The following is a 57671-nucleotide window of genomic DNA, read 5'->3' as shown; positions in this document are numbered from 1 at the left end:
TACAATGATTTCATATTGGGGATAATTCAAATTCAGTAAGGAACGGACTGTGCTGACCACGCCAGCTTCTTCGTTATAGGCGGGAACCAGAATGGAAATAGGATATGTGTCTTTATTGATCGACATTTCCTCAATTTGCTCCTGGCGGTTCAATTTTTTCTCTTTGCTGATTTTCGGGCTGGCGACCAGAAACAAAATCAAATAAGTCGCACCGGCCGCCAGCATATAAGCGATGATTGCCCAGGAAATAATTTCGATGATTACTGCGATGCCAGTTCCACTCATATGAGGATCCCTCCTTCACGTGTCAGCATATGCCTGGCAATATCTCTGGCGTATGCATCCGCGTGATCAGCCGCCACCTGTTCAAGCACCTGATTGCCGCCTTCAAAGAATTTAAGGTTTTCAGCCCCTGCAAAACGGACCCACCATACATTGTCCGCCAGCAAGTAAATCAAATGGGGTTTGTACTGATCAAAATGGCAGGCTCCCGCCAGCTTAGCTGCGTACATCCGCTCTTGCCAGTGTGCTGAATCGAAAAAGCCGGAAAGAATAGCAGGATTCACCATTTTTTTGTAATGGCATAAGCTGCTCATTGCCTTCAAGCGGACTTCTTTACGCTCATCCTGTAATTTTTTTTCGACAAACGGGAAGAGCATGTCAATCTGATGCTCTCCGCTGAAACTGATGAAGGCGTAAAGCATATTTTCTGAGATATCCTCTTTCAATTGCATCCGCTCCAGCGTCAATTTGAGTAAATCCTGATCCAGGCGATATAGCAATTCCTTGATCATCCCGAATGACAGGTCTTTACTTTCAATGGCGGCATCCATCAACCGCACTTCCTGCAAAGTGGCACAAGCACGGATGCATTGGCGAAATTCTTCATCCCTTTTGCTGATTTTCTTGAAATGCTGATAAATGTCTTCCTTTAAGGAAAAAAGCCGGAAATCTTCGATAAAATACAACGCATTGATGCGCTCTGCCCATTGGCCTTTTTTCAGCATATGACGATAATATTCCGTTAAATGCTTTTCTGCCAATCTATGGATACGTGCTTTCTGTTCGCCCTGAAAACCTTCGGATGCAAATTCATCAAGCATGGTTTCCATCAATTTGAACCGGTTTTTCTTCGCAGCAGGCAAACCAGGCTCAGTTTCATGCGAACCTTCTATATACTGCCGGAATTGAGGCTTTAACGTCTCCATTGTTTCTTTTATGCTGTGTTCAACAGCCAAGTTTTTCATTTTCCAGGCGATCAGCAACGCCAAAATCAGGAGTTGAATCCCCAATAAGCTGAAAACAACCGATATAAATACCTCTATCATTTATCAAATCTCCTTTTTGAAGTGCTTTCAGCAGTTTTTATATAAAAATTTCTAAATAATATTCATAATTGATAATTTATGGATATTGTAACATATCCATACTAGTTAACTATAAGAAAAAGCAGCCTGGTTCAGCCGAATCGGCCAACCTTGCTGCTTTTCATCCCTTTATGGAGCCATCGTTTTCCAACTGTCCACGTGATGGATTGCAATACCGCCAAACCCTTTTACCCCAGTATAATATGCGGATACTTTGGCCAACTCGACTTTCATGAAAGTTTCTCCTTCTTCATAGAAAGAGATGAAATCCCCTTCATCAGTCTTGTCGGTTTCAACTCCCACCACTACGGGTTTCCCATACTTTACTCCATAAGCAATTTCGTTTTTCACCAGTTCTGTAATCATGGCTGCTGAATCCCGATAAGCCATGAGGGTAACGCTGTGCGTGTTGGCAATTACCCATTCAGCGAGCACACCTTTGCCGTATGTATTTTTATAGGAAATTTCATCGAACCAGAAAGGCAGATCCACTTCAATCGGCAAGTTCAGCGCAGCTGTGCTGGATTTTGCTTTTGTCATCAAAGCTTGATAAGACTTAACGGTTGCTGCACGGTTTGTATTCCAGCCGCTGTAAAGATACGGTTCAACATCCAAGTGAACGCCCGAAAATCTTTGGGCCGGCCCAGAATCCCGCTGATAAAGCGATAACCAGGACATCAACTGATCCTGCTGTACAAAACCTTTCGGTGCCACCCAGTCAGGTGCCCCATCCAATGCGTAAATAGCCATTCCTGCTGATCGCGCTTTTTCAATAAAGCTCTGATAACTACTGGCCGGAATATCGGCATCAATCTGCACATAAACTTTGTTTACATCTTTACTCTCCAGAAAAGCCAGTGTTCCCGCTTCATCATTGTAGATCATCCAAGGATTCCATAACCAAGTCGCTTTGGTTTCCACCTCAGTCGCCTGTGCTTCAATCCCATGTTGCGTCAGCATAAACAACAGCCATACACCTGCTATCATTAGTTTTTTCATTTTCCCATATCCTCCCGTTCTGATAGCCGTGGCTCACAGAACGAGGCCGAGGCAACCTGACAACCCTGCGTTTTTCAACGGGTAGGCTCATGGCTTTGCGTCCTTCCCTTTCGGTGAAGTTTGCCTTTTCCAGATTTTCATTATTATATGTCAAATAATTCAAATGCGCCATCTTTTTTTTACCTCTTTCAAAAATGACGATTTAGCGCAATAATCAACAATAGGATTTCTGAATTTCCTGTACAGAAGGAGTGAACCCCATGTCTACAGCATTGTTCGAAGATGAAATCACCCTGGCGCTGATCAAGGCCATGAAAGAGGGAAAAATAATGGAGTTCCAGGACATTCTGGATGAGCTCCAGCCCTACGATATGGCGATCCAATACCGGCACCTGCCGGACAAGCACCGCAATAAATTCCTGCTCTATTTGACGATCCGCCAATTGACGGAATTGATGCAGGAACTTTCCAAAAATGAACAAATCGATATTCTTCATAAATTGGGTCTCGAAAAGTCGTCCCAGGTCCTTGATCGCATGGACAACGACGATTTGGCCCTGCTATTGGCCGATTTGGAACCGGAACGCATTGAAGAACTATTATCGCAGATCAATCAGGACGATTCACAATTTGTTAAAAGTACGATGACTTACCCACCTGAAACGGCAGGCCGCTTGATGAATAACCGATATGTTTGGATTCCACGCCATTACACGATCCGTGAAGCGGTCGATAAGATTAAGCTGTTTGCCGATTTGGCGGAATACCTAAACTATCTTTATGTCGTAGATGAGGATAAGAAGCTGGTCGGCGTCGTTTCCTATAAGGACCTGATCCTCGGAAACCTTGACGATAAAATTGAAGAAGTCATGTACAATCGCGTCGTCAAAGCCGATGTCTTGACCGACCAGGAAGATGCCGCACAATTGATCAGCCGTTATGATTTTGTCACGCTGCCGATTGTTGAAAAAGATGACAAGCTGGTTGGTGTCATCACTGTTGATGACATTATCGATGTCGTTATGCAGGAAGCGAATGAAGACATTGAAAAACTATCGGCTTCAGGAAAGTCGATCGACTTCAATACGCCCGCTCTGGTTGCTGCCTATCGCCGTCTGCCCTGGCTGATCCTTCTATTGTTTATCGGGCTGTTTTCCGGCGGTATCATCAGCCGTTTTGAAGAAACGCTGCAGACGGTTGTCGCTTTAACTTTCTTTATGCCGATGATTGCCGGCATGACAGGGAATACGGGAACGCAATCCCTGTCTGTAGTGGTCCGTGGACTGGCTTCACAAAAGTTGAATACCAAGCAGACCATCAACCTGATCTTTAGGGAATTATGGGTCGGCATCATCATCGGCGCTATCTGCTCCGTGCTTATTTTGCTGATTGCGTATGTGTGGCAGGGTAATTTCGTATTGGGCATTGTGGTCGGCGGCTCGCTGTTGATGACCTTAATCATCGGAACTTTGGCCGGGACCATCATTCCTCTTGTCCTATACAGATTTAAGATCGATCCGGCTGTGGCATCCGGTCCTTTAATCACGACAATCAACGATATCCTGTCTTTGCTGATTTATTTTGGGATGGCTACTTTATTCATTTCTCAACTGCTTTAAAGGGCGTCGCTCCTCCTCACGTGCTTAAAGTTCCTTATCTCAAGCAATTATCTTTATCCTAAGTAAGTTACTAGGTATAATAAGTCTTAATTGAAGGAGGCGAGCCCGTGACTATTCCGAAACCCCTTGTACAGACCAATCAGGCTTTTATCGTCATTACCGTATTAACAGCACTTCTGCTCCACCCGGCCATTCTGCTATTGCCGTTTGCTGTCGGAGTTTATACATTGATCACCAAGAAAAACCCGGTGATTCAATTCAGCCGCCGCTTTTTGAAAAAACCGATGGCGAGCTATCAGCAGGAAGATAAAGATCAGCAGCTTTTCAATCAATGGATCGCAACGATCTGCTTAGGGCTGTCACTTCTTTTCTTCTCTGTGGGCACTCCACTGGCCGCCTATGCGTTCGGCATCATGGTCATTATCGCAGCAGGCGTGGCGCTCATGGGGTATTGCATCGGCTGTACCATCCGTTATCGCTACATGATGTGGAAACACAATCGAACCGCATAAGAAAAAGACCGGAAGCGATGAGCTTCCGGTCTTTTTTGTGTATCGCACATTTCTTATTTAACTTGGCCATTGCCGCGCACGATGTATTTAGTCGAAGTCAAAGCAGGCAGTCCCATAGGTCCGCGCGCGTGAAGCTTCTGTGTACTGATGCCGATCTCGGCACCAAAACCAAATTCAAAACCGTCCGTAAAACGGGTAGAGGCATTATGGTAAACCGCGGCTGCATCAATTTCCATAAAGAATTGATCGACATTTGCGGAATTGGACGAAATGATGGCTTCCGAATGTTTGGTTCCGTAGGTGTTGATATGCTGAACCGCTTCAGTTACATCATCAACGATTTTCATCGACACTTCCAGTCCCAGGTATTCTGTTCCCCAATCCGCTTCTTCTGCAGGTATGACATTAGGAGAGAGTTTTTGCGCAACCTCATCTCCATGGATTTCCACCTGATTTTCCTGCAATGCTGTCATCAATTTCGGTAAATGCTGCTCCGCCCAATTTTTATGGACCAGAATGCTTTCACAGGAATTACAGACTGAAGGCCGCTGTGTCTTGGCATTCAGTGCAATTTCGATGGCCATTTTGACATCCGCTGTCTCGTCGATATAGATATGGCAATTGCCTGCACCAGTTTCCAATACCGGGACCGTAGAGTTTTGGACCACTGTTTGAATCAGCTTGGCGCCTCCGCGAGGAATCAGCACATCCAGGTATTGGTTCAGCTTAAACATATGTGAAGCTGCTTCCCTGCTCGTATCTTCCAGCAATTGAACGGACTCAACCGGCAGTTCACTTTTTTCAAGTGCGCGGTGGATAACCGAAACAATGGCTTTATTGGAATGGATTGCCGTGGAACTGCCGCGTAGCACCACCGCATTACCTGTTTTCAGGCATAAGCTGGAGGCATCCACTGTGACATTGGGACGCGCTTCGTAGATCATGCCCACAACACCTAGAGGCACTCGGATTTTCGACATCGTCAAGCCATTCGGCCGTTCCCATTTCTCAAGCACCTCACCGACAGGATCCGCGAGTTTCGTCAATTGAATCAAAGCATCGGCCATATCTTCTAACCGCGCTTGATCCAGTTTTAAACGGTCCACCAAGGAGTCACTCATTCCATTTTGGCGTCCGGCTTCAATGTCTTTCTTGTTTTCTTCCAGAATATAAGCCTGCTCTTCAAGCAGTTGAGCTGAAATTGAACGAAGCGCGTTATTTTTTTGCTTGGTCGTCGACTTCGCCAATACTGCGGAAGCCTGTTTCGCCTGTTTCGCTTTCTGGACTAGTTCACTTTTCTCGATTTGCTGTTCTTGAAGAAGTTCAGTCATTCATGATACCCCTTTCGGTTTTGCGTTAATCAAACACCCATTTTTGTTTTTACGCCAATATAGGTCCCATCACCTTTGCCCCGGAAAATATCAACCAGTTTTTCACTGCCTGTTCCAGAACCGATGAACACTTGAACACCTAAAGCCAAGGCCGTACGTGCTGCTTCGAGTTTTGACTTCATGCCGCCTGTTCCGACATCAGAACCCACAGAAGATGTGGCTTCTATTAGTTCATTAGGGATTGTATCAAGATGAAGGTATTTATGAGCTTGAGGATTGGTTCTTGGATTGTCCTGATAAATGCCGTTGATGTCTGTTAAAATCATAAGGAAATCTGCGTGGACGAGCCCGCTTACCAATGCCGACAGCATATCATTGTCTCCAAACGTCAGCTCTTTCACTGACACCGAATCGTTTTCATTGATGATCGGCATAACGTTTCGTTCCAATAGTTTTGAAATCGTGTCGTTGGCATTTTTGTAAAGATCTTTTGTCAATAGCAGCTGTGCAGCCACAATATTGTGTTTTTTGCATTCATCTGCATACGCCTGCAACAACAGGCTTTGGCCCACTGCCGCCGCTGACTGCTTATCGACTACTGTATCTGGACGCGATAAATAGCCCATGCTTGTACATCCTGCAGCGACTGCTCCAGATGATATCAATATTACTTCATGCCCGTCTTCTTTTAAGCGAGCCAGTGCATCCACATGCTCGCGCAACTTATCGATCGACAGTTTACCACGCTCATCTGTCAATGAACTACTGCCTATTTTCACAACAATTCTCTTCTTCTCCACGTGCAATCACCACCCGATTTTGATAAATAAAAAAAATTCTTCCATTTCATTCAAAAGCGGAAGAACCATGCCTCCGTGTCTATGTTCTCTTCAACTGTTTTCATCGAATCTGTTTAATAGAGTTATTATGCACTGTTTTGCATTTTAAGTCAATCCAATAAATTATTTTTTCCAGCATAAATGGATTTAACAAACTTTCACATACACCATAAATGAATATTTATGCATTATATTGAAAGTGTCTTATACTGCTTCCCGAAAAATCTGTACTCAGGATTCATGAGATTAAGATAGTTAATTCCAATTTTTCAATTTAAAATGAAAATTCGAATTTTGATTGAAGTAATAGCTTAACATAGTTTATCCTTCATTGAAACCGGGTTCCGGATATAAGGGCTGATTACGGCGGCCATCAGCAACTCATTTAATCGTTCTACAAATGCTGATCCTCTTCTTTTAAAAATATGTATATATAGAAGTTTTTTATTTTGAGATCAATTAAAAAAATTCTTCTTTTTTGAGAAAAATAGATTGGCTACACATTTAAAAAAAGCGCGGAAATTTAATTCCACGCTTTCTTTCTTGCTTTATTTGGACCCTGCGCTCCATGTCATGCCCCATTTGAAGGCCTTATCCATTTCCCGGTGGCCTGAGAAATACTCCACCACTTTTTTGACGCTCAAGGTTTGATTTTTTTCATTTTCAACCAAGGCGATGGCGCACATCCGCTTGCCTTTGCGGTGTTCATCCAGACGGACTTCTACATCCGGGCCGTTTTTTTGCTTCAATGTGACAACTCCATCCACTTCTGCCCAATTCGCTGCACCTTCGTAGATAAAAGCATAGACCAAAATCCGTTTGAATTTCATGAGCTGATCGCCATTGATCCGAAGGTTTTCTCCGCCTTTAGACGTTCCAGTGCGGTCATCGTGGTCAAGTGCGATATAAGGCAGCTGCTTCAAATTTCCGAAGGTGTTGCCGAGCGCTTGGACCACGCCTTTAGAGCCGTCCTCCAACTCAAACAAACAGCCCAGATCCAAATCCACTGAATTGCTGGCATTGAGGATCGATGACAAAAAGCCGCCTGCCGTTTTTTGCGTCCAATTTAAATTCACGACGATTTCACCCAAGGGTGAATCGGTTTTGTTGAGGTTGATCTTGTCTCCTGCCTTTTTCAGTTCCACCTTCTTCAGGTTGATCGAAGCGGGTTTTGGACTTGCATCTTCTGTTTTGACAGGCTGTTTGGGTTTAGCCAATGCATCTGCCGGCAGGTCAAGATGGAATTGCCGGCACAGTTCCCGGAGGTCTCCGGAAACGCTTTGGCCGATTGCGGAAAACTTCCATTCTCCGTTATGCAGGTAGACTTCTCCTGCCAGGAGGGTAAGGTCCTTGTTGAACTCTTTGCCCAAATCATAGCGGCATAATTCTTTTTTGTTTTGATCATCTTCAATCCGTACGTAAGCGTTTGAAACCTGTCCGAAGTCCTGCTTTTTAGCTGCTCCTTCATAGATGCAGATCGCCACTACAATTTTTTTGATTCCTGCTGGGACTTTCTCCAGGTCAACAGTAATCTGTTCGTCGTCTCCGGCACCGGCACCCGTCCGATCGTCCTTCGTCAGCTGCACTGCGTTTCCGCCGCCAGTCAGATTATTGTAAAAAACGATATTTTCTTTCCCGGCAATTTTCCCTTCAGCATCCACCAGCAAAGCCACCGCATCTAAATCGATGGACGCAGCTGTTTGGCTGACGTCCCAGCCCAATCCGATTTTCAATTGCTTTAAGCCAGGATGCGCCTTGGTTAAATCCACTTTTTGTCCTTTGATCAAAGTCACCATTCATTTTCCTCCTCAATAAAACTTTATCTGATTCAACTATACTGTAAATATCTTCTATTTTCACTTAACGATATTCTTGTGACCGAAAAAACTCCCGCCAGGACACAGCCCTGCGGGAGTTTGTTATTTTTTACAGCGGACGGTAATCCGGCTGCAATTGCTTTAGGTTTCTGTACTTGATGATTTGTGCGACATACCATAACAACACCACCAGAGTGATGCAGGCTCCGATAATTGCGGAAACCTGATAATCCATGTTCAAGCCTTCCGGTGCATAGAAGATATACATAGATACGACGGCTGTCATGAAAATCGCAGGGACTCCTGCCACCCAATGGAATTTGAAGTTTTTCAAAAGGTAGACAGCAGCTGTCCATAACATGAATGTGGCCACCAGCTGGTTGGTCCAGCCGACATACCTCCATAGGAACGTATAGTCGATTGTCGCCATGTAGAAGGTTGGAATGGCCAGTGGAATGGTCACCAATAGAATCTTCACTTTGCCTTCCATATTGACAAACTTTGCCAGGATATCCGTCAAGATCATTCGTGAAGAACGAAGCGCGGTATCCCCAGTAGTAATCGGCAAGATGATGACACCGAAAATAGCGAGCAATCCACCCATCGTACCCAGCAAGGAAATCGAGATTTCATTGACTACGCCTGATGGGCCACCAGCAGCAAGTGCTGCTCCCAAACCTTCAGTACCATTGAAGAAAGTCATGCCGGCAGCTGCCCAGATCAAGGCGATAATGCCTTCGATGATCATAGCTCCGTAAAAGATCTTGCGGCCGTCTGTTTCTTTTTTCATCGTACGTGCAATGATCGGGCTTTGCGTGCAATGGAATCCTGATATTGCCCCACATGAAATGGTCACCATCAATAATGGCCAAATCGGCAGATCTCCCGGGTGCAGGTTAGCGAATGTAAGGTTCGGCATCGGTTTTCCGGAGAAAACCAACGCAATCGCCACCGCCACCGCCATAAACAGCAGGATTGCTCCCAACAGTGGATAGATGCGGCCAATCACTTTATTGATCGGCAAAATTGTCGCCAGGATAAAGTAGAAGAAAATGATCACTAAAGCAGTCATAAAGTTAATCGGCGTAATTTGTGCAATCAATTGCGCAGGCCCTGCGGTAAAAGCTGCAGTCACCAGCAGCATCAAGACCAGTGAGAGTCCGTTGATAAAGACTTTAGCATTCTTGCCCAGGTACTTCCCTACTAATGTCGGGAACTGTGCACCTCCGTGGCGCATGGACATGACACCTGAAAAGTAATCATGAACCCCTCCAGCGAAAATACAGCCAACAACGATCCAGACAAATGCTACTGGACCATATAAAGCCCCGGCAACCGCTCCATATATTGGGCCAAGGCCGGCGATATTCAGTAATTGAATCAAATTCCCTTTCCACCAGCTCATTGGAACAAAGTCCAATGTGTCTGTTTTGGAATAGGCGGGAGTCGGTGTATTGTCATCAACGCCAAATACACGCTCGATGAATTTCGAATAAAATACATAACCTAAAATAAGTAAGGCCAAGGCTGCAAAAAAAGTAATCATGTGGCGGTTCCTCCTGATGTTGTTGTATAAGCATAAATCATGATAACATGTTTTTTAAATATATAAACATAATATTTAGAAAAAAACAAATTTACTGTAAAATAACTATAAAAGACAAACTAAACTTTTTTAACTGATTTTATAGACCTATCTAAGAATTTTTCTTTTGAATTGAATAGTATTAAACATTAAAAAAATATAAAAATATTATACTCAATTAATTTTCCAACAAAAAAACGTACAGAAAGATTCTTCTGTACGCTCTTTCCATTATTTATTTTGTCCGGATTCTTGCTCTTCGGATCCCTTGAATGACATCTATGGCTGAGAAAATAATGACAACCACTAAAACACTGCCAATCAGCCAATTGAGGCCAGCCGTACCGCCGAACAGGTCCGTAAGCCATTGCTGGAACGCCGCGTTGATCAGATTGGAATTGGTGAAGATCAGGATAAACACAAGCACTGACGTTGTCTGAACAAAGGCATTGAACAGGGCCAATTTATTTGTCCATTGCAACGCGCGCCATTGATAGACTGCCAATGCAATTTCGAGGACGACGACAAGTATGATCAATGGCCAATAGGAAATCAGGACATCCTGATTGAAGATCGGCGTGGTGAATTCCAGGCCTCCCTGCTGCCCCTGCTGGTATATCCCAAGCAGTTTATCCGCATTGAAATAAACCGTTGTCCAGATTGCCGTCCAAATCAGGCTGCCGAATATTTGGCTTCTTGGAATCTTTTTTTCTTTTAAGATATGCGGCCGCTCCGGAAATTCCTTGAGATCATCCGGTGTCCATTCTTCAAAATTCAAGGCGAGCGGCCTTTGTGATTTGGAATGTTCCGCGCGTTCAACAATCACCAGCACCAGGGTCAGCCAGAATACGGCCTGAATTACCGCATTGACGATTCCTGAAATGATGCCTCCGATTAAATTTCCGATGATCGTCAAGACCGGCTCTTCTCCTGCTCCTGAAACGACTGTAACGATGATGATGACAATGGTGGTCACCGTAATGGCAATCGGCAGGATAAGCTTCAGCAGCTGGAGGTAGAGGTCATAATAACGGGGCCCGATCAAATACATGGGCCGCTCTGCATAACGGCTTGCCAGAACTGCCGGATGGCCCAGCTCGGCAAGGGCATTTTTGACATCCTGTTCCGTATAAGGATCCGGCAGCATCTGTTCAATAGTCGACCGCAGCTCCTCTGCAACTTCGTTCCGTTTTTTTTCCGGAATCCTCTTCGTCACTTCCCCGATATACAGTTCAATCAATTTCATGGCAAACCTCCCCTTTTTACAAGCTCTACCGATGCTCCCATTTTGTTCTATCATACACCCTTATTTTCTTTTAAAAAATAGTTCCGTCTTCTTTTTTCAATATATTCCGTCAACTCCGATAATAAGTGAATACAGCAAAAAGCAGACCCATGTCCATGAGCCTGCCACGTTTCTGGAATGCTTTACCTCCACTTTAACAGCAGTGGCCAATGCAGAAATTCGTTACCGGATTGAACTGATCCGTCATTCAAACTGCGTACGGAATTCCAACGCTTCTGCGATTTTATTGTCCTGAGTGTCAAAGACATCACTTGTGGTGATCGATACCGAATCAAAACTGCCGTCTTCAACAATAAAGCCGATGTTGCCTCGTTTGGTTTCACCTGCAGCGAGTTCACCGTTCAACTCTTCCAAGTAAATATCATCTTCCCAAAGTTTTGTTTCCCCTTTGGCGGTTTCCATCAAAGCCACAGGTGCAAAATAAACCGGTTCGTCGGATGTATTCGTGACTTCCACAAACATTTTCACGATTTTGAACTCCTGATCATGCGTGTAGGAGTGGAAAAAATCAATCAGGCTGTAATCCGGTTTGAGCTGTAGAATTTTCGATTCCGCCAAGGTCAGTTCCACCGGACCGACTTCAGCTGTCTCACTGTCCATATTCACCGCTTCAACAGTTGCTTCCCCTTTGGCATCCCGCTTGTGTTGGCCGCCCTCCTGCAGTAGTCGGTCATCCGTCACCTGGGGGCTAAGGACATAGTCTTCGTAATAGCCGGGGATTTCGTTTTGCTGGCCGGCTGCTGAAACGGCCATTGTTGAATCTGCTTGTTCCGAACACCCTCCGAGCAATAGCGCGGAGAGGCCTATTAAATAAACGGTCTTTTTCATGTCAGTTCCTCATTTCACTGCTGTTTTTACTGGTTTACTTATCATCGATCTCCACTTTTGCTTTCAATAGGTCAAAGATGATTTTTGCATGATCGGTATTGTCGAGCTGTCCCGCAAACTTTTCACTTGCAGGTCCGTATGCATAAACCGGAACATCTTCCCCTGTGTGTCCGCCGGTTGTCCACCCCGTGTGTGAACGCTTATCGAAAATCTTTTCAATCGAATTATCGATCGCTGTGAAGTTTCCGCCCGCTGCCGCTTTTTTAACTGCGCCGATTTCTTCAGCTGTCAGGTCAAGGTCGATATACTTGCTTAACGTTTCTTCTGCGCCGGCACCGCCAATGATTTTTTCAGCCATGAAATCAGGTGTGCGTTTTGCCGCTTTGATCGGCTCTCCAAACCAGTTGTAGATGCCATCCGAACCAATGGAAAAGCCGCCAGTTGAATGGTCCGCCGTTGCGACGACCAACGTATTGCCATCTTCTTCAGCAAACTTGATGGCTGCCTGGAACGCTTGGTCGTAATCCTCCATCTCGCTCATCGCACTGACGATATCGTTGTCATGTCCTGCCCAGTCGACCTGGCTGCCTTCCACCATCAGGAAGAATCCGTCTTCCTCTTCCGATAATCGATCGATGGCCGATTCTGTCATATCCGCCAATGAAGGGATGCTGTCGTCACGGTCAATCATTTTCGGAAGGCCCGCCGGCGCAAACAAGCCGAGTACTTGCTCGTCATCGTTGCTCAACAGCTGTTCTCGGTCTGTAATATAGCTGTAGCCGTCTTTCTGGAACTCTTCCGTTAGGTCACGGTCTGTCCGTTCAAACAGATTGACGCCTCCACCCAGAAGCACATCGACTTTGTGCTCTCCATCGATCAACTCATCATAATAATCATCCGCAATGGCATTCATGTTTTTTCGTGCGATGTCATGAGCGCCGAACGATGCCGGGGTGGCGTGTGTAATTTCGGAAGTTGCGACCAATCCTGTCGCTTTTCCTTTTTCTTTGGCAGCCTCCAGGACTGTCTTCACTTCGCTTTCATCGTTATCGACCGCAATCGCATTGTTGTAGGTTTTTATGCCGGCAGCCATCGCTGTGGCAGAGGAAGCGGAATCCGTGATGTTTTGTGCAGGATCTTCCGGATATGTCGATTGCTGTCCAACTAAATAAGAATCGAAGGACATGTCTTCGACCAACTTGGTGGAAGCATCATCTTGAAGATAACGATAGGCAGATGTATAGGATGTCCCGACTCCGTCACCGATCAGGAAAATAACGTTCTTTACTTCATCTTTTTTGCCGCCTTTGCCTTTGCCCTGGCTGTGTTCAGGTGCTTTGCCCTGATTATTTCCAGCTTTTGCTTCGGCTGACAAAGTAAACGAACTTGCCCCCGTCAGCGCCACTGCTGAAGCTAAAGCAATCGGAAGTACTTTCAATTTCAAGTTTCTATGTATCATTTGTTTCCCCTCCAGTCAGTTGATGAACAAGTTCAGTATAGGATTTGATTGTTAAGCGCTGACGGGAAAATTGTTTAGTATTTGTAAACGGTGAAAAACAGGTATTTTTACGCAATACAAAAAGCCCGGAAGAATTTCCGGGCTTCAGATTATTTGGCAGTTGATGCGGTTGCATTTTTTGCAAAGAATATATAGGCCAACAATGCAGTCAAGCACATGATGAAAATGACCAGCCCCATTGGAACTGCCGTATCTTCTCCTGCAATCCCTACTAACGGCGCCGTCGCTGCTCCAAGAATAAACGGCAGCAAGCCAAGCAATGCCGAAGCACTTCCTGCTACATGGCCTTGGCTTTCCATGGCTAGAGTGAAAGCGGCTGTTCCCACCACGCCAATCGACGTGATGAAAAAGAAAATAGGAATGACGACCGCCCATAAAGGGCCATCAAGCAACACGACGGCCAATAAAACTGCACCGGCAGTCGTGGCAGTATAAAGCGCGGTTTCCAAAAACCGCTTTTCAGACCAAATGTACGAGAAACGGCCAACAGCATAACTGCCGATAATCAGTCCGATGCCATTCATACCGAACAGCAAGCTGAATGTCTGCGGCGATACTCCGTACACATTCTGATAGATGAAGGGAGTTCCCGACACATAGGCAAAAACACCGCCGATCAGAAAACCTTGCGCCAACGCATAGCCCGTGAACTGCCGATTCTTTAAAATTCCCGCAAAATTGCTGAAGGTCGTTCCCAGATTGCTTGGAACCCTTTTTTCAGGCGGCAAGCTTTCCTTCAGGCGGAAGGCTGAAACGAGCAACAGGACAATTCCCAGAACCGTCAGCACCAGGAAAATTCCTCTCCAGTCTGCAAACAGCAGGACCCCGCTGCCAACTGAAGGCGCCAGCAGAGGAACCAGGTTGTTGACGACCATCAATAGAGCGAACAATCTTGTCAATTCCGCCCCATTGCTGACGTCCCGCACTATTGCCCGGGAAATAACCAAGCCACCGGAAGCTGCAAAGCCCTGTACGAAACGCAGTAGAACAAATATGTAGATGTTTGGAGCAAATATGCAAGCCACTGAGGCTACTATGTATGCAACCAGCGAAATCAGGAGTGGCTTTCTCCGTCCCTGCACATCACTAAGCGCTCCTGTGATCAATTGGCCTAACGCGAGTCCAAGCAGACACGCGGTCAAGCTCAATTGAACAGAGGTGGCATTGGTTTCGTAGACATCTGCAAGAATTGGGAAAGCCGGTAAATACATATCGATCGTGAATGGAATTAAGGAAGTCAGTGCACCCATCAACAAAATAAAATGGACTCGTTTTAAGCCAGTCAAGCTTTCCAATACTTACACCTTCTTTTCTATCATTAAAAATATGAGCTTGTAGACGAAAAAATTTATGTCACTTAAAGAATGAATACACATTTCATCATGTTTATACTGAATCCTGCGCTCCAGGCGGACGCTTTCCACGGGCTGGCGCCGAACTAACTCGGACTGACGCCCGAGTGGATTTCGACACTTCGTCGCCTTGCACTTCGGATCCTGGAGTGAAGGATATACCAAATTTGTCGGGACTACTTTTACCGGAACTGACTAGCAGGTTACGTTCTTTGATTGAAGCAACAGACTCCCAACCAGGCTGGCCAAGAAGACTCCTGTGAAATCAGTGAAAGCTGAAGACCCCGCAGAAAAGGGATTGGCCAAAACTTTTGAGGGCATGAAGCTCGGTAGAGTTAGTATACAGCCTCAAAACTACATAAATCATTTTCTCAAGTTGTTGAAGAATCGCTCCACGCATGAAAATTACCGTTTTCTAACATAACATAAAAGCTCCTGTCTTTCTTTAACTATGTTCTCTCTTAACCAACTTTTTAAACCTTACATTCAATAGGACAGCTAAAAACCCATCCCTGTCGAGCTATCCCAAAGGATAACCAGACAGCGACGGGTTTCAGAAATGCTAATGGCTAAAGAGAAACTTGCCGATTATTTTACTTCCACAGTCCAGCCCAGTGTATCTTCAATCTTGCCTGTCTGGATTCCTGTGATCGTATCGTATAGTTTTTGTGATAATTCACCGATTTCGTGATTGTTGATGATCATTTTCTGGCCTTTCCAGTTCAGTTCCCCGACTGGAGAAATAACGGCTGCCGTCCCAGTGCCGAAGACCTCTTCGACTTGGCCGGCTTCATATGCTTCGTACAGTTCATCGATGGAAACACGTTTTTCGGTTACGGTGATTCCCCATGTGCCAAGCAATTCGATGATGGACATGCGCGTGATGCCTTTTAGGATACTGCCGTTCAACTCAGGCGTCACCACTTCACCGTTGATTTTGAAGAAGATGTTCATGCTGCCGACTTCTTCGATGTATTTCTTTTCGACGCCATCCAGCCATAGGACATCCGCGTTGCCTTCTTTTTTGGCATTGGCCTGCGCCTGGTAGCCTGACGAATAATTTCCGGCTGTTTTAGCCATACCGGTTCCGCCTTTTACTGCGCGGGTGAATTTATCTTCTACATGGATGACAACCGGGTGAAGGCCGCCTGGGAAATAAGAGCCCACTGGTGACAGGATGACCATGTATTTATAGGTTTGAGACGGTCCGACTGCAAGATTGGCGTCTGTTGAAATGATGTAGGGACGGATATACAGCGAAGTTCCAGGTGTTTTCGGAACCCAGTCTTTTTCAAGCTTGATCAATTGTGTCAAATGCTCCAAAGCCTGTTCTTCATCGATGGCGGGGATGCTCAGGCGTTCACTTGAAAGGTTCAGACGCTCAAAGTTCTTTTCGGGACGGAACAATAAAAGGCGCCCGTCCTCTGTATGATAGGCTTTCATGCCTTCAAAAACCGTTTGTCCGTAATGGAAGATCATCGCCGCAGGATCTAAACTGATCGGTCCGTAGGGAACGATTTTCGGATCATACCAGCCTTTTTCTGTTTCATACTCCAGGATATACATATGATCAGTAAACGTCGTCCCGAATGGCACCTGGTCTTTCACCGGTTTTTCTTTTTTGTTGGTATTTTCAATAACTTCAAGCTGATATGTAGTCATCGTCAGGACTCCTTTGTAAAAATAATTTTAATTATCAGTAATATGAATAATTATACACGTTCTTTCCGCCCTTTAAAAGCTTCGCCGGCTACAATTCAAAAATTGCGATAAAAGACCCGTTCCTTTCCAAAACAAAAAGACCATTCAGCGAATGATCTCGATAAAGTGTGCAAGAATTTTGGCGGTAAGCCCCCAAATGACCTTGTCTCCATAAATGTAAAAGTATTCATCAACTTGGCGCGTCCGCCAATTGTAATTTTCCCCTCCGGCAATCAAATCGTAGGGAAAGCTCTCCTCCGGCTGGATATCAAAATTGATGCTGTATACTTTCGGCTCTTTTTCCAGGAAGAACGACAGCGGAACCGTAAAGATGCTGTCGACTTCGGGTGGATTCGGCTCAAATGCAGCTTCCGGATCAATGATGCCGGCAAATGTATACACAATCATGCCAAAAGGCGAAACAATATAGTCTAGTGGAAAGATATCCGAGATTTCGGCTCTTTCTATTCCAAGCTCTTCAATCGTTTCCCGGACGGCTGTGTCTTCTTCCGTCTGGTCCTGAAAATCAATTCTTCCCCCGGGAAAACAGATTTCCCCCGGCTGGTTTCTTAAGTCATAGGAGCGAACTTCAAAGAGGACATGAATTTCTCCATCTTTTTCGATAAGGGGCAAAAGAATTGCATATTTTGAGAAATCCTTATTTCCTAATACATCAGGAGTACGGTTTTTCACTTTTTCCAGCATGCTTTTCGGATCCATATCAACACCTCAGCTCTCTTTCAACCATTTTACCAAACCGGGCACAATAATTCCTTTTCGACGATGATTTTTATAGGATGCTCCGGATAGAAAAGACATTCGGCAGATCGACAGGCTATATCGTCAGGATTTCCCGGATGTCCTCTGCAGACATCGCCTTCAGCGGTTCTTCTCCCGATTGGATCACCTCATCGATCAGGTTTTTCTTTCTCATCTGCAGCTCATTAATCTTTTCTTCGATGGTGCCTTTGGCGACCAGCCGAATCACCTGCACTTCCTTCTTCTGTCCCATGCGATGCGCCCGGTCAGCAGCTTGCTGTTCGACAGCCGGATTCCACCAAAGATCGTAAAGGATGACTGTATCGGCTCCCGTCAGATTCAGGCCAGTACCGCCGGCTTTCAGGGAAATCAAAAACAAATCACCTTGTCCCCCGTTGAATCGGCTGCACAGGTCCACCCGTTCTGCGGGCGGAGTCTGGCCGTCCAAATAAAAATAAGGGACTCCTTCTTTCGCCAATTGATGGCCGATGATGCCGAGCATTTGGGTAAATTGCGAAAATACCAGCACACGCCGTCCGGACAGCCGGCATTCCTCCACCAGCTCCATCAATTGATCGAACTTGCCTGATCCGCCATCGTAGCCTTCCACGAATAATGCAGGGTGGCAGCATAACTGGCGCAGCCGGGTCAGTCCCGCCAAAATCCGGATCCGGTTCTTCTGGAAGCTGTCTTTGTTCAAATGCTTCAGTGCATCCTGTTTCAATTCGGCTAAGTAAGCCGCATATAATTTCTTCTGCTCTTTCTGCAGTTCCGAATAATGGATGGTTTCCACTTTGTCCGGAAGCTCCGTCAACACCTCCGTCTTGATGCGGCGCAGGATGAAAGGACGGACCCGCTTCTTGATGCTTTCGCGCCTCATCTCACTGAACAGCCTGCGGTTCGGCAACAGCTCTGGAAACACCACATTGAAAATCGACCATAATTCATCCAGCGAGTTTTCAATCGGGGTTCCGGTAAGCGCAAACCGGTGATCTGCTTGAATTTCCCTGACGGCCTTCGCCGTTTGGGTGACCGGGTTTTTAAAGGCCTGTGCTTCATCCAAAAACAAGGTATGGAAGCTTTGGCTGCGGTACAGCACTTGATCCATCCGCAAGGAAGGATAGGACGTGATGACGACATCCAGCCCCTGTGTTTTTTGGATCAAAGAAGCCCTTTGTGTTTTAGTGCCATCAATGATCCCAACTTTGAGTTCTGGTGCAAATTTCGTCAATTCGTTGAGCCAATTATAGACAAGCGACGAAGGGGCAACCACGAGGACAGGCTGCTGCTGTTTGCGGATATCCGGCAGCACCGAGACGATAAAGGCGATGCTTTGCAACGTTTTGCCAAGCCCCATGTCATCCGCCAGAATGCCGCCGAATTTATATTTCGCCAACAGGTTAAGCCAGCGGAAACCGGCTTCCTGGTAATCGCGGAGTACCCCGTTCAAACTTTCCGGTAGATCAGTATCCAGCTCATCCGGTCGATTCAGGTTTTGCAGCAAGTGGGCAAAACTGGCCCCTGGGTCGAGCAGCTGTCCTTCATCCAGTGAAGCCACCAAGTGGAGGCCATGGATCAAAGGAATGCGGATCTCTTCCCTGCCGAAATTAGCGGAATTGACGTCCAGTTCGCGCAGGAAATCACTCAACTCCATGAATTCCGCTGTTTCTAAAGACATTAACGTACCGTTAGGGATTCGGTAATAAGGCCGTTTTTCTTCCAACGCCTTCAAAATTTTCTTGATCTCCGCTTCCGGAATATCCTGCAGATCAAAGCGAAATTCCAGCCAATCGGTGCGCTCACTGATTTCAACCTTCACTTTCGGACCGCCATAGTTTTTCTGAACCCGAAGCTTGACGGCTGTTGTCGCATAAATCTGCATCAATTCTTCAAGCACAGGAATGACATGGTAGAGGAAATGGTACTCCGATTCCTCATCCTGCATATAGAAACCGCCGTCCGTCTGTGTAAATGCACTGTCTTTCATTACTTTCACAATTTCCTGCTCCTGCTCGCGCTGCCGGCGGATTCCTGGATAATGGCGGAATTCATCGTCCGCCTCTTCACACGGATTGATGACCAAATGGCCGTAATGGAATTCCACTCCTGCCAGCAGACGATGCTTGATGCGGTCGAGATACAGCTTGGCGCGGAGAGGTGTTTCCACCAGCCGTTCCGCTACTGCATCAGCGATATGGACTTTCCCTAAACGCTCCAGCCCCGGCACGACCGTCGCCATGAAATGGTCCATTTCCTCTGCCGGAATCAGCAGCTGGTCAACCGAGCCAGGCAGCAATTCCTTCAATTCCGCCAGACGCCTGGCATCTTCCCCAGCCAAATGGACCAAGGCACCGTCCGCAATCACCAGCTCGTAAACCTTCAGGATCAGCACTTCCTCCAAACCTTCGACGTCCAGACGAAAGCCACCGGAGCGGTTTTCAGCAAAGTGGAAAGACAGCGGCAATTCTTTTTCGATGCGGATGCCTTCGGTAATCCGTCCAGCGCCCATCAGTTTAACGAAAGGCACGGTTTGCATCAAAGGCAACAGCCGCTCCCAGTCCGAAGCTGCCAAGACCACCAGATCTGTTTTTCCTGAACTTCCTGCACCTGTAATCCGCGTTTTCGCCAAGTAATCGAGTACCTTTTCAGTCTCATCCTGCAAGCGGTGTTCTTCTGGCGAGTAATGGACTCCAGCTGATTCGCTGTACGATTCCTCAGTCCTCACCGCTTCAAGGAAATCACCAATATTTCCTACAGGTTCCAGTCCAGCTGTTCCGATAGCGAGCCGCAGACCGAGTACGTAGCCTGTTCCTTCCATTAGAACCGGAAGGAAACTGAACTCGACTTGAAGCGTTTGCCGCTTATCGAAGTACTGCCGTCTGCCTTTAGTTCCGCTTGTTTGCCGCGTGAATAAATCCAGCATTTTCATCGTTGGGTTTTCGCGTTGCTGCATGTCGTCAATCGCCAGCAGAACACCTGCAATATGATGGCAATAAGTCGTTACAAAACCGACTGGCGGACAACTGCAGGAAGCCAGGATTTCCCCGTCCTGTTCCTGCCTGACACTGACGTGAAATTCGTTGCGGCCGGTGACGATGCCTTTGATCAGCCGGTCGTCATTCAGATCCGGTGAGAGCCGGATTTTGCCGCCCAAAATGTAGGACCGTCCTTTTTTGTAAGCGGCAAGTCCGCATAGTTTTTTTATTTTTGTTTCATTAAGTGAAAAGTTCATGGGGCCAGTTCCTTCCTGAGATGCCTGAATACCCGAAACCGTTGCGAAGAATTCGAAGCTCTCTCCATTATCCCTAACTGCATGCAGCGAATCAACTGAGCTACTTCGGCATCGCCAGTAAGTAAAGAAAATCCCCTGCAACATGGAGTTGAGGGGATTGTTTCACTTATAAAGAGTGAGTTAGCTTGCCGACGACTTCTCGATATCCGGAATCTGCTGTTTGATCGCTTCGATGGCTTCTTCCAGATTTTGCACCTGCAATACTTTCTTTTGCTGGTCCGGGTATTGAAGACCGGTATGCTTGTAGCGGGAATCGTAATAATACTCCAGCAGCAGACGTACCGCAGAGGAAAATTCCCCTGTTTCCAAATCCGCTTCGATCTGTTTCGAAACATCCTGCGGCATCCGTGTTTTGATCCGTTGGAAGGCTGCTATACATTCCTGCTGGTACTGAACAGGTCGGTAATCTTCAATGATCTCTTTGATTCTTTCTTCCATCGGCATGTCGATAATGAGCTGAACGCTATTGTTTTTCAGATCCATCACCCAGCTCGGGATGACAACTTTGCCGATCCGTGAACTTTCAGCTTCAAAAAGGACAAAAGGCGATTTTTCGAGTTCCCGGAATTGCTGAACCAACAGCGAGTCGAATTTTTTTTGGTTATTCGGCTCAACGCCGATATGGCCGAAAATCGAGCCTTTATGATTGGCCAGCCCTTCCAGATCGATGACAGGATAGCCTTGTTTTTCCAACGCTTTCAGGATTCTCGTTTTGCCTGTTCCAGTCAAGCCGTTCAATACATATGCTTTAAAAGGGGTTTCCGGCTGCTCAAGCTGGTTGATGACCCATCTCCGGTATTCACGGATTCCGCCTTCCAACCGACTGACATGGACATCCATCAACGACAAAAGCGTAGCAGTTGTTCGGCTGCGCATGCCGCCCCGCCAGCAAAATACCGTTTTATTGCCTTCCAGCTGTTTAAATTGCTTCACAAATTCCGGCAGCTTGGCCGAGATGATTTCAAGGCCGCGCTCTTTTGCTGCAGCTACACTCTTTTGCTTATAGAGTGTGCCGATTTCTGCCCGCTCCGCATCATCGAAAAAAGGGATATTGATGCTTCCAGGTATTGAAAAATTCTTATATTCGGATGGCGATCTCACATCGATAAGCACCATTTTTTTCTGTTCACTTAACGGGATCAGTTCTTCCACTGCAATATCGCTGAACATTCTTTTTCCTCCAAACACGCACTTGTTTTACTTATTTTATCAGTATACACCCATCAAGATCAGTTTTCGTTTCTGATTGCTTATTTTAACGCGCATGGATTTCCTGGATTTTTTAAAACCCCCAGTGGAATATACGTTTTCCCATCACATATTCCGTGTTATCCACATAATTTATATTCTTTTTAAATGCTTAATCCAAAGCATTTTCCGTTGACACCCCGGGGTTCAAGCTATATGATAACCAAGTATTCCCGACTAACTCACTAAGAAAAGGATGGTTTCATGACTTCACTTACACATGTTCAACCGGTAAACGATGCAAAAGATCCGGTTTTACGGAAAGATACAGCTTTAAACAAACCTCAGGTTTCACTGATTGTCGGCGGCCTGGTGGTTGCGGCTCTATTAATGATTTATCTATTGGCTACTCAACACATAGCACAACCTATTTTGCTGGTCATCGGACTATTGCTTGGCTATACCTTATTCCACGCACGCTTCGGATTTACTTCAGCTTTCCGACGCCTGGCATCTGTCGGCAACGGCCAAGCCATGCGATCCCATATGCTGATGCTTGCGGTTGCGGTGACTTTGTTTGCGCCGATTTTGGCATATGGCTATTCATTTTTCGGAACTGAAGTTGCCGGCTATGTTTCACCTGTAGGCGTCAGCTTGGTTGTCGGAGCATTCATCTTCGGAATCGGCATGCAACTCGGCGGCGGCTGTGCTTCCGGTACCTTGTATGCAATCGGCGGCGGACGTACGGTGATGTTTGTGACCTTGCTGTTCTTCATCATCGGAACAACGATCGGCGCTTACCATCTGCCGTTCTGGACAGAAGAAATGCCGGCGTTCGAACCGATTTCGTTAGCCACCTCAACTGGGCTTGGCTACGGCGGCGCTTGGCTTGTGTCGATTGTCATTTTCGGTTTGATTGCTTTGATCAGTTTGGCTATCGAGAAAAAAAGACGCGCTCCAAAAATGGCGCCTCTGCCATCCGCTTCTGGATGGAGACGGATTTTCCGCGGTTCATGGCCTTTGTTCGCTGCAGCCATCATCCTGGCATTGTTGAACGCATTGACGTTGATGGTCCGTGGTACACCTTGGGGCATCACATCGGCGTTTGCACTGTGGGGCTCGAAAATCGCTGCGTTGTTCGGTGTTGACGTAGCAAGCTGGGGTTATTGGCAAGGTGCCAATGCCGCTATGCTTGAGTCTTCAATCTTTGCCGATTCCACAACAGTATTGAACTTCGGCGTCATTATCGGGGCATTCCTTGCTTCAGCCGCTGGCGGCTTGTTCAAGTTCACGAAAGTGAAAGTGGGCAATTTCTTCGCTTCTGTCATCGGTGGCTTGCTGATGGGCTATGGCGCCCGCTTGGCATTCGGCTGTAACATCGGCGCTTACTTCGGTGGCATTGCGTCGTTCAGCCTCCACGGCTACATCTGGGGCATTCTGGCATTAGCCGGAACGTTTGTCGCATTGTATCTCCGTCCACTATTCGGACTGTCGGTACCTAAATCCAACGATTCGGTATGCTGACAACAATTATTCACAAAAAATAAAATCCCCCAAAACGAACACTTTAACAGTGAGCGTTTTGGGGGATTCTTTTGTTTTGCCGTTATTCAATTCACGCTTTTGAGGTTCTTGCTTCCAGTTGTTCCCATACCTTCGATTTCAGGTAATGATAAACGCCATTTTCATCACAGGTGAATTCCGTCACCTCATCGACCATGGCCTGGATATGGTCCGCCGCATTTTTCATCGCGACGGCATGGCTGACATACTCGAACATCTTGACATCGTTGTCGCTGTCTCCGATGGCTAGGGTCTCACAGCCCGTTAAACCGAACCGCTCCAGCATCTGTTTGATACCTGATGCTTTGTTGATGTCTGCAACCATCACTTCGGCATTATGCGGTGAAGACGGAGTCATCGTGAAATCCATCTCTTTTTGAAGTTGCTTGAGTTCAATTTTCCAATCATCGATTTCATCTTTCGTTCTTGCGAAGAAATAAAATTTGGAAAAATGACTTCCAGTAATTTCGTCTATCCACTCGATTTCCTCTTCAATCGCTTTTTGGCGTGAAATCCATTCGTTGATCTGGACGGAATCGGGCTTAGGATCACGAACAGCTGCTTCGACAAATGCCTGGTCCTGTTTCAGCACCAGCCGAGCTTCGCCATGCGGGAAAAGCTCATAATAGATTTTGCGTTCCCGTGCCTTGGTAATGACCGTTTCCACCAAATCCAGCGGCAGTGCGTGCTCGAACACGACTTCTTCCCCGATATAACCGGCCATGCCGTTTGAGGTGATGATGCCATCTACAGCAAAGCCTTCCGGAAGCATTTCTGCCAGCTCTTCAGCGGATCTGCCTGTCGCTACAAATACGAAAATCCCTTCACTTCGCAGTCTATCTATGATTTCTTTCGTGTCCATGCTTACTTCGTTGGTATGATTCAAAATCGTCCCGTCCATATCCAAAAAGACGGCTTTAGGGTTAATCGCCACTCCATTACCTCCTGATGTTTAATACAATTGATATAGCCTCAGTATACGCCTTGGGTTTTTTAAACTCAATGAATGCGCAACAGCCCATGGCACCAGCAACAGTAATATCTATTACAGACAGACAAGAAATGTTAGAATAAGGCACAGAAGAATTTTCAGATTATATCCTGGTTGATGGATGATCCGCTTGCAAACAGAGGAGATACTATATCCTATTGGCCTAAAGGAATTTCGTGGAGCAGTTAAATGGCGCCAGATTCATACTCACAGAAAATCGTTTGTTTATGCCAGTCAGACAGATACGAAAGTCCAGTGGCAGATGGAGGCTAACATGAAGCAAATCTTGACCATACAAAAAATATTGAATAATAATGTCGTCATCGCCAGCAACGATACGTATAAAGAAGCTGTCCTGATCGGCAATGGCCTTGGCTTTAATCGAAAAAAGGGGGATACCGTCCCTTTCGACCAAGCAGATAAAACCTTTTTGCTGCAGGACGAAAAAGAAATGGAGCAATACGTCAATCTGCTTCCTTATATCGAGGAGCAGCTCATTGCCTTCATCCACGGACTGCTCTTGTTCATCGAGGAAAAAATGGGCAAGGAACTCAACGAACATATCCACGTGGCCCTGACAGACCATATCGCATTTGCCATTAACCGGGCAAAAAAAGGAATCCAATTCTCCAATCCGTTCTTATTTGAAATCGAATCACTGTATCCAAAAGAATACATTGTGGCCCAGGATGTGGTCAAAAAAGTGGAAGCGCGGACAGGCGTTTCGTTTCCGGAAGGGGAAGTCGGCTTTATCGCACTCCATGTCCACAGTGCCGTTACAGACAAGTCCCTGCGCGATATCAATCGCTATCATGCTTTGCTCTCAAAAATGGTGAAAATCATCGAAGACAGCCTGGATATCCAGTTGGAAAAAGACAATATCGATTACCACCGCCTTATTCAGCACCTCCACCGCGCCATCGACCGTGCCGATAAAGGAGCTCCCCTGGGGGAAGAAAATAAATTGGCCGCTATGTTGAAAAGTGAATATCCCGTATGCTATAATCTTGCTTGGAAGCTCATTAAAGTAATGCAAAACCAATTGAATAAGCCTGTAGATGAAGCGGAAGTCATGTATTTGACGATTCATCTGCAGCGCTTGACACATAAATTCTGACCATACGTGTTACTGATTCGATCAGGCATGAGTATGAAAAGATGCAAAAGTTGACCCTTAGGACAAAACTGTCCTTTTCTCGGCTTTTCCCTTTTCTTCTCATGCCTTTTTTGTGTCTTCAATTGATCTGCTTCATAATTTGAACCATCGAGGAGGAAATTGCATGTCATTCAATTTATTCGGTACCTTGCAAAAAGTCGGTAAAGCCCTTATGCTGCCAGTTGCACTCTTACCTGCCGCCGGTATCCTATTGGCTTTCGGTACAAGCTTTGCACAAGAATCATTTTTGGAAGCGGTTCCTTTTATGGGAGCTGACTGGATCCAGTCCTTATTATTCGTGATGGCGGAAGCCGGCGGTGTCATTTTCGATAACCTGCCCTTGCTGTTTGCTGTAGGTGTCGCAATCGGCCTTGCCGGTGGTGATGGAGTAGCAGGACTTGCTGCCATCATCGGTTACTTGATCATGAACGTTACGATGAAAGCATTTGGCGGAATCACCCTGGAAATGACCGCTGATCCGGCATATGCCAATGTACTGGGAATTCCGACGCTGCAAACAGGCGTATTCGGCGGTATTATCGTCGGGGTCCTTGCTGCCTTTATGTACAATAAATTCTTCAATATCCAATTGCCTCAGTTTTTAGGTTTCTTCGCTGGAAAGCGCTTTGTTCCTATTATCACTGCTTTCTCTGCTGTTTTTCTTGGTATTGTAATGTTCATGGTTTGGCCTTTTGCCCAAAACGGTTTGAATACACTTTCCCACTTCATGCTTGAAACGAACCGTACGCTTGCTGCGTTCGTATTTGGAACCATTGAACGTTCATTGATTCCATTCGGTTTGCACCATATTTTCTACTCGCCATTCTGGTTTGAATTCGGCCAGTATACCAATGCTGCCGGTGAAATCATCCGCGGCGACCAGCGCATCTTCTTTGCTCAACTGCAGGACGGTGTAGACTTTACTGCCGGGACATTCATGACCGGTAAATTCCCATTCATGATGTTCGGTCTTCCAGCTGCGGCACTTGCCATCTACCACTGTGCACGTCCGGAGAAAAAGAAAATTGTCGGCGGCATCATGCTTTCAGGTGCTTTGACATCGTTCCTGACAGGAATCACCGAACCTCTTGAGTTCTCGTTCTTGTTTGTTGCACCTGTATTGTTCGGTATCCATGCAATTTTTGCGGGTCTGTCATTCATGACCATGCACTTGCTTAACGTTAAGATCGGGATGACATTCTCCGGCGGACTGATTGACTTCCTGCTGTTCGGGGTAATGCCTGGAAGAACAGAATGGTTCTGGGTCATTGTTGTCGGTCTCGTGTTCTCGGTCATCTACTATTTCGGGTTCCGTTTTGCTATCAAAAAATTCAATTTGATGACACCTGGGCGCGAAGCTGATGAAGAAGGCGATGAGGAAACAGGTGAAGTCGGCGACTTGCCATATGAAATTCTTGCAGCTATGGGCGGCCAGGAAAACATCACCCACCTTGACGCTTGTATCACCCGCTTACGTGTCAGCGTTGCCGATAAAGGCAATGTCGATAAAAACAGATTGAAAAAACTTGGCGCATCCGGCGTCATGGAAGTCGGAAACAACATCCAGGCCATTTTCGGACCTGTCTCAGATAGCCTGCGGGGACAAATGCAGGACATCATCAATGGCAAAGCGCCTCGACCATCCGAAAAAACGGCGGTTCCAACTGGAGATTCAACTGCCGCCGCTTCAGCTACACCATTGGAATTCAACAGCCCGATTACCGGTGAATTGCTTCCGATTTCAGAAGTTCCGGATCAGGTATTCTCCGGTAAAATGGTTGGTGACGGATTTGCGATCAAGCCGACAGAAGGAAAAGTATTCTCTCCGGTGAACGGCAAAGTCGTCACGGTCTTCCCTACCAAGCACGCCATCGGCATCGCGGCGGACAACGGAACGGAAATACTGATCCACATCGGGATTGATACGGTCCATCTGAAAGGTGAAGGCTTTACTTCACATATTGAACAAGGCGATTTGGTTGAACAAGGACAGCTTCTAATGGAAATGGACTTGGATTACATCGCAGAAAACGCAGCTTCCATCATTACGCCTGTCGTCTTCACGAACCTTGAAGAAGGCCAATCGATCAAACTCAGCAAATCCGGCTCAGTAGCAGCCACGGACAAGAACATCATGGAAATTGTCCAGGGAGAGCCTGTCGTCTGATCTAGAAACACCAACTAAAAGCCCGGTTGCACGCGGAAGTTTTCCGCAGGCAGCCGGGCTTTCTTACATATTCGATTAAAACAGCATCTATGAAGATGAGGTTTTCAAACTGACCCCTAAGTTTTATTCGGAATTGGCACTTTTAACTGGATCAGTCCTCTGCTAATCTTATCTGAAAAAGAAAAGATAGGAAGGTAACCACCGATGCAAAAAACAACCAGCTATTCACCTGCAGCCAATACCCGCACATTTGATTTGATTTTAAGCTCCATGGCCATTGCACTTGTCTTTGTCTCTACTTTATTGCTGAATATTCGCCTGCCAATTGCGGCAAACGGCGGGCTTGTCCATTTGGGCACCGCGATGCTCTTCATTATCGCCATCTTGTTCGGTCCAAAAAAAGGACTGATTGCTGGTGCAATCGGCATGGGTCTGTTTGATCTGGTCTCCGGCTGGACCTTATGGGCGCCGATTACCATACTCGCTCGCGGCCTGCAAGGGTATCTGGTCGGAAAGATCGCCTGGTCCGGCGGCAGAAAAGGCGGCAGTACGAAATTCAATATTTTAGCTGCCATCGTCTCGATTCCATTCATGGTCGCTATCTACTACCTCGGCGAAGCCATCATCTTCAGCAGCTGGATTATCCCGGCCGCTTCGATTCCTGGAAACCTTGTCCAAAATACGGTTGGTTTGATCATCGCAATTCCAGTAGCAGTTGCCTTGAAGAAAACGCCGTTTTTCAAATAAGTTTTCTATCGGTTCACCTAAAAAGGAGCATGTCTGAACTTCAGACATGCTCCTTTTTTCAGTTTTTCACTTGCGAGATAGTCAGGCCGTCGCCTATCGGAATCAATAAGGATTCCAGTTGAGGGTGATTCGCCACAACAAGATTAAATGCCTTCATCACTTCTGTATGGCTGCTGGCTTCAGCTGCATCGTCCGCTACCGTTCCCCTTGCGAGTACATTATCCGCAACGATCAAAGCGCCAGGAGTTGATAGCTTCAGACAGTAATCCAAATAATTTTCATAGTTTCCTTTGTCTGCATCGATAAAGAAAAAATCGAATTTGCGATTTTCTTCCACCAGTTTTTCGAGGCTTTCTAAAGCCGCTCCTGTCATGTAGGAAACCTGTTCACCGAATCCAGCTTTCGTTAAATTGCTGTGCGCCAGTTCTGCATACTGTTCCTCAAGCTCAAGCGAAGTCAACTTCCCTTCTTTCCCGGCGAATCCTCTCGCCAGACAAATACCGCTATAGCCTCCAAGCGCTCCAATTTCCAGCACATTTTTAGCGCCTGAGATTGAGACCAGCATCGTCAGCAGCTTGCCGGACGATGGCGATACAGAAATCGAAGGCATTTCATTTTCCTTTATGGAAGCGACAACTCTGTCTAAAAGTGGATCTTGTGTGGTGAAGGCGGCATCAATGTATTGGTTGATTTTCTTCATGTCCAGGACCTCCTTTTTTGTCAATTGGATTTCTTTTTCTGTCTATATAAGTTGAACTAAAGAATTTACTTTTTTAACTCAACAAGAGTGAAGAAACGAAGAAAGTGCTCCAGGCGGATGCTTTCCGCGGACGAAGCGCTGAGCCTCCTCGTCGCAAGCTCCTGCGGGGTCTCATCACTCCGTTCTTCCGCGGGAGCAGTGCAACGACATACAAGAAATCCACTCGGGCGTTTAGCCCGAGTTAGTTCGGCGCAAGCCCGTAGGAAAGATACGGCCGAAAGGAATTCGGATCGTATCTTTGCGACGAAGCTAGCGCAGCGATGCAGGAGCACCGGGTTTTTAGGAGCTGGTTTGTGGAATATCCATAACAGAATTGTTTCTGTGAAAAATTATTAGTTCAACCTATATTATATGAATAAATTGTATACGTTTGTAGATAAAACTGTCCAAAAAAGCCCCTCTCATCGACTTTGATGGGAGGAGCTTACGTAAGCAATTAGATTCCTACAGGGCTTTTTTCATCCAACTGAAGTGCTTTTGCTGTTGAAATATGGATTTCCTGAAGAAGTTCCGGATTATCAGACAAGGATACGCCATAAGACGGAATCATTTCTTTGATTTTCGGCTCCCATTCGCCTACCTGGTCCGGGAAGCACCTTTGGAAGATTTCAAGCATTGCATGAACGGCCGTGGATGCACCTGGAGAAGCTCCAAGCAATGCAGCAACTGAACCATCAGCAGCAGTGACGATTTCTGTACCGAACTGCAAGGTTCCTTTGCCCTTATCCGTATCTTTGATGACTTGTACACGTTGTCCCGCTACGACGACATCCCAATCCTCAAGCTTGGCAGTCGGAATGAATTCACGCAATTCTTCCACGCGTTTTTCATTGGACAGCATGACCTGCTGGATCAGATATTTTGTCAGTGACATCTCTTTTGCGCCTGCAGCCAGCATCGTAAAGACGTTGTTCGGTTTGACAGATCCGATCAAGTCCATATTCGATCCTGTTTTCAGGAACTTCGGTGAAAAGCCGGCAAATGGTCCGAACAACAAGGATTTCTTGTTATCGATGAAGCGTGTGTCCAAATGCGGTACTGACATCGGAGGAGCTCCGACTTTTGCTTTTCCGTATACTTTTGCATGGTGCTGCTCGACGATTTCAGGATCGTTGCAGACCAGGAACATCCCGCTTACCGGGAATCCGCCGATATGCTTGGATTCCGGAATGCCTGTTTTCTGAAGCAAAGGCAAACTTCCGCCGCCGCCGCCGATAAAGACGAAGTCAGCGCTATGGTATTCGATTTTATCGTTTTCCAGGTCCTGCACTTTTACTTCCCAAGTACCGTCGCCGCTGCGTTTAATATCTTTAACTGCATGTTTGTAATTCATCTCGACCTGCTGCTCTTTCAAGTGGTCAAACAGCATTTCCGTTAACGCGCCAAAGTTGACGTCCGTTCCGGAATCGATTTTTGTAGCTGCCATTGCTTCATTTGAAGTACGGCCTTCCATGATAAGTGGAACCCATTCCTTCAATTTTGCAGGATCAGCTGAATATTCCATGCCGTTGAACAACGGGCTGGCTGATAATGCTTCGAAGCGTTTATTTAAGAATCGGACATTGTCTTCTCCCTGCACTAAACTCATGTGGGGAATCGACATGATGAAGTCCTGAGGGTTTGCAATGCGTTTATTGTTTACAAGGAAAGACCAGAACTGTCTTGAAAGCTGGAACTGTTCGTTGATTTTTATCGCTTTGTTGATGTCGATGGAACCGTCTGCCTGTTCCGGAGTATAGTTCAGCTCGCAAAGTGCAGCGTGGCCGGTTCCTGCGTTATTCCATTCGTTGGAACTTTCAGATCCCGCTTTTTCAAGTTTTTCAAACACTTTGATGTTCCAGTCTGGTGCTAGCTCTTTAAGCATCGATCCTAAAGTCGCACTCATGACACCAGCACCGATTAAGATGACGTTTCTTTTTTTCTGTTGGTTGTCCATTATAACCTTCCTTATCCCGTATATTTGCAAATAGGTGCAGCTTGCTCCTGATCAAATAATACAAAAAGCCAGGCTCAACCGAAAAACGCACCTTTTCTGCCTCAATTGTGTAATTATATCATATTTATCGTATCTACCTATCTACTTTTGCCTGTCAATTATACCTTAAGTAGAACGGCTTAAAAAGAAAGATGCCTGTTTTAAGAAGAAATGAGCCTGAAAAGCCCAAATGCTGACATTGTCCAGAATGTCAGCATTTGGGCTTATTTTATATTCCGCTTTATCCTGCACGATTACCGTCTTTGTAAAGCTTCATAATGACGTACGGCTGCTTTTGTGATGTCACTGTTTTCAGGCAAGCCACTGACTGTTTGCAAAACAGCGGCCGGCCCGTTTTTGCGGATCATCTCCTGGATTTCCATCGCTTCCTCATCTTCTGGATAATCGAACGCCAACGCAGCAGCAATGGCCTTCGCCAGGTTGGTGTAAGAAAGACCCGCTTTTTGTGCCTGGGTTGCCGGTCGGATCAACCGGTCTTCAGGACCAAGCTTGCGGATCGGGGCACGTCCAACGCGTGTAACGCCGTCATTCAGGTACGCATTCTTAAAGCGTTCGATGTTCTTGTTGATGTACGTGAGATGTTCTTCTTCATCCAGGCCATATTCCTTCACCAGATAGGCACCGGTCTCCTTCAACGTCTCTCTGACCTGCTCGACAATCTTCTCGTCAGCCAAGGTTTCATCAATCGTCGATTTACCTGCCAGATAGCCGAGGTAAGCAATAACAGCATGGCCCGTGTTCACTGTGAACAGCTTCCGTTCAATGAACGGCGCAAGGTCCTTGACCATTGTCATGCCGGTAACCGGCGGGATGTCTTCAGTCGTTTCCACGACCCACTCGTAATAAGGCTCAACCAGGACATCCAGTGAACTTTGGTCCTGAATCGGCACGATGCGGTCAACAGCCGAGTTGAAGAAATAGACCTTTCCTTCCAGCTGGTTTTTCGTCTCTTCATCGAGGTTGTCCAGGATATGCTGCTTCAGGATATCCGTTGCACCAATCTGATTTTCGCAGGCGATGATATAAAGCTTGTCATCTGTTGCCGTCACCCGGTTCGCCAGACCGCGGGCGATCAGCGGCGCGATTCTCGGCAAAATGTTCGGGCCGATTGCTGTGGTCAAGTAGGTCGCTTGTTGAATCGCGTCAATGACATCAGTGTCATGTGTCCTATTATTGATGCCTGACACGTTTTCGATGGTGATGGATTCTTCTTGTGGCTGAGCCAGTTTTACCTGATACCCTTTTTCTTCATTCAGCTTATTGATAACCTGCTCTGCAACATCTACAAACGTCACGTGGTATCCCGATTCGGAAAACAAAGCCCCGATAAACCCTCTGCCGATGTTTCCTGCTCCAAAATGAACGGCTTGTTTCATTGTCATCATTCCTTTATCAACTTATTTTGTAGATAATCCAAGAAAATATCTTCTAATTTCTGCCGGATCACTTTTTCGTTGGATGACGAAAAAATCATCATGGCTATATCACTTTCGATCAAACTAGTACTGATCAAGCTAAGTATTTCCTGTTCCCTTCCACTCAACATCGTTGGCGCCAACATCAGCAACAGGTTTTTCATCTGCATGTCTTTGCCATCCATCCCTTTGACCAGAAGCGGATCATCCAAATGGATTATTTGAAACACGAGTTTTTGGATAGAATCATCCCGGCAATGGAAAAGGGCCATATTGGTTTCCGGAATCCCCAATCCGCCTTTTTTCTCACGCTCTTTCAATTCGTTCAAAGCAGAAGCTGCATCTGTGATGAGTCCACCCTCTGTTGCTGATTCGATTACTTCCTCCAAAACTTTCCAATGATCCGTCGCAAGATGTTTGTTGAGGACCTTGAAGTTGGCCAGGATCGCTTCCATACTGCTCTGCACTTCTTTCATATCCTGAAGAACCATCTGTACGTCAGGCCGACTGTTCGCAAGCATCGTTTCGCCGAGATTTCCGGCATTCAGGTAGTGCTTTTTGCCGGTGATTTTCCCGACATTGTTCTGCAGGTAACTTTCGATATAGCCGATATCCCTGTCACTCAATAAGGGGCTCACCATTATATAATCCACTTCCGTGACGGGCAGGCGGATCGTTGAAATCACCAAATCGTAATCCTGGAAATGAGCGGATTGAAAATCGTTGATGGACAACACTTCCACTGAATTGATTTCGGGCAGTTCTTTTTGAATGCGGCTTGCCAACATTTTGGAAGTCCCGATGCCTGTCGGACAGATGACGACCACGTCAATTCGAACCTTTTCTTCGTTCATCAGCAAAGCGGAGCCGAAATGCAGGACAATAAACGCCGTCTCGTCAGGGGAAAAATCCAAGTCCGTGAATTCATTTTCCAGACCTTGCTTGACCGCCATGAACAACACCGGGTACTTACGCCTGATTTCATCGGTTAATGGATTGAAGGACTCCAGCTTTTGGTTTAGGCGGAAAATCGAAGGCCCCATATGTGCGAGCAACCCTTGGTACAGCGAAAAATCATCGATCAGATTGACATGCAGCTGCGCTGAAACATCGCGGATCAGGTTTTTAATCAGCCGCCCGAGCAGCACACTGTCATAATAAGCCAAGTCAGCCGTCTGTACTTTCGAGCCTTTCAGAATTACTGCTAAAAACTGGACATCCGCTGCAGTCAGCCCAATAGAAAACCGCCCGCGCAACTCTGTACAAACATTTTCCATCAAGCGATATTCAGTGTCTGAACCAACTTCTTTTTGGTTCTTCGGTTCAAGCAGAAAGCCAGCTTCCGTCCGCTGAAGAGCCAGACAGCTATAGACCACCAATCCAATGTAGTCACTGTCCGCCAATCTTGTTTGTTCCTTATTGATTTTTTGATCCACTAATTGATCCACGACAACCAAGTACTTCGGCGAAAAATAGCCAAGAATCTTCTCTTCCTTATTTTTTCCTTGCTGGAGAAAATACAAACTCTCAACCATCTCTTCATAAAAATAAGCGAGGATGTAGCCACCCAGTGCATGCCGCTTATTGGCTTCTCCGCCATTTACTTCTACGCCGACGCCTCTTGTCCTGGACAACTCGATTGAAAACTTCCGCAACCAGTCAGTTACATCATCCAAGTAGGCTGTCAACGTGGCCGTGCTGATCCCCAATTGGCCTGCCAGCACCTGCATTTTGAAAAACGGGCCTTCATGCAGCAAAATAACCAGCAGCTTCAACTTTCTCTCTTCCGGTGTTTCATCTGCTGGACTGACGGTGATCAAATTTTGTATCAGGCGGTAGACCTGCTCGTTCGGACCGGCAATAAAAAGCCCTTCATCGCCTGTGCGTTCCACAGTCAAATCGAATTGCTTCAGCATCTTCCCTACTGATTTCAAATCCCGCTGGATCGTCCGGGCGCTGACATCCAGATAGGAAGACAACGAATGCACGGTATGCTTTCCAGAAGTTCGGACGATCAGCTCGATAATGGACTTTTCCCTAAATGTAATAAACATCGGCCTCACTCACTTCACTTTTAAGTGCCTTTTTTTTAGAACAAGGAAATGTAGATAGATAAGTTGAACTTAAGAATCAGGATTTTTATACACTATATACTGCTTCGGTCGCTCTGGGCATAGCTCCCGCAAGAAGCCAGGCAAAGGACGCCTGTCTTCTTGCTTCGCTTTGCCCGTGGACGCGCCGGCGCTAAGAGACTTGGTGAATTCAAAGCAAACTTATATTCTTCACTGTACTCTTAAAGTATATCGAGTAATATAGCGATCTTAGAGAAATACACTCGGGCCAAAAACCTGATTTAGTTCAACAAGTAAAAATCATTGGCTCAACTTATAGAGAATAGAACAAAAAGGCAGGAATCCCCGCCTTTCTGTTGCTGCTATTTAATTGCTGTTGATGATGGCGATTAATTCCTTAGCGGACTTCGCATTGACCAGCTTGTCTACATTAAGTTGTTCTGCACAAATGACGGCGATTCCTGAAAGGATTTCCAAATGTGTGCCATCCTTTCCGGCGATGCCAAAAATCATTTTTGCGCTTTCTCCATTAAAGTCTACTCCATTTGGAACCTGAACAACAGTAAAGCCCGACTTCAGGACAGATTTTTTGGCGTTTTCCGTGCCGTGGGGAATGGCGACATTATTACCCATATAGGTTGTCGTGATTTCCTCGCGCTTCATCATCTCATCCACATAGGATTCTTCGACATATCCGCCCCGGACCAATGCTTCCCCCGCGAACCGGATTGCTTCTTCTTTTGTGCGGAATTTCTGGTTCATAAAGACGTTTTCCTCCAGCAGGAGCTGATCGTCTTCAGTGCTATGTGGGACACTTGCTTCACTTTCTTCGACAAGTTTATGCTGCTCACCTGTCACGCCTGTTTGCAGACGGTCGATCAGTTGATCGTATTCAGGGCTTGATAGGAAGTTATCGACTGAAATATGATAGGCATCCGGCACTTTATTTTCTGCGCGCGGCGTCAATTTTTCCTGTGTAATAACAATTTGGGAATCAGACGGAATTGTACTGATTGCCGTGTTCGTCACTGTTACATCCAGACCTGCTTCTTTTACTTTCTTGCGCAGGAGAGAAGCACCCATTGCACTCGATCCCATTCCGGCATCGCAGGCAAAAACGATTTTCTGGACATTTGATGGGAATACTCCGCTGACATTTCCAGCAGGCTGTGTTATTTCCCGGGAAATAGAACTCTTTTTGCCTTTCATCTGTTCCATTTTCTTTGTGGCTTCTTCCATATCTTCATCTGTTTGTTTACTCGATTTCAATACGACTGCTGAGATGGCGAAAGACACGGCAGTTGCGACAAAGACGGCAGCAAAGTTGGCCAGGTAAGCCATTCCCTCAGGCGGTGTAACCGCTGCAATGGCCAGAATGCTTCCCGGCGATGCGGGAGCAACCAATCCGCCACCCATTAAAACAAGTGTAAAAACTCCGCTCATTCCGCCGAAAATGACAGCCAGCAATAACATCGGCTTCATCAAGACGTAGGGGAAATAAATTTCATGAATCCCCCCGAAGAAATGGATGATGGCTGCTCCCGGAGCTGACTGCTTGGCGATGCCTTTTCCAAACAGCATAAACCCAAGAAGTACACCAAGTCCCGGACCCGGATTCGCTTCCAGCAGGAACAGAATCGATTTGCCTGCCTGTTGGACCTGCTCCAAGCCGATTGGTGTCAACACACCATGGTTGATGGCGTTGTTCAGGAACAGAATTTTTGCCGGTTCGATCAAAATGCTCGTCAACGGCAATAATCCCGCTGCCAATAACCAGTCCACTCCAGAAACAAGAACCGAAGTAAAAGCACTTACAGCCGGTCCGATGCTGAGAAATGCAAAAATGGCTAATGCGCCGCCGAGAATACCGGCAGAGAAGTTATTGACCAGCATTTCAAAGCCGGTCCGGACTTTCCCTTCGATCAATTGGTCAAATTTCTTGATAGCATATGCGCCGAGCGGACCCATGATCATGGCACCCAGGAACATTGGGGTATCCGGAGCTCCGACAATGACCCCCATTGTTGCGATGGTTCCGACCACCCCACCACGCTGATCGTAAATCAGCCGGCCTCCTGTATAACCGATCAGAAGCGGCAGCATATAGGTAACCATCGGCCCCACTAGTGAAGCAAGGTTTTCATTCGGAATAAATCCTGTTGGGATGAATAGGGCTGTAATCAATCCCCAAGCAATAAATGCGCCGATATTCGGCAAAACCATGGAGCTCAGGAAATTACCGAACTTTTGTATCCGAACCTTCATTGTTGATTCGTTCATGTGATCCTCTCCTTCGAAATGTAGTTTGTGAAGCTGTACGAAAGTTTTCAAGATACGCGGCGCTGCAGAACACCGTCTGCCGAAAAACTGAAAGTTAATTTATCTCTCTATGATGTGTTTCCATCATAGCCCTTGAATGGAAGCGTATTCAATAACAAGGAAAGTCAACTTTGTCGTGCTTGTCGTGACAAGGCTGTTGTTATATAAAAAAGACCGCCCTTTCATCAGTAAGTATGACGAAAGGACAGTTTTGCTTTTTATTGTTTCATCGCTATTTATTATGAAAATACGTGCTGAAACCAGTAATTAATGACTCTTTTTAGGAAGTTTCACCACAAAAGCTGTTCTTCCCAATGAGCTTTCTGCTTCAATTTGTCCGCCATGCAATTCCAAAATGCTTTTTACGATAGCTAAACCTAACCCCGAACCCCCTGTATACTGGGAACGTGATTTTTCGACTCTGTAGAACCGTTCGAATAGGTATGGCAAATCAATGCTTGGGATAACTTGGCCATAGTTCGCTATTTCAATTTCGATGAGTCCTTCCGATTCCTTTACCAGAAGATCAATATACTTTCCATCTTTCCCATACCGGATGGCGTTTTGAATCAGGTTTTCAAATACTCTGGCCAGCTTTGTTCCTTCTCCTATTACAAACGGTGTTTCAGTGTATGAAAATTGCTGCCGCATCTCCATTCCTGCCTCTTTAAGCTGGAACTGGAATTGAACGGACAACTGGTTCAGCATTTCTTCCAGATTGATGGGTACTTCATTGACCAGTGCTTCTTTATTCTGCACCAAGGTATACTCAAACAAATCATTGAGCAATTGGTTCAACTCATGGGATTTCTGATGGATGATCTGGATATAATACCTGAGCTCCACTTCGTTTTTGTACTGGTCTTCGTTGATCAAATCCAAATAGCCGACAATGGATGTTAAGGGAGAACGAAGGTCATGCGCGACGTTGGTGATTAAATCATTCTTGATCTCAGCAGCTTTTTTTTGCTCGGCTTTCGCTTTTTCTAACTGCAGAACGAGTTGGTTCACCCTATCGGCTAGTTCCCCTATTACTCCTCCATCTTCAATTGTCAATTCTTGCTCAAACTGCCCTTTTGCGATATTTTCCATTTCTTTCATCATGTTCTTCATCGCACTTTCCGCATATCGCTGCCGCTCAAACAGATAAAAGTAAGATAAGATCAGAGCAAATGGCAGTAGACATAATAGGAAGAAAGGCACTAAACCAAAAGAGCCGCTCAGCTCGATAAAACCCGCGAGCCTGGAAGATTCTGTTTCCAGGAAATACAAGGCAAAAAGAAGGACTTGAGCGGCGGCGGCTGTCAGTATGATTGCCAGAAAGATGTATAGCAGCGATTTCCACATCGGAATAAACTTAACGACTTTTTTCAATTTTATAGCCTACTCCCCAGACAGTTTGAATTAAAGCTTCCCTAGGACTGGCTGCCTGCATCTTGTCCCGAAGATTCTTAATATGCACCATCACTGTCTTGTTTGATCCCATACTGTCTTCCTGCCACAGCCGCTTGAAAATTTCTTCCGAACTAAAAACAGTGCCTTGGTTTTTAGCCAACAAATAAAAGATATCAAATTCGCTGGAAGTCAATTTGATTTCCTTGCCATGTACACTGACCCTGTGACCTTTTTTATCGATTTCCCAGGAATCGATCTGGATGCTCCCCTGTTCCCTGTCTCGCGGAATATAGCTAGCACGCCGCAGCAACCCCTTTACACGAGCATTCAATTCCAGCGGATTAAACGGTTTGGTCATATAATCATCTGCACCCGTCATCAGTCCAGTGATTTTGTCCATGTCCTGCACCTTGGCGCTAAGCATAAGAATCGGTATCTGACTAGTTGCCCGCACCTGCCTGCAAAACTCCAAACCGTCCATGCGGGGCATCATAACATCCAGAACGATCAGATCAACAGAAACATGTTCGATGACTGCCAATGCCTCTAATCCGTCCTGTGCCTGCAAAACCTCATACCCTTCATTTTGCAAATAAATCTCTGCCAGCCTCGCAATGTCACGGTCATCATCAACGATTAAAACAATATGGCTCACGCTTGTTCTCCCCCTCTTTAAAATCCATCTTACCGACCTATTCCAGCTCTTTTTTCCAGGCAGAATTTGTGGAAAATGGTTTGAGCCTGTGAAATTCTTAGAATTTTCCTTATTAGTAGAAACCCTATCACAGCGCCTAATGTATTCGCAATCAAATCATTGATATCTGTACTTCTCCCGCTTCCGAGCAAAATCCGGACGGCCAATTGAGTGAGTTCAAACGATAAACTAACATAAAACCCTAGACGGGCTGCCTGTTTAACAGACCGGATTTTCCAGCTTAAAAACGGCAAGTACATTCCAAAGGGTACCAGCATGATGATATTCAACAGGAAAGTCTTCAGATCAATCGTCAAGACCGGAATAAAGTTGGTGGATTTGTACCACGGCGTCAGGTTTCGATATTCACCGAGATTCACTTCAATTGGAAAAAACACCAAATGCATCATAGCGAGAAAATAAACGTTGAAAGACAGCATTAGCGTAAATTGGCCGAAAGAATAGTTTTTCTTTAACAAGGTGGCAACAAGCAAGTAGATGATCAAAAGCATGAACACCGGCAATAGGATATCAGTAGAATTGATTGTGAAGATGATTGAACCATTCATTTTTCTTCCTCCTAGTAATCATTATTTCGTTTGTCTTTTGGATCGGTATGCCTTTCTTCAAGGGATAAGTAAATTATAAGTAGCATTTTTAAAGTTTTTTTTAAGAAAGCAGAAATGATTTTTTAATATTGAACAAAAGAAAGAAACAATTCCAGAAGCCAGTGGATGGCCAAGGAATTGCTTCTTTTTAACGGCTATACGTTAAACTCAATTTCATCGTCTCACTTTAAACTACACTGAACCCCCAGCAGACGCAGCAGCTGCCTGATCAGCTTTGACACAGTCAATCGCAATCACAATGGCGATGACGACCGTCTCCATCTCCTCATCCAAAATTTCCACCTTGTAGGTGTCTCCCCAGCTCAACCATTCTTTGCTCACCTGGCCAATCACTTCTCCATTTTGCACTACTTGAAAATCCAGATCCCACCAGTTTCCATGGATTTCAATTCCGGTACCGTCAATTGTATAGCGGGCTTTGAACAAAGAAAACTCCTTTTTGATCGTTAACCGCTCCTGTCCGTTCACTTCAACAAAAAACTTCGGCAGAAAGCTGAAGGTCTTTTTGGTGATGAGCGCGATTTCATCCCTTGCCATATTCAGTATGGAGAAGGTTTTAGGAATCTGCAGAAAGCTGCCTTCCACATAATAGACATCCTGCTGTTCCTTATCCTTCACAGCAAATTTGCCGCTTAGACTGAATACCTTTTGTTTAATGAAGAGTTCGTTCATCGTAATCGTCTCCTTTTTTATCAGATTGGAATTTATACAGGATATATCAAGCTTTTCCGCTCCCATTTCACGTTTTCTTTAGTATGAAGGAAAGTCTTGGAAGAAGCACGGAAGTTAGGAGGAAGATTTGAAGGCTGATAAGCCTCCCCCAACTACCAGGGATAAGGGGTCGACTCGGCATATTTCCTCCGGTTTTGATAAGATGCCAGTGAGGTGAATCGTATCTATTGGCGAGAAGCACTGGCCTCGCTGAAGCTTTCAAAACACCGCCAGAAGAATCTAATTTCTCGAAAGGAAGAGAGCTGCATGTTATTAAAAAACGCAAAGCTTTACGGACAAGAAGGAAAATGGGATATCTCGATCCAATCGGAACAAATCAACTCCATCAAACAAGCTGCAAACACAACTGAGGAAACTGATGAGCAAACCATCGACTTAAAAGGAAAAATCGTATTGCCCCCTTACGTAGAGCCCCATATCCACCTGGACTACGTGTTGACAGCAGGAACGCCGCGATGGAGCCAATCGGGTTCTGTCTTCGAAGGAATAGAAATTTGGTCAGAACGAAAACAACTCGTAACGGAAACAAAAGACGATATTAAAAAAAGAGCGTTGACGGCGATCAAGATGCAGCTGACACACGGCATCCAGCATGTACGGACACACGTCGATGTCAGCGATCCGACCTTAAAAGGATTGGAAGCCTTATTGGAAGTAAAAGAAGAAATCAAACCGTGGATGGATCTGCAGATTGTAGCACTTCCTCAAGAAGGCTTGTACACCAAACCGGATGGGGAAGAACTGCTGATCAAAGCATTGGAGATGGGCGCTGATGTCGTCGGCGGCATTCCACATTATGAATTGACCCGGGAAGATGGGGTCCGTTCGGTGTGTAAGGCGCTTGAACTGGCTGTCAACTACGATAAATTGGTCGATATCCATTGTGATGAGATCGATGATGACCAATCCAGATATCTTGAAGTGCTTGCAGGCGAGGCATTGAAACTGGGCATTGGACATCGTGTAACAGCCAGCCACACGACGGCCATGGCTTCTTACAGCAATGCCTATACGTATAAATTGTTCCAGACCTTGAGAAAAGCCCATATCAACTTTGTCTCGCTGCCAAAAGCCAATCTTCATTTGCAGGGACGCTTCGATGGCCATCCGGCGCGCCGCGGCATCACACGCGTGAAGGAACTGCTGGCAGATGACATCAATGTCTGTTTCGGTCTCGATTCGATCATGGATCCATGGTATCCGCTCGGTGACGGCAACTTGATGAGTGTCGTCGATACCGGTCTGCATGCTTGCCTTATGACAGATTACGCCCATATCGTAAAAGCGCTTGATTTGATCACCATCAATGGCGCCAAAACACTGGCGATTGAAGAAGGCTATGGCATCAAAGAAGGCCATCAAGCCAACTTGATCGTCATCGATTCTGAATCTGAATACGAAGCAATCCGGACGCAGTCTTCCGTTCTTTACTCGATCCGCAACGGAAAAATCATGGTTGAAACCAAACCTGTTGAAACGACGATGACTATTTCTCTTTTTTCTTGAAAAAGAGTTGAAAATCCATAATGAACAGATAAAGAGGAGCCGGTTTTACGGCTCCTCTTTGCTGTTTCATCTCCTACAAGACTAATTTTATTTTCCTTTAACTCGGCTGTTTTGAATACACCATGCAAAGAACGTCCATACTTTTCCAATGATTCATTTACCCGTTATACTAAGGGCAAATATTCCTTAAAGAAAGGATTGGCCAAAATGGAAATCGAGAATCTGCTCGACGTGAAGACCCGGCAGGAATTGAGGGAGTGGCTTGAGGAAAATTCTGCGGCAGAAAAGTTCTGCTGGGTGGCCGTCAGCACAAAAGAGCAACCAGGAGTCGTCCAATATTTAGACGCAGTCGAAGAAGCTTTATGTTTCGGCTGGATCGACAGCACCAAAAAGAAGCTGTCTGATACGAAAACGGCTCAACGGCTATCTCCAAGAAAGAAAAACAGCCATTTTACTGAGTTGAATAAAGAAAGAATAAGAAGATTGGAGAAATTAGGGTTGATGACAGAAAGAGGCCGGCGGGTCTTACCCGATATGCACCCTGAGTCCTTTCTCATCGATGAGGAGATTGAAGCACGCCTGAAAAAAGAGGCTCAAGTTTATCAAAACTTCCTGAACTTTCCCGAACTCTACAGAAGAATCCGAATCGATACCATCCAAAGCCATAAAAAAGACCCTGAACTTTTCAATAAAAGATTGGAGAAATTCATCGAAAATACAAGGGAAAATAAAATGTACGGCCAGTGGCATGACAATGGCCGCTTGCTTGATCATTGAAAGTTACTGCCAATCGCTCATTTATATAAACATTATAAAATAGGCTTAGACAGAACTTGGGATTGTATGAACCATAATGAAAGCGAATTGAGGCGGCTCTACTTTGTGATGCCTGAACTCATCTACTAGAATCAAGAAATCCTGAAAAACAAAAAACGGGAAGAGAACCTTCTTTCGAAGTTTCGCATCTTCCCGCTTCTAAACCCTTCTATTCTCTTATCTATTTAAACCAGAGTTTGCAATGCAATGTTACCGGCTTATACTTAATTGCTTCCACCAAAAAACTACTTATAACCAGGCGCTCCATATGGCTCTCTGATGCCTCTTCAAGCAACGGAACATCTATTTACGGGCCCACTCAGCAATCGCTTTGATATCCTCAGGAGCAGTTCTGCAACACCCTCCGATGATCTGGGCACCGGCTTCATGCCAGCGCCGTGTATTTGAGGTAAACAGATCTGCTGAAGAACCTTTCCCCCATGTCTTGCTTGTCGGATCGTATTCTTCACCTGAATTCGGATACACGATGACCGGCTTGCTGGTCTGGCTCTTCACCTCGTTGATCAACGATTCGATGAGGTGGGGTGCTGAACAATTGATGCCGATTGCCGCTGCTTGCTGTTGGCCATCCAACCACTCCGCACATTTGGCGATTTTCTCTCCATCGCTTATGTGATATTCGTCTTTTGCGCTGAAACTGAACCACGCATAGACATCCGGAAACTCCTTTAATACTTTGACGATCGCTTTAGCTTCCGCCAGACAGGGGATGGTTTCACACGCTAAAATATCTGCACCCGCTCCAACCAACACCCGGATCCGTTCTTTATGGAAGGCAATCAATTCCTCTTCGCTCACCGAATAATCACCGCGGTATTCAGAACCATCCGACAGGAACGCTCCATATGGCCCGACAGAAGCGGCAACGAGTGGTTTCGGCCGGTTTGATTGATCCTGCAAATCTGACCAAAATTCATCACGGGCTTCTGCTGCAAGTGCAACAGACTTGTCAATCAAGCCGATTGCCTCCTCCTCGGTCAACCCTCTTTCTTTATATCCTTCGATAGTCGCCTGGTAGCTGGCGGTAATTGCGCAATCTGCACCTGCCTGAAAATAATCCAAGTGAACTTTCTTGATCAATTCCGGGTTTTCCATCAAGACTTTTGCCGACCATAAGCGGTCATTTAAATTGCAGCCGTAATTCTCAAGCTCTGTGGCCATCGCGCCGTCAAGAATGACAATTGGGAAGCGGTTCAAAATTTGTTCGATCGGGTTCACGCTAATTCATCCTTTCCAAATCCAAGCTCTTTTTGCGATTTATTAATTGTTCCGGGTGGCTTTGCCTAAAAATTGCTTTGTTCTTTCCATTTTTGCGTTAGTAAAAAGCTGATCCGCAGTGCCTTCTTCGATGATGACACCGTCTTCCATGAAAATGACACGATCCGAGATTTCACGCGCAAAGTTAAGCTCATGGGTAACGATAAACATCGTTTTGCCTGTGTCTGCCACACTTCTGATTGTCGCCAAAACTTCATCAACCAGCTCTGGGTCCAGAGAAGACGTCGGTTCATCAAACAATAACACTTCCGGATTGAGTGCAAGTGCCCGAGCAATGCCCACCCGTTGCTGCTGGCCACCCGATAGTTGTACCGGATAATGGCTTAGCTTATTCGACAAGCCCACCCGTTCGAGAATTTCCAAGCTCTTCTTTTTCGCTTCGTCTTTCTTCAGTTGCTTGACACTGGTTAACCCGATCATTACATTTTGCAGCACGGTTAAGTTTTTAAACAGATTGTATTGCTGAAAAACCATTCCTGTCGACGTTCTCAAAGCAAAGATATCCGACTTGCTGGCTGATTCAACGTCCACTCGGTTGCCGCCGATTTCCACTATTCCGCTGGTCGGCTGCTCCAGGAAATTGATGCAGCGCAACAGTGTCGACTTGCCTGAGCCGCTTGGTCCCAAAATAGAAACAACCTCGCCTTTATCGACGCTTATATTGATTCCCTTCAGCACATGATGGCTGTCGTAATATTTATGGATATTTTCCAATTTAATCATGAGGCAATCCCTCTTTCATATCTGCGAGCCCGCTTCTCGATTTTCACCAGCAACCGCTCTACTATTATGCAAAGGATCCAGTAGACGATGGATACCGCAATGTATACTTCAAAAAATGCCAAACCGCGGGACCCAAGAATTTTGGCTTGCCCCATAATGTCCACGACGCCAATGATGAAAACCAGCGACGTGTCTTTGATCGTGCTGATGAACATATTTCCCAGGTTCGGGATTGCGACTGCCAACGCCTGCGGGAAAATGATTTGAAGCATCATTTGTGTAGGCTTCATCCCGATTGCTTTTGCAGCTTCAAATTGTCCCCGATCAACCGATTCGATCGCTGACCGGATCGTCTCGGACAAATAAGCGCCCAGATTAATGGAAAAAGCCAGTAGCGCATATACTTCGGGCGGTATACTGTTGACGTCGGCGGACTGAAGCCAGCCATATTCAATCTGTAAATAATAGATGATCTTCGGTATTCCATAAAACACCAAATAGATTTGGACCAGTAAAGGCGTTCCTCTGACAAAAGAGATGTATATCGATGAAACCACACTTAATACCGGAACCTTGTATATTTTGATCAATGCGGTGAAAACCCCGATAACTAAACTCAAAATCAATGAGCCGACAGCTATCCCGATGGTAATCGGGAGCCGTGAAATAATAGCAGGAAAACTTTCGATTAAAAATTGTATATCCAGTAGATTTTCCATTTTCTCTTTCCTTCCACAGACCTATTCAGGGATATATTCTCCGCCAGTCCACTTGATCGACAGGTCCGTTAAGGTACCGTCTTCTTTAAGTTCTTTCAGGATGGGATCGATTAAGGATTTTAATTTTTCGCCCTCTTCTCCATTTTTTAACACAATTCCCATGTCATCATTGACCAAAGGCTGCCCCACAATTTCTACTCCTAAATTGTTTTTTTCCAACACCGCATTCATCATAATCGGATCATTCACGTAGGCATCGACACGGCCATTTTGCACGTCCTGCAAAATTTCCGAAGGGTTTCCACTTTCGCTGTATTTCAACTCAATGGGCGTATCTGCTGTTTCGTTATACTCCTCCAGCAACAGCGTATAAGAATCCCCCGCTAAAGCGCCAACCGCCTTTCCTTCTAAATCCTCTACAGTCTGGATGTCTTCTCTTCCGGTTTTCACCGCAATGACTGTTTCTGCTGCAAAATAAGATTCATCGGTGAACAAGTACTTTTCCTGGCGTTCAGGTGTTTTTGCTACTTGGTCTGCGATTGCCTGAACCTTATTGGATTCGAGTGCAAGAAACATGCTATCCCACGGAACGGCGACAAACTCGAATGTATAGCCATCCAATTTTTCATCGATCGCTTTCACCATCTCGACGTCATACCCTGTCAATTCATTAGTGTCATCCGCAAAAGCAAATGGCGGATAATCATTTTGCGTTCCTACCACAACCACTTGATCGCCCGTTGCACTTGTCGCTTCCTCCGACGAACACCCACTTAACGCCCCGATTACACCCAGTGATAAAAACAGGGATCCCAATACATAATGTTTTCTTTTCATTTTCATGCTCCTTTTTTAGGCAACAAGCCGTAAGTCAATTTGATGGGGAAAGGCAAAAGCCAATTTTTCTTGCTATGTAAGCTAAATGTAAAGACATTACTGCCGGCAAAGGACTAGTTGCTTATCCATACATGGGGTCATCCTTTTTCTTTTGCATATTTCCAAGTCACCGAAAACCTCCTTTTTCTACTTTTCAAGAAAATCATTTTTGCAATCGCCCTTTGGAAACAAAAAAACCTCTTCCAATAGGAAAGAGGTTTCAGCCAAATTCTTATCTCTCAGAATAAAACACTCTGCAGGAATTAGCACCTCTCATAAAAATGATGGTTGCTGGACTTCACAGGGCCTGTCCCTCAGTCTCTCTTGATAAGTTATTTAATTTTTTTTTCATATTAACGATAGTATTTGACATTGGCTCTCATGTCAAATACATTTTTATTCTATTTCGAATTTACTCAAAATTTTTTTGCACAAAATTGGCGTTTATACCCAACGAATGGAGCTCCATTGCAGAGTGTCCACCAGTTTCTGAGTTCCCGTTGAAATAATTCAAGGCGTATAGCGCATAATGGACGATTGACAATCCCTCACATCTTTCATACCATCTAGTAATAATTCACCCTTGCTTTTTTACAGGAGAGCGTCGTTTTAAAACCACTTTACTAGCAAAGAAGATTGGAGCGAGAAAATGACCAAAAAAGCTATTTATGATGTCGCAATAATTGGAGCTGGAACAATGGGAATGGCTGCCGGCGCTTTTTTGGCACAGCAAAACGTGAAAACTGTTTTGATCGATGCCTTTGATCCTCCGCATATCCATGGCAGCCATCATGGCGATACCCGCTTGATCCGCCATGCTTACGGCGAAGGGAGGCAATACGTTACATTAGTAAAACGTGCGCAGCAATTGTGGGAGGAACTGGAGCAGCAAACCGGCTTCAACATCTTTGAAAAAACCGGGGTCGTCGGCCTTGGCCCGCAGGATTCGCCCTTCCTGCAGGAGACAATTGCGGCTGCTCATAAGTATAACCTTCCGTTAGAGATGCTGACCGGCAAGGAAATCAACGAAAGATGGCCGGGATTTTCTGTACCTGACCATTTCATCGGCTGCTTTGAATCAGAATCAGGAATCCTCTACAGCGAGAATGCCATTCGGGCATACAAAAAAATGGCTATTACACACGGAGCACAGCTGGTTGCCCATACACCCGTTCAACACATCGATCTTCACGACGAACAAGGTGTAAAAATCACGACCGAACATATGACGTTTCATGCCAAGAAAGTAATCGTCACGGCGGGAGCGTGGGCAGCCAACCTGTTGCCGGATTTGAAGCTGCCGATCCAGCCGATCCGTAAAGCTGTGGCTTGGTTCGAAGCGCCTTCCAAATTATATGACGCAGTTAACTTTCCAGCTTTTTTTGTAGAAGACCAAGATAAAAAGTTCTATGGTTTCCCCAGTTTGAATGGAGCGGGCCTTAAAATCGGAAGGTCGGATGGCGGACAGCCGATCGACCCGAATCTGCAGACCCAGAACTTTGGAGCACACGAATCAGATGAAGGCGACTTGAGGCAGGGTCTTGAGCTTTACCTCCCCCGTGCAAACGGCAAACTAAAGCAAGGAAAAACATGTTTATATACCCTTTCGGCTGACAATGATTTTATCGTCGATTTCCATCCCGAAGATCCTCGTGTCATTTTCGCCTGCGGGTTTTCCGGCCATGGCTTTAAATTTGGAAGTGTCATGGGAGAAGTATTGAGCCAATTGGCTTTAGCAGGAGAAAGCCAATTGGATATCTCTATATTTGCTCTCAGCAGATTTGGCTCAGGATCCAAAACACTACGCCCGTCCGAATTCTAATAGACAAGAGGTGAACTGAACAGCAATGAAAATGTAAATTGGAGCCGCTGTTCCTGCACAGTCTGGACGCAGAAACAGCAGCTTCAATTCCTACTCGATATGCTACTGATTTTAAACTCTTCCACAGGCTGCTAACCCGTTTTCCTGATCGCGTTGACTTGCTCCCTACTAAAACATGGCTCTATCAGAACCCGTTAAAAAATGAGGCAAACAAGACAAAAACAATAAGCAGAACAAAGATGGTGATTATGATGCCTGGCAGAATGACAATGAAAAATCCTTTCCAAGACGAGACACGATGGGCTTCGCCTACTGCTTTGCAGACGATGACGAATGTCCAAACAGACACTACCCCCATCACCAAGGACATGACAACGACAAGCAGATTGCCCTCCACATCCCGCCGGTCTGCAAAGAACGTTTCAGGTGACGCAAAAGCCCAGATAATCAGCAGTGGCAGAAGCCAAATTTGTGGTATTTGAGCTGTAGCCAATGCTTTGAACATTTCCTGATAGGTTGCCGTTCCTTTGAACAGCCGCCCAACCAGCAACAATATAGCGGCTCCCAGGAAATAACCAAACGCACTCCCGATCGGACCGGTAACCAATGCCTGAAGAACAGCTGCCCACGCCGGCATGTTGGCGCTTCTCGTATTCATGAGCCCGAGCAGGCCTGAAGCAAACCCCGTCAAGACAATGAGCAAAATGATGTATTTAGCGGACTTGCGGTCAATGACGAAGCGGACGGTTTCACGTGTGCGCAGCCAAATATCGGTCAACGGATTCACTTCACGCTCTTTGCGTAATCGATCTTCCCTCACCATGGTTTCCTCCTCCTTTCTTTCGTTTGTTACAGCGGCTGGCAGCGGCATCCCCTCATTTTCCTATATTATTGTAGTTCCCCCTTTCCTCTTTTATTATCAGAAATGCGCTTATATTCTTTGCCAGAAAGTTAAAAAGGATTCTTACAGGCCCGAATGGCCCGAAAGAATCCTTTTTATACAATGTCTCAATCATTTGACTCGCTTTCTATTAAACAATTAACTGAGCGACAGCAGCAGGTTGCAATATGACCGTTCTTAAGTTCACTCCGACTAAGCTCTAAAGCTTTTCACCCACTAGTAAGGGGAGTGTTTCTTCGGCAAACTGAATGGCTTTTTCGGCAATAAAATCCAATTCATGGTCCATGGAAGCAATGTGATAGGAATTGTGCAATTCGTATTTCCTCTTTCTCTCTGATTGAACCCTGCGGAGAATGTAATCCGTATTGCCCGGTGGTACAACATGATCTTCGAGCGACTGGAAACAGACGACCGGACAGCGCACGTCCGCAAGCTTAGCATCGACGGCGTTCATATACTTTAATAATTGCTGATACGCTCTGACTGGTGCCTTCTCATAAGTGATTTCCAGCGCATCCTCTTTTTTGATATCCGGCTGGCCTTCGGTGACATAAGCGGAATACGGCTGGTCGCGGTATGGTTCAAACGCAGGGATGTCAATCGCCGGATTAATCAGGACAATTCCTTGAATATCCGGATAGCGGCTGGCCAAATCCAAGCTCAAGGTCCCGCCCATCGATTGCCCAATGACGATAACGCTGGAACATGCCTGTTTGAGCTCCTTATAGGCCTCTTCTATCCGCGCAAACCAATCGTCGCAGACAAACTGTTCGAGGTCTTTGAAATGCGTACCGTGGCCAGGAAGCCGTGGACAAGAAACCGTATAGCCATGGGCAGCAATTGCCTCACCCAATTCCTTTACACTTTGCGGCGTGCCTAAAAAGCCGTGGCACAATAAAATCCCCATGCTATTTCCTTTCAGAAAAAATGAGTCAGCTTCTGGGATGACCGGATATTGTTCATGTACCATTTGAATCCTCCTATGCCTGTTCTAAATCTATCTACTCGTGCTAAAAAGCTTATTCACATTAGACTACACTTAAAACCTACTTGTCAACTTGGTTTTAAAACCGCCTACTCTTGAGGCCACATATTTGTCGGACTTTCGCTGAATAGATGATTCCTTCATGAAATGACCGTTATGTACAGAAACATTCAAAAAAGAGTCTCTCCCTATTGATGAAGGAAAGACTCTTTTTCAATTGTGATCACCTGTTTTGTTTCAGCCGATTCCATGATGCCCAGAATGACTCTCAACGATTTAAGTGCATCTTCACCAGTTACAATCGGCTCCTGGTCCAAACGGATGGCATCGACAAACGCATCGATGACACCACTGGGGGTCTGGTTATCGTTCGTCTGGATCGCTTCCAGCTCATAGTTTATTTTTTCGCCGGATTGCATGATGATTTCCAGCTGGTACTGCTCGTTGTGGTAAATTTTCATGATGCCTTTCTCACAATAGACGATGGTACTGTTATCTTCTTCTCCGTAATACGTCCAAGAAAACGCCGCATTGCCGAGACGTCCTTTTCGGGTTGCCAGACTGCATACCAGATTGTCGCATACTTCAATTGGCTCACCATTTTCATCCACTTTATGCAAAGCTCCTTGAAATGCACTCACTTGGACAATTTCATCATCGAGCAAGTAATGCAGTAAATCTATCTTGTGGATGCCCAGATCTCCGCCAACGCCAAACCCCGACCGTTCCTTCTTATAAAACCACGTGGACTTGGTCTTATTGATTCCCCAGGCTTCGGGGCCTGAGTGCCCGAATGCCGTGCGGAATGTCAGTATCTTCCCCATTTCCCCACTGGCAAGGATTTCTCTAGCTTTCTGATGTGCGCGCGTGAATCGCTGGTTATGGTCGACCATCAATTTTTTTCCGGATTTTTTCTGGGCTGCCAGTATTTCTTTCGCGTATTCCACCGTCAAGGAAATCGGTTTTTCGCACAGCACATGCTTTCCGCTTAGAAGCGCCTTGGTAGAGAATAAATGGTGATGCTCATTCGATGAACAATCGCTGATTGCATCGATGCTGGGATCAGCAAACAATTCATCGACGCTTTTTGCGAGAGTCCCGCCAAACAGTTCCACCATCGCTTCTGAACGGTCGAGGTTGCGGTCGTAAAAAACAATTTCATCAACATATGGATTCGCTGAATATTCCGGTGCGTGGCGCATTTTTGTAATGGAACCGCATCCGATAATGCCTACTTTGATGCCCATTCAATTTCCTCCTATTCTCTTTTTTGGAACACTACTGCAATGATGATGATCAATCCTTTAACGAATCCCTGAAGATGCGGAGAGACATTCATCAGATTCATCATATTGTTCAAAATACCCAAGATCAGAATTCCGAAAATCGTCCCAATTATTTTTCCGCGGCCGCCGGTCATGCGCGTACCTCCAATGATTACGGCTGCAATGGCATCGAGTTCGTACTGTGCACCCGAACTGGAAGAAGATATCGAGTTCAGGCGTGAAGTTTCAATGACGGCCGCGACCCCGACCAGCGTACCAATCAAGGTATAGACCCCAATTTTGATGCGGTCTACACGGATCGCTGACAGCATCGCCGCTTTTTCGTTTGATCCCAGGGCATAAACGTACCTGCCGAATCGGGTTTTGTGCATCAATACGTAAATCAATACCGCCATCGCAAAGAAGATGATGACGGGAAAATCGAAAATCCAAAAGTCACTGTTGGCAATGGCGGTAAATCCGCTGACTTCACCCGATACACTGCCTCCTTCAGCAATGTAAAGTGCAATCGAACGCGCTCCCGCCATCATCCCAAGGGTGGCAATAAATGAAGCGATCCTGCCTTTTGCAACCATCAGGCCATTCAGGAACCCCGCAAACGCCCCAACTAGCAGTGCCGTAAAAACACCTATTAAAATACTGCCTGACGCATTCAAAGCCAATACGGATACAACACCGGCGAGCGCTAAGACGGAACCGACTGATAAATCGATGCCCCCTGACAGCATGACCACCGTCATGCCGAGTGCAATAATTCCGATGATCGAGACTTGCATCAAGATATTCAGTTGGTTATTGAGATCGAGAAATCGTGGGTTCATCGCGGAGGCAGCAATATAGATAATGACGAATGCGATAATGACACTGTATTCTGACCAAAGCCAGGACAACCGGCTTTTCATGCTTGAAGATTCTGGACTGTATTCTTTTGCATCTATGTTAGCCAATTTTCTCTCCCTCCTTTTTTGCTCCTGTAGCGTAATGCATAATCTCTTCTTCGTTCGCTTCATCTCCTGTAAATCGTGCCGTGATTTCCCCGTGGTACATGACGTGGATATTGTGGCAGATCCTCATCACTTCCGGCGCTTCAGATGACAGGATAATAATGGCTTTGCCCAGCTTCGCCAGTGCCAGGATCTGCTGATAAATCTCCTGTTTGGCGCCGACATCAATCCCTTGCGTCGGATTGTCGAAAATCAGGATATCCGTTTCCGCTTCCAACCATTTGGCGATGATGACTTTCTGCTGGTTTCCGCCGCTTAATTTATCGATAGTGATGCGCGGATTGTGCACTTTAATATTCAATAATTTTTTATAGTCGTTGAATTTCTGCTGTTCTTTTTTGTCCTGTATAAAACCCATCCGTTCAAAATTTCCCATCGACGACAAACTCATATTATGGATAACGCTCAAATCTTTGATGATGGCATTCTCTTTCCGGTCTTTCGGCACATAGCCCAGCCCCGCTTTCAGCGCTTTTCGGGGATGATTTATTTTCACTACTTTGCCTTTCACTTTGACTGTGCCGGCGTATTTCTTCCGGTACCCGAACAAACTTTCAAAGAGCTCGGTCCTGCCATCGCCTGCGAGACCCGTAAAACCCACGATTTGGCCCTTTTGTACAGTGAAGTTGATGCCCTTGAATAAACCTGTACTTGATAAGCCCTCTACTTCTAACGCCAGATCTCCAAAGCTGTGCTCATGCACGTACCGCTCCTGGGAAATGGATTTCCCTACCATCAATTTAGTGATCACTTCCAGATTTTCGTTTTGCATGACGTCCGTCTTCACCAGCTGGCCATCCCGTAAAACCGTATAGCGATCGCACACTTCCTGGATTTCCTTCAATTTATGTGAAATATAAATGATGGAAACACCGGATTTCTTCAAGTTCCTCATCAGTTCAAAAAGACGGCTCACCTCATGTTCTGCGAGCGAGGTCGTCGGTTCATCCATGATGATCAACTGGGACTTGTGCAGCAGAGCTTTTGAAATTTCAATCAGCTGCTTATAGGAGGTCGCAAGATTGCGGACATATTCTTTCGGATTGATCGTAACGCCAAGTTCCGCTAAAATTTTATGAGTTTGGCGGCACATTTCTTCCACGTTCAAAATTCCGATTCTATTGCGAATTTCTGAACCTAGAAACATGTTTTCATACACTCTTAAGTCACCGACCATATTCAGCTCCTGGTGGATAAAGCTTATGCCTTGTGCCTGAGAAACATGGGGACTTGTCATTGCCACCTCTTCGCCTTTGACAAAGATCTGTCCGCTATCTGGTTGATGGACACCGCCTAAAATATTCATCAGTGTCGATTTGCCGGCTCCGTTTTCGCCAAGCAAGGCATGAATTTCACCTTTTTCCACTTCCAGATTTACATTTTTCAAAACGGGTACACCGTTAAACGATTTCCCGATATTATTCATTGCCACAAAAGGATGTGAAGTCATATCTTTACCCCCTTATAGGAAAAGAGGAAATGCAATGGCTCCATTGCATTTCCCAGCAGTTCACTTAGAATTTCGATTCCGGATCGTAATACTCATCCACGTTTTCTTTTGTTACTTGCGTCGCTTCCTTCACGACCATCGATTCAGCCGGTTCTTCTCCTTGGGCAATGTCTGCCGCAATTTTCACCGCGTCTTCCACCATAGTCGGCGAGTAAAGGAATGTGGCTTTCATAAGTCCATCGTTTTGAATATCTTCAAAAACGCCTTTTGCTCCGCCTGCGCCTGTGACAAACTGGATATCCGTACGGCCTGCTTCTTCAATCGCCTGCAATACGCCTAGTGCCATGCCGTCATCCTGTGTGAAGACCGCATCAATTTCTGGGTTTGCCTGCAGGATGTTCTGCATAACTTCCAGAGATGTCTCAGTCGAAAAATCTCCGCTTTGTGAAGCGATGATTTCCATACCCGGTTCGCTTTCAACGGCTTCTTTAAATCCTGAGCCCCGCTGTTCGGTCACAGAACTTGGGGGACCGGTGATTTCAACGATTTTCCCTTCGCCATTCAATTGTTCCACGAAGTATTTCCCGGCATTGACACCGATGCCTTCATTGTCCCCTTTGACCACTACCGTCGCTGCATCATTTTCAAGTTCACGGTCAACGATGACCAGCGGAATGCCGGCATCTTTAATTTTTTGTCCGACCGGACTTAAAGCCGCGGATTCGATCGGCAGCATGACAATAACATCCACTTCCTGTGCAATCAGGTCATCCACGTCGTTTGCCTGTGTGTTCGGATCTGCTGCGTTGGTCATGACATAATCAATGCCTTCGCTTTCTTTTAAAGCCATCGCCTGCTGTTCAGCACTTTCGATCAATGCCCCCATCCAGCCGTGCGTTGCCGAAGGAAGTGAGATGCCAATCGTCAATTGCTCATCTCCTCCTCCTTCATCTGTTGAACCTGCATCCTCTGTTTCCGCGTTGCCGCATGCTGCCAATGCAAAAATTGTGATGATAGACAATAAAATGATCCATAATTTCTTCACTTTATCCACCCCTTCATTTTTTTATAAGCTCCCCTTTGATGCAAGCATTACATTAACAGCTAAGGCCAGCGCTCCACCATCAAACACGTTAATAATAGAGCGCTGAACTCAGCTGGTTCACCCCGTCGTCGATTCCCGTATAACCAGTTCGTGGCCTAAAACTACACTGTCCACGGTTTTCCCCTGTATCTTCTCAATCAGCATACGTGCCGCTACCGTTCCCATTTTATACATCGGCTGTGCGACTGTTGTCAGTGCCGGATTTGTCATATTGGAAAAATCAATCTTATCAAAACCGACTACGGCAATATCTTTCGGCACGTTGAGGCCTGCAGCATTGATTTCTTTGAGAGCACCGATCGCCAATAAATCTGAGACGGCAAATACTGCGGTCGGCCGGTCTTCTAACTGAAGAATTTTTTTCATAGCCAGCTGTCCTTGTTCAAAACCCAGTTCCTGCGTATAGAAGATATAATCCCCATTCAGCGGAATACCGTGTTCATCGAGTGCCCGCTCATAGCCCATCCGCCGTTCGCGGGCATAGAGGAATTTCTCATCGGAATTCATCAATGCGATTTTCCGGTGTCCGATCTGGATCAGATGCTTTACCGCACGATAAGAAGCTTCTTCGCTGTCGATGGTGACATATGGAATTCCAATGCCTCCTCCGTATTCACTGCATTGGATAATGGCGTAGTTTTCAGCAAGCTCTTTTAAGGTCTCCACGTTTACCGCAGGATCCATCGAAATAACCCCATCCGCCATCTTCTTCCGCAGCAAATCGAAATAAATCTCCTCCTTTTCCGGCTTCGAATCCGTTTCGCATAATAAAATACTGTAATTCTGGCTGAGTGCCATGTTTTCGATTCCTTTGATGATCTCAAAGTAGAATGGATTCGAAATCGTCGGAATCAGAATCAGTACAATGCGACTTTCCGAATTCCGCAGGTTTCGGCCGAGCATGCTTGGCTCATAGTTTAGATATTGAATCGCCTCCTCCACCTTCTGTTTTGTTTTGGCTGTTACTTTATCTTTTCCATTGAGCACCCGCGAGACTGTTGCAACTGAAACCCCTGCATGCTTAGCCACTTGTTGGATGTTTGCCATATTCTTTCCTTCTTTCTCGTACGACCCTCTCGACCCGAAATGTAATCGATTACATTTTCATCTTAATTTATTCAGAATTATCTGTCAATAATCTTTTTTTAATTAAAAATACATTGATTTAAATACATTATTTCTATATGTTAATAATGTAACGGTTTACATGTCAGTATATTCAGAAAACAAGATTGGAGGGATTCTATTGAAATTGGGAGTCTTTACTGTATTATTTTCCGATAGAAACTTTGATGACATGCTCGCTTATGTATCTTCAAAAGGCATCGAGGCAATCGAACTTGGCACCGGCGGCTATCCAGGAGATGCTCATTGCAAATTGGATGAGCTGCTTGAAGATGAGGAAAAACAGAAAACTTTCACACAACAAATCAAAGATGCCGGCTTGATCATCAGCGCTCTCAGCTGCCATGCCAACCCGCTCCATCCGCAAAAGCAGATTGCGGGTCCTGCGGATGAATTGCTCGTCAAGACCCTGCAGCTGGCCTCAAAACTTGGAGTTCCGGTCGTCAACACATTTTCCGGCTGTCCCGGCGACCACGAAAACGCGCTGTACCCCAATTGGCCGGTCGCTGCATGGCCAAACGATTTCCAGGAAGTCCTGAAATGGCAGTGGGAAGAAAAGTTGATTCCTTATTGGAAAGAAAAAAACAGTCTCGCCGAATCGCTCAACGTCAAAATCGGCCTTGAACTCCACGGCGGCTTTTCCGTACACACTCCTGCAACCATGCTGCGGCTGCGTAACGCGTGCGGTCCGGCCATCGGGGCGAACTTGGACCCAAGCCATATGTGGTGGCAAGGCATCGATCCAGTAGAAGCCATCAAAATTCTTGGACGCGAAAACGCCATTCACCATTTCCATGCCAAGGACACCGTCATCGATCAACAGAACACCAACCGCAATGGCTTGACCGATATGACCGACTATTCCGAGATGAAAGATCGTGCGTGGTATTTCCGCACTGTTGGATTCGGCCACAATCAAAAAACATGGGCGGACATCATCAGCACCTTACGCCTCTACGACTACGATTATGTCGTCAGCATCGAACACGAGGACGGGCTGATGTCGATTAATGAAGGATTTACGAAAGCTGTAGAGAATTTGAAACCTGTTATGGTGAAAGAGTCTTTAGATGAGATGTGGTGGACATGACCAAGCCTTTCACTAAAGCTTACGTCTGAATAACTTTTGATTGTTGTTCTGGATAGTAAAAAGCGGAATCCTGTGGTGGATTCCGCTGAGCTTGTAGACAAAAGAATATTGATGTCATTTAAAGAATGAATACACATTTCATCCTGTTTAAACCGGATCCTGCGCTCCAGGCGGACGCTTTCCACGGGCTCGCGCCGAACTAACTCGGACTGGCGCCCGAGTGGATTTCGGCACTTCGTCGCTTCGCTGCTCCCGCAGGAGTCACCGCCTTGTGCTCCGGATCCTTGAGTGAAGGGTTTTCTAGATTTGTTAGG

General features: G+C 45.9%; 46 protein-coding genes and 2 riboswitches (1 of these 48 running past the window's edge). Of the genes, 10 read left to right on the top strand and 36 right to left on the bottom strand.

All coding sequences use genetic code 11. The annotated features are described in order from the left end of the window. The 3 genes from K8U60_RS06680 to K8U60_RS06670 all read right to left on the bottom strand — a co-directional run. Positions 1 to 285 carry the start of a glycosyltransferase gene (locus K8U60_RS06680; protein WP_223636169.1) on the bottom strand. Its footprint begins 1155 nt before the window's first position, so the window shows 285 of its 1440 coding nt (coding positions 1-285); it begins with the start codon at positions 283 to 285; the stop codon falls past the left edge of the window. Beyond that, positions 282 to 1328: a HEAT repeat domain-containing protein gene (locus K8U60_RS06675; RefSeq protein ID WP_223636167.1), complete on the bottom strand. Its 1047-nt coding sequence runs from the start codon at positions 1326 to 1328 to the stop codon at positions 282 to 284. Before K8U60_RS06675 ends, K8U60_RS06680 begins: the two co-directional genes overlap by 4 nt. Positions 1329 to 1496: 168 nt before the next feature. Next, a complete protein-coding gene (locus K8U60_RS06670) occupies positions 1497 to 2366 on the bottom strand; it encodes an amidase (RefSeq protein WP_223636165.1) in 870 nt (289 codons plus the stop codon). Positions 2367 to 2413: 47 nt separating this feature from the next. Next, a riboswitch (cyclic di-GMP riboswitch) is annotated at positions 2414 to 2501 on the bottom strand. A gap of 125 nt (positions 2502 to 2626) precedes the next feature. Here K8U60_RS06670 and mgtE point away from each other — a divergent pair. Both mgtE and K8U60_RS06660 read left to right on the top strand, forming a co-directional pair. Continuing rightward, positions 2627 to 3985, top strand: coding sequence for a magnesium transporter (mgtE, locus tag K8U60_RS06665; RefSeq protein ID WP_223636163.1), 1359 nt, complete (start codon positions 2627 to 2629; stop codon positions 3983 to 3985). Between the two features lie 107 nt (positions 3986 to 4092). Beyond that, on the top strand, positions 4093 to 4497 hold the full coding sequence (locus K8U60_RS06660) for a DUF4395 domain-containing protein (RefSeq protein WP_223636160.1): 405 nt from the start codon (positions 4093 to 4095) through the stop codon (positions 4495 to 4497). Between the two features lie 53 nt (positions 4498 to 4550). On the opposite strand, the gene K8U60_RS06655 is transcribed toward K8U60_RS06660, so the two are convergent. The 12 genes from K8U60_RS06655 to mnmH form a co-directional block, all read right to left on the bottom strand. Next, complete coding sequence (locus K8U60_RS06655) at positions 4551 to 5828, bottom strand: glutamate-5-semialdehyde dehydrogenase (protein ID WP_223636156.1); 1278 nt, start codon at positions 5826 to 5828, stop codon at positions 4551 to 4553. Positions 5829 to 5857: 29 nt separating this feature from the next. Further along, entirely contained in the window at positions 5858 to 6628 is a 771-nt protein-coding gene (gene proB, locus K8U60_RS06650) for a glutamate 5-kinase (RefSeq protein ID WP_317851913.1), read from the bottom strand. Between the two features lie 587 nt (positions 6629 to 7215). Beyond that, complete coding sequence (locus K8U60_RS06645) at positions 7216 to 8463, bottom strand: TerD family protein (RefSeq protein ID WP_223636154.1); 1248 nt, start codon at positions 8461 to 8463, stop codon at positions 7216 to 7218. 130 nt (positions 8464 to 8593) lie between these two features. Beyond that, a complete protein-coding gene (locus tag K8U60_RS06640) occupies positions 8594 to 10030 on the bottom strand; it encodes a carbon starvation CstA family protein (RefSeq protein ID WP_223636150.1) in 1437 nt (478 codons plus the stop codon). Between the two features lie 274 nt (positions 10031 to 10304). After that, the gene (locus K8U60_RS06635) at positions 10305 to 11315 is read right to left on the bottom strand and encodes a hypothetical protein (protein WP_223636147.1); all 1011 of its coding nucleotides are present in this window, start codon (positions 11313 to 11315) and stop codon (positions 10305 to 10307) included. A gap of 243 nt (positions 11316 to 11558) precedes the next feature. Continuing rightward, positions 11559 to 12203 carry a DUF4352 domain-containing protein gene (locus tag K8U60_RS06630; RefSeq protein ID WP_223636145.1) on the bottom strand — a complete coding sequence of 215 codons (645 nt, stop codon included), beginning with the start codon at positions 12201 to 12203 and terminating at the stop codon, positions 11559 to 11561. 34 nt (positions 12204 to 12237) lie between these two features. Further along, positions 12238 to 13662, bottom strand: coding sequence for an alkaline phosphatase (locus K8U60_RS06625; protein WP_223636143.1), 1425 nt, complete (start codon positions 13660 to 13662; stop codon positions 12238 to 12240). A gap of 149 nt (positions 13663 to 13811) precedes the next feature. Then, positions 13812 to 15017: a multidrug effflux MFS transporter gene (locus K8U60_RS06620; protein ID WP_223636141.1), complete on the bottom strand. Its 1206-nt coding sequence runs from the start codon at positions 15015 to 15017 to the stop codon at positions 13812 to 13814. Between the two features lie 645 nt (positions 15018 to 15662). Continuing rightward, positions 15663 to 16736, bottom strand: coding sequence for a branched-chain amino acid aminotransferase (locus K8U60_RS06615; RefSeq protein WP_223636139.1), 1074 nt, complete (start codon positions 16734 to 16736; stop codon positions 15663 to 15665). A gap of 144 nt (positions 16737 to 16880) precedes the next feature. Further along, entirely contained in the window at positions 16881 to 17495 is a 615-nt protein-coding gene (locus K8U60_RS06610) for an NUDIX hydrolase (RefSeq protein WP_223636137.1), read from the bottom strand. Positions 17496 to 17610: 115 nt separating this feature from the next. Next, entirely contained in the window at positions 17611 to 20766 is a 3156-nt protein-coding gene (locus tag K8U60_RS06605) for a DEAD/DEAH box helicase (protein ID WP_223636135.1), read from the bottom strand. Between the two features lie 180 nt (positions 20767 to 20946). Next, positions 20947 to 21996: a tRNA 2-selenouridine(34) synthase MnmH gene (gene mnmH, locus K8U60_RS06600; RefSeq protein ID WP_223636133.1), complete on the bottom strand. Its 1050-nt coding sequence runs from the start codon at positions 21994 to 21996 to the stop codon at positions 20947 to 20949. Between the two features lie 282 nt (positions 21997 to 22278). On the opposite strand from mnmH, the gene K8U60_RS06595 reads away from it, so the two are divergent. After that, complete coding sequence (locus K8U60_RS06595; protein WP_223636131.1) at positions 22279 to 23538, top strand: YeeE/YedE family protein; 1260 nt, start codon at positions 22279 to 22281, stop codon at positions 23536 to 23538. A gap of 91 nt (positions 23539 to 23629) precedes the next feature. On the opposite strand, the gene K8U60_RS06590 is transcribed toward K8U60_RS06595, so the two are convergent. Further along, on the bottom strand, positions 23630 to 24511 hold the full coding sequence (locus K8U60_RS06590; protein ID WP_223636127.1) for a Cof-type HAD-IIB family hydrolase: 882 nt from the start codon (positions 24509 to 24511) through the stop codon (positions 23630 to 23632). Positions 24512 to 24842: 331 nt separating this feature from the next. On the opposite strand from K8U60_RS06590, the gene glcT reads away from it, so the two are divergent. The 3 genes from glcT to K8U60_RS06575 all read left to right on the top strand — a co-directional run bounded on the left by glcT (position 24843) and on the right by K8U60_RS06575 (position 28638). Further along, positions 24843 to 25685: a glucose PTS transporter transcription antiterminator GlcT gene (glcT, locus tag K8U60_RS06585; RefSeq protein WP_223636124.1), complete on the top strand. Its 843-nt coding sequence runs from the start codon at positions 24843 to 24845 to the stop codon at positions 25683 to 25685. A gap of 163 nt (positions 25686 to 25848) precedes the next feature. Continuing rightward, positions 25849 to 27891, top strand: coding sequence for a glucose-specific PTS transporter subunit IIBC (gene ptsG, locus K8U60_RS06580; protein WP_223636121.1), 2043 nt, complete (start codon positions 25849 to 25851; stop codon positions 27889 to 27891). A gap of 204 nt (positions 27892 to 28095) precedes the next feature. Continuing rightward, positions 28096 to 28638 carry an ECF transporter S component gene (locus tag K8U60_RS06575; RefSeq protein WP_223636116.1) on the top strand — a complete coding sequence of 181 codons (543 nt, stop codon included), beginning with the start codon at positions 28096 to 28098 and terminating at the stop codon, positions 28636 to 28638. Positions 28639 to 28696: 58 nt separating this feature from the next. Here K8U60_RS06575 and K8U60_RS06570 read toward each other — a convergent pair whose 3' ends face one another. From K8U60_RS06570 to K8U60_RS06530, 9 genes are all read right to left on the bottom strand, one after another. Next, positions 28697 to 29338 (bottom strand): O-methyltransferase, encoded by a 642-nt coding sequence (locus tag K8U60_RS06570; protein ID WP_223636113.1) that lies wholly within the window; start codon positions 29336 to 29338, stop codon positions 28697 to 28699. Positions 29339 to 29834: 496 nt separating this feature from the next. Beyond that, on the bottom strand, positions 29835 to 31334 hold the full coding sequence (locus K8U60_RS06565) for a malate:quinone oxidoreductase (RefSeq protein WP_223636110.1): 1500 nt from the start codon (positions 31332 to 31334) through the stop codon (positions 29835 to 29837). Positions 31335 to 31627: 293 nt separating this feature from the next. After that, positions 31628 to 32770 carry a mannitol-1-phosphate 5-dehydrogenase gene (locus K8U60_RS06560; protein WP_223636107.1) on the bottom strand — a complete coding sequence of 381 codons (1143 nt, stop codon included), beginning with the start codon at positions 32768 to 32770 and terminating at the stop codon, positions 31628 to 31630. A gap of 5 nt (positions 32771 to 32775) precedes the next feature. Further along, a complete protein-coding gene (locus tag K8U60_RS06555; protein ID WP_223636104.1) occupies positions 32776 to 34863 on the bottom strand; it encodes a BglG family transcription antiterminator in 2088 nt (695 codons plus the stop codon). Between the two features lie 384 nt (positions 34864 to 35247). Further along, the gene (locus tag K8U60_RS06550) at positions 35248 to 37161 is read right to left on the bottom strand and encodes a PTS mannitol transporter subunit IICBA (RefSeq protein WP_223636101.1); all 1914 of its coding nucleotides are present in this window, start codon (positions 37159 to 37161) and stop codon (positions 35248 to 35250) included. Positions 37162 to 37467: 306 nt separating this feature from the next. After that, on the bottom strand, positions 37468 to 38574 hold the full coding sequence (locus K8U60_RS06545; RefSeq protein WP_431465471.1) for a sensor histidine kinase: 1107 nt from the start codon (positions 38572 to 38574) through the stop codon (positions 37468 to 37470). Then, complete coding sequence (locus K8U60_RS06540) at positions 38558 to 39250, bottom strand: response regulator transcription factor (protein ID WP_223636098.1); 693 nt, start codon at positions 39248 to 39250, stop codon at positions 38558 to 38560. The genes K8U60_RS06545 and K8U60_RS06540 overlap by 17 nt, the downstream gene beginning before the upstream one ends. A gap of 29 nt (positions 39251 to 39279) precedes the next feature. Beyond that, on the bottom strand, positions 39280 to 39858 hold the full coding sequence (locus K8U60_RS06535) for a VanZ family protein (RefSeq protein WP_223636095.1): 579 nt from the start codon (positions 39856 to 39858) through the stop codon (positions 39280 to 39282). Between the two features lie 231 nt (positions 39859 to 40089). Next, the gene (locus K8U60_RS06530; RefSeq protein ID WP_223636092.1) at positions 40090 to 40590 is read right to left on the bottom strand and encodes an LURP-one-related/scramblase family protein; all 501 of its coding nucleotides are present in this window, start codon (positions 40588 to 40590) and stop codon (positions 40090 to 40092) included. Between the two features lie 306 nt (positions 40591 to 40896). Here K8U60_RS06530 and codA point away from each other — a divergent pair, with 306 nt between their 5' ends. Continuing rightward, the gene (gene codA, locus K8U60_RS06525; RefSeq protein WP_223636089.1) at positions 40897 to 42156 is read left to right on the top strand and encodes a cytosine deaminase; all 1260 of its coding nucleotides are present in this window, start codon (positions 40897 to 40899) and stop codon (positions 42154 to 42156) included. 207 nt (positions 42157 to 42363) lie between these two features. Further along, the gene (locus K8U60_RS06520; RefSeq protein WP_223636086.1) at positions 42364 to 42933 is read left to right on the top strand and encodes a YdeI/OmpD-associated family protein; all 570 of its coding nucleotides are present in this window, start codon (positions 42364 to 42366) and stop codon (positions 42931 to 42933) included. 342 nt (positions 42934 to 43275) lie between these two features. Here the strand turns inward: K8U60_RS06520 and mmuM are convergent, their stop codons facing one another. The 4 genes from mmuM to K8U60_RS06500 are packed head-to-tail and all read right to left on the bottom strand — an operon-like array spanning position 43276 to position 46550. Further along, on the bottom strand, positions 43276 to 44211 hold the full coding sequence (gene mmuM / locus K8U60_RS06515; RefSeq protein WP_223636084.1) for a homocysteine S-methyltransferase: 936 nt from the start codon (positions 44209 to 44211) through the stop codon (positions 43276 to 43278). 42 nt (positions 44212 to 44253) lie between these two features. Beyond that, on the bottom strand, positions 44254 to 44994 hold the full coding sequence (locus K8U60_RS06510; protein WP_223636082.1) for an amino acid ABC transporter ATP-binding protein: 741 nt from the start codon (positions 44992 to 44994) through the stop codon (positions 44254 to 44256). Further along, on the bottom strand, positions 44991 to 45713 hold the full coding sequence (locus tag K8U60_RS06505) for an amino acid ABC transporter permease (protein WP_223636080.1): 723 nt from the start codon (positions 45711 to 45713) through the stop codon (positions 44991 to 44993). The genes K8U60_RS06510 and K8U60_RS06505 overlap by 4 nt, the downstream gene beginning before the upstream one ends. Positions 45714 to 45734: 21 nt before the next feature. Further along, the gene (locus K8U60_RS06500) at positions 45735 to 46550 is read right to left on the bottom strand and encodes a transporter substrate-binding domain-containing protein (RefSeq protein WP_223636078.1); all 816 of its coding nucleotides are present in this window, start codon (positions 46548 to 46550) and stop codon (positions 45735 to 45737) included. Between the two features lie 268 nt (positions 46551 to 46818). Then, positions 46819 to 46923: riboswitch (SAM riboswitch) on the bottom strand. A gap of 315 nt (positions 46924 to 47238) precedes the next feature. On the opposite strand from K8U60_RS06500, the gene solA reads away from it, so the two are divergent. After that, positions 47239 to 48411, top strand: a complete 1173-nt coding sequence (gene solA / locus K8U60_RS06495) for an N-methyl-L-tryptophan oxidase (protein ID WP_223636076.1) — start codon at positions 47239 to 47241, stop codon at positions 48409 to 48411. A 184-nt stretch (positions 48412 to 48595) separates the two neighbouring features. Here solA and K8U60_RS06490 read toward each other — a convergent pair whose 3' ends face one another. From K8U60_RS06490 to K8U60_RS06460, 7 genes are all read right to left on the bottom strand, one after another. Then, positions 48596 to 49234, bottom strand: a complete 639-nt coding sequence (locus K8U60_RS06490; protein ID WP_223636075.1) for a Yip1 family protein — start codon at positions 49232 to 49234, stop codon at positions 48596 to 48598. Positions 49235 to 49511: 277 nt separating this feature from the next. Then, complete coding sequence (locus K8U60_RS06485) at positions 49512 to 50282, bottom strand: alpha/beta hydrolase (RefSeq protein WP_223636071.1); 771 nt, start codon at positions 50280 to 50282, stop codon at positions 49512 to 49514. Positions 50283 to 50485: 203 nt separating this feature from the next. Further along, entirely contained in the window at positions 50486 to 51544 is a 1059-nt protein-coding gene (locus K8U60_RS06480) for a Gfo/Idh/MocA family protein (protein ID WP_223636068.1), read from the bottom strand. An 11-nt stretch (positions 51545 to 51555) separates the two neighbouring features. Further along, positions 51556 to 52530, bottom strand: a complete 975-nt coding sequence (locus K8U60_RS06475) for an ABC transporter permease (protein ID WP_223636065.1) — start codon at positions 52528 to 52530, stop codon at positions 51556 to 51558. Then, on the bottom strand, positions 52523 to 54037 hold the full coding sequence (locus K8U60_RS06470; protein WP_223636064.1) for a sugar ABC transporter ATP-binding protein: 1515 nt from the start codon (positions 54035 to 54037) through the stop codon (positions 52523 to 52525). The genes K8U60_RS06475 and K8U60_RS06470 overlap by 8 nt, the downstream gene beginning before the upstream one ends. A gap of 64 nt (positions 54038 to 54101) precedes the next feature. Then, complete coding sequence (locus K8U60_RS06465) at positions 54102 to 55082, bottom strand: substrate-binding domain-containing protein (protein WP_223636062.1); 981 nt, start codon at positions 55080 to 55082, stop codon at positions 54102 to 54104. Between the two features lie 117 nt (positions 55083 to 55199). Next, the gene (locus K8U60_RS06460; RefSeq protein ID WP_223636060.1) at positions 55200 to 56189 is read right to left on the bottom strand and encodes a LacI family DNA-binding transcriptional regulator; all 990 of its coding nucleotides are present in this window, start codon (positions 56187 to 56189) and stop codon (positions 55200 to 55202) included. Positions 56190 to 56388: 199 nt separating this feature from the next. On the opposite strand from K8U60_RS06460, the gene K8U60_RS06455 reads away from it, so the two are divergent. Further along, entirely contained in the window at positions 56389 to 57357 is a 969-nt protein-coding gene (locus K8U60_RS06455) for a sugar phosphate isomerase/epimerase family protein (protein ID WP_223636058.1), read from the top strand. Positions 57358 to 57671 lie beyond the last annotated feature (314 nt).

The organism is Planococcus circulans (assembly GCF_020023385.1).
In the GTDB taxonomy this organism is placed as follows: domain Bacteria; phylum Bacillota; class Bacilli; order Bacillales_A; family Planococcaceae; genus Planococcus.
This window is presented reverse-complemented; position numbering and strand designations above follow the sequence as displayed.

Coding starts and splice junctions, on each gene's coding strand:
- K8U60_RS06675 (WP_223636167.1), bottom strand. CDS start 1,328: ATGATAGAGGTATTTATATCGGTTGTTTTCAGCTTATTGGGGATTCAA.
- K8U60_RS06670 (WP_223636165.1), bottom strand. CDS start 2,366: ATGAAAAAACTAATGATAGCAGGTGTATGGCTGTTGTTTATGCTGACG.
- mgtE (WP_223636163.1), top strand. CDS start 2,627: ATGTCTACAGCATTGTTCGAAGATGAAATCACCCTGGCGCTGATCAAG.
- K8U60_RS06655 (WP_223636156.1), bottom strand. CDS start 5,828: ATGACTGAACTTCTTCAAGAACAGCAAATCGAGAAAAGTGAACTAGTC.
- K8U60_RS06645 (WP_223636154.1), bottom strand. CDS start 8,463: ATGGTGACTTTGATCAAAGGACAAAAAGTGGATTTAACCAAGGCGCAT.
- K8U60_RS06640 (WP_223636150.1), bottom strand. CDS start 10,030: ATGATTACTTTTTTTGCAGCCTTGGCCTTACTTATTTTAGGTTATGTA.
- K8U60_RS06635 (WP_223636147.1), bottom strand. CDS start 11,315: ATGAAATTGATTGAACTGTATATCGGGGAAGTGACGAAGAGGATTCCG.
- K8U60_RS06630 (WP_223636145.1), bottom strand. CDS start 12,203: ATGAAAAAGACCGTTTATTTAATAGGCCTCTCCGCGCTATTGCTCGGA.
- K8U60_RS06625 (WP_223636143.1), bottom strand. CDS start 13,662: ATGATACATAGAAACTTGAAATTGAAAGTACTTCCGATTGCTTTAGCT.
- K8U60_RS06615 (WP_223636139.1), bottom strand. CDS start 16,736: ATGACTACATATCAGCTTGAAGTTATTGAAAATACCAACAAAAAAGAA.
- K8U60_RS06610 (WP_223636137.1), bottom strand. CDS start 17,495: ATGGATCCGAAAAGCATGCTGGAAAAAGTGAAAAACCGTACTCCTGAT.
- K8U60_RS06605 (WP_223636135.1), bottom strand. CDS start 20,766: ATGAACTTTTCACTTAATGAAACAAAAATAAAAAAACTATGCGGACTT.
- mnmH (WP_223636133.1), bottom strand. CDS start 21,996: ATGTTCAGCGATATTGCAGTGGAAGAACTGATCCCGTTAAGTGAACAG.
- K8U60_RS06595 (WP_223636131.1), top strand. CDS start 22,279: ATGACTTCACTTACACATGTTCAACCGGTAAACGATGCAAAAGATCCG.
- glcT (WP_223636124.1), top strand. CDS start 24,843: ATGAAGCAAATCTTGACCATACAAAAAATATTGAATAATAATGTCGTC.
- ptsG (WP_223636121.1), top strand. CDS start 25,849: ATGTCATTCAATTTATTCGGTACCTTGCAAAAAGTCGGTAAAGCCCTT.
- K8U60_RS06575 (WP_223636116.1), top strand. CDS start 28,096: ATGCAAAAAACAACCAGCTATTCACCTGCAGCCAATACCCGCACATTT.
- K8U60_RS06570 (WP_223636113.1), bottom strand. CDS start 29,338: ATGAAGAAAATCAACCAATACATTGATGCCGCCTTCACCACACAAGAT.
- K8U60_RS06565 (WP_223636110.1), bottom strand. CDS start 31,334: ATGGACAACCAACAGAAAAAAAGAAACGTCATCTTAATCGGTGCTGGT.
- K8U60_RS06560 (WP_223636107.1), bottom strand. CDS start 32,770: ATGAAACAAGCCGTTCATTTTGGAGCAGGAAACATCGGCAGAGGGTTT.
- K8U60_RS06555 (WP_223636104.1), bottom strand. CDS start 34,863: ATGTTTATTACATTTAGGGAAAAGTCCATTATCGAGCTGATCGTCCGA.
- K8U60_RS06550 (WP_223636101.1), bottom strand. CDS start 37,161: ATGAACGAATCAACAATGAAGGTTCGGATACAAAAGTTCGGTAATTTC.
- K8U60_RS06535 (WP_223636095.1), bottom strand. CDS start 39,858: ATGAATGGTTCAATCATCTTCACAATCAATTCTACTGATATCCTATTG.
- K8U60_RS06530 (WP_223636092.1), bottom strand. CDS start 40,590: ATGAACGAACTCTTCATTAAACAAAAGGTATTCAGTCTAAGCGGCAAA.
- codA (WP_223636089.1), top strand. CDS start 40,897: ATGTTATTAAAAAACGCAAAGCTTTACGGACAAGAAGGAAAATGGGAT.
- K8U60_RS06520 (WP_223636086.1), top strand. CDS start 42,364: ATGGAAATCGAGAATCTGCTCGACGTGAAGACCCGGCAGGAATTGAGG.
- K8U60_RS06510 (WP_223636082.1), bottom strand. CDS start 44,994: ATGATTAAATTGGAAAATATCCATAAATATTACGACAGCCATCATGTG.
- K8U60_RS06505 (WP_223636080.1), bottom strand. CDS start 45,713: ATGGAAAATCTACTGGATATACAATTTTTAATCGAAAGTTTTCCTGCT.
- K8U60_RS06500 (WP_223636078.1), bottom strand. CDS start 46,550: ATGAAAAGAAAACATTATGTATTGGGATCCCTGTTTTTATCACTGGGT.
- solA (WP_223636076.1), top strand. CDS start 47,239: ATGACCAAAAAAGCTATTTATGATGTCGCAATAATTGGAGCTGGAACA.
- K8U60_RS06490 (WP_223636075.1), bottom strand. CDS start 49,234: ATGGTGAGGGAAGATCGATTACGCAAAGAGCGTGAAGTGAATCCGTTG.
- K8U60_RS06485 (WP_223636071.1), bottom strand. CDS start 50,282: ATGGTACATGAACAATATCCGGTCATCCCAGAAGCTGACTCATTTTTT.
- K8U60_RS06480 (WP_223636068.1), bottom strand. CDS start 51,544: ATGGGCATCAAAGTAGGCATTATCGGATGCGGTTCCATTACAAAAATG.
- K8U60_RS06470 (WP_223636064.1), bottom strand. CDS start 54,037: ATGACTTCACATCCTTTTGTGGCAATGAATAATATCGGGAAATCGTTT.
- K8U60_RS06460 (WP_223636060.1), bottom strand. CDS start 56,189: ATGGCAAACATCCAACAAGTGGCTAAGCATGCAGGGGTTTCAGTTGCA.